At 68.4% G+C, this 57,671-nt stretch carries 48 protein-coding genes and 1 pseudogene (1 of these 49 running past the window's edge); 21 read left to right on the top strand and 28 right to left on the bottom strand.

Going from position 1 to position 57,671, the window contains the following annotated elements:
• The 9 genes from AC16DP_RS03635 to AC16DP_RS03595 form a co-directional block, all read right to left on the bottom strand.
• Positions 1–1,771, bottom strand: the 5' portion of a protein-coding gene (locus AC16DP_RS03635) for an RCC1 domain-containing protein (RefSeq protein ID WP_329733433.1). Its footprint begins 35 nt before the window's first position; 1,771 of the gene's 1,806 nt are visible here — the first part of the coding sequence; its start codon is at positions 1,769–1,771; its stop codon lies off the left edge, out of view.
• A gap of 127 nt (positions 1,772–1,898) precedes the next feature.
• Positions 1,899–3,425 carry an RCC1 domain-containing protein gene (locus AC16DP_RS03630; RefSeq protein ID WP_329733432.1) on the bottom strand — a complete coding sequence of 509 codons (1,527 nt, stop codon included), beginning with the start codon at positions 3,423–3,425 and terminating at the stop codon, positions 1,899–1,901.
• Positions 3,422–4,228, bottom strand: coding sequence for a hypothetical protein (locus tag AC16DP_RS03625; protein WP_329733431.1), 807 nt, complete (start codon positions 4,226–4,228; stop codon positions 3,422–3,424). Before AC16DP_RS03625 ends, AC16DP_RS03630 begins: the two co-directional genes overlap by 4 nt.
• 290 nt (positions 4,229–4,518) lie before the next feature.
• The gene (locus tag AC16DP_RS03620) at positions 4,519–5,553 is read right to left on the bottom strand and encodes a rod shape-determining protein (RefSeq protein ID WP_043412497.1); all 1,035 of its coding nucleotides are present in this window, start codon (positions 5,551–5,553) and stop codon (positions 4,519–4,521) included.
• Positions 5,554–5,794: 241 nt separating this feature from the next.
• Positions 5,795–6,358 carry a putative ABC transporter permease gene (locus tag AC16DP_RS03615; RefSeq protein ID WP_329733430.1) on the bottom strand — a complete coding sequence of 188 codons (564 nt, stop codon included), beginning with the start codon at positions 6,356–6,358 and terminating at the stop codon, positions 5,795–5,797.
• Positions 6,359–6,480: 122 nt separating this feature from the next.
• Entirely contained in the window at positions 6,481–7,200 is a 720-nt protein-coding gene (locus AC16DP_RS03610; RefSeq protein ID WP_329733429.1) for a glycosyltransferase family 2 protein, read from the bottom strand.
• A gap of 54 nt (positions 7,201–7,254) precedes the next feature.
• Complete coding sequence (locus tag AC16DP_RS03605; RefSeq protein WP_329733428.1) at positions 7,255–9,291, bottom strand: hypothetical protein; 2,037 nt, start codon at positions 9,289–9,291, stop codon at positions 7,255–7,257.
• Between the two features lie 102 nt (positions 9,292–9,393).
• Positions 9,394–10,158, bottom strand: a complete 765-nt coding sequence (locus tag AC16DP_RS03600) for a hypothetical protein (protein WP_329733427.1) — start codon at positions 10,156–10,158, stop codon at positions 9,394–9,396.
• Positions 10,159–10,291: 133 nt separating this feature from the next.
• Positions 10,292–11,728 carry a pyridoxal phosphate-dependent decarboxylase family protein gene (locus tag AC16DP_RS03595; RefSeq protein WP_329733426.1) on the bottom strand — a complete coding sequence of 479 codons (1,437 nt, stop codon included), beginning with the start codon at positions 11,726–11,728 and terminating at the stop codon, positions 10,292–10,294.
• A gap of 156 nt (positions 11,729–11,884) precedes the next feature.
• Here AC16DP_RS03595 and AC16DP_RS03590 point away from each other — a divergent pair.
• The 10 genes and pseudogenes from AC16DP_RS03590 to AC16DP_RS03545 form a co-directional block, all read left to right on the top strand.
• Positions 11,885–12,082: pseudogene (locus tag AC16DP_RS03590) on the top strand (SelT/SelW/SelH family protein); the annotation flags it as partial.
• A gap of 91 nt (positions 12,083–12,173) precedes the next feature.
• Entirely contained in the window at positions 12,174–12,506 is a 333-nt protein-coding gene (locus tag AC16DP_RS03585; RefSeq protein WP_329733425.1) for a PRC-barrel domain containing protein, read from the top strand.
• 42 nt (positions 12,507–12,548) lie between these two features.
• Positions 12,549–13,373 (top strand): 2,3,4,5-tetrahydropyridine-2,6-dicarboxylate N-succinyltransferase, encoded by an 825-nt coding sequence (locus AC16DP_RS03580; protein ID WP_329733424.1) that lies wholly within the window; start codon positions 12,549–12,551, stop codon positions 13,371–13,373.
• Positions 13,374–13,382: 9 nt separating this feature from the next.
• Entirely contained in the window at positions 13,383–14,474 is a 1,092-nt protein-coding gene (locus tag AC16DP_RS03575; protein ID WP_329733423.1) for a class I SAM-dependent methyltransferase, read from the top strand.
• Positions 14,471–15,547 (top strand): succinyl-diaminopimelate desuccinylase, encoded by a 1,077-nt coding sequence (gene dapE, locus AC16DP_RS03570; RefSeq protein WP_329733422.1) that lies wholly within the window; start codon positions 14,471–14,473, stop codon positions 15,545–15,547. Before AC16DP_RS03575 ends, dapE begins: the two co-directional genes overlap by 4 nt.
• 165 nt (positions 15,548–15,712) lie before the next feature.
• The gene (locus tag AC16DP_RS03565) at positions 15,713–16,855 is read left to right on the top strand and encodes an SH3 domain-containing protein (RefSeq protein WP_329733421.1); all 1,143 of its coding nucleotides are present in this window, start codon (positions 15,713–15,715) and stop codon (positions 16,853–16,855) included.
• A 24-nt stretch (positions 16,856–16,879) separates the two neighbouring features.
• On the top strand, positions 16,880–21,724 hold the full coding sequence (locus AC16DP_RS03560; RefSeq protein WP_329733420.1) for a hypothetical protein: 4,845 nt from the start codon (positions 16,880–16,882) through the stop codon (positions 21,722–21,724).
• A gap of 1 nt (position 21,725) precedes the next feature.
• Entirely contained in the window at positions 21,726–24,212 is a 2,487-nt protein-coding gene (locus AC16DP_RS03555; RefSeq protein ID WP_329733419.1) for a hypothetical protein, read from the top strand.
• A 107-nt stretch (positions 24,213–24,319) separates the two neighbouring features.
• Positions 24,320–24,913, top strand: coding sequence for a hypothetical protein (locus tag AC16DP_RS03550; RefSeq protein ID WP_329733418.1), 594 nt, complete (start codon positions 24,320–24,322; stop codon positions 24,911–24,913).
• A 74-nt stretch (positions 24,914–24,987) separates the two neighbouring features.
• Positions 24,988–25,260, top strand: a complete 273-nt coding sequence (locus tag AC16DP_RS03545) for a hypothetical protein (RefSeq protein ID WP_329733417.1) — start codon at positions 24,988–24,990, stop codon at positions 25,258–25,260.
• A gap of 42 nt (positions 25,261–25,302) precedes the next feature.
• On the opposite strand, the gene AC16DP_RS03540 is transcribed toward AC16DP_RS03545, so the two are convergent.
• The 4 genes from AC16DP_RS03540 to glpK form a co-directional block, all read right to left on the bottom strand.
• Complete coding sequence (locus AC16DP_RS03540; protein ID WP_329733416.1) at positions 25,303–26,175, bottom strand: DMT family transporter; 873 nt, start codon at positions 26,173–26,175, stop codon at positions 25,303–25,305.
• Positions 26,176–26,288: 113 nt separating this feature from the next.
• On the bottom strand, positions 26,289–27,524 hold the full coding sequence (locus AC16DP_RS03535) for a hypothetical protein (RefSeq protein WP_329733415.1): 1,236 nt from the start codon (positions 27,522–27,524) through the stop codon (positions 26,289–26,291).
• Positions 27,524–27,835 (bottom strand): 4a-hydroxytetrahydrobiopterin dehydratase, encoded by a 312-nt coding sequence (locus tag AC16DP_RS03530; protein WP_329733414.1) that lies wholly within the window; start codon positions 27,833–27,835, stop codon positions 27,524–27,526. The genes AC16DP_RS03535 and AC16DP_RS03530 overlap by 1 nt, the downstream gene beginning before the upstream one ends.
• Before the next feature lie 36 nt (positions 27,836–27,871).
• Positions 27,872–29,356, bottom strand: coding sequence for a glycerol kinase GlpK (glpK, locus tag AC16DP_RS03525; RefSeq protein WP_329733413.1), 1,485 nt, complete (start codon positions 29,354–29,356; stop codon positions 27,872–27,874).
• A 98-nt stretch (positions 29,357–29,454) separates the two neighbouring features.
• Here glpK and AC16DP_RS03520 point away from each other — a divergent pair, with 98 nt between their 5' ends.
• Together AC16DP_RS03520 and AC16DP_RS03515 are read left to right on the top strand one after the other, a co-directional pair.
• The gene (locus tag AC16DP_RS03520; RefSeq protein ID WP_329733412.1) at positions 29,455–29,985 is read left to right on the top strand and encodes an FHA domain-containing protein; all 531 of its coding nucleotides are present in this window, start codon (positions 29,455–29,457) and stop codon (positions 29,983–29,985) included.
• A 154-nt stretch (positions 29,986–30,139) separates the two neighbouring features.
• A complete protein-coding gene (locus AC16DP_RS03515) occupies positions 30,140–33,958 on the top strand; it encodes a Kelch repeat-containing protein (protein ID WP_329733411.1) in 3,819 nt (1,272 codons plus the stop codon).
• 15 nt (positions 33,959–33,973) lie between these two features.
• Here AC16DP_RS03515 and AC16DP_RS03510 read toward each other — a convergent pair whose 3' ends face one another.
• Complete coding sequence (locus AC16DP_RS03510) at positions 33,974–35,755, bottom strand: serine/threonine protein kinase (protein WP_329733453.1); 1,782 nt, start codon at positions 35,753–35,755, stop codon at positions 33,974–33,976.
• A gap of 245 nt (positions 35,756–36,000) precedes the next feature.
• Between AC16DP_RS03510 and AC16DP_RS03505 the strand changes: the two genes are divergently transcribed.
• On the top strand, positions 36,001–36,339 hold the full coding sequence (locus tag AC16DP_RS03505; protein ID WP_329733410.1) for a hypothetical protein: 339 nt from the start codon (positions 36,001–36,003) through the stop codon (positions 36,337–36,339).
• Here the strand turns inward: AC16DP_RS03505 and AC16DP_RS03500 are convergent.
• Genes AC16DP_RS03500 through AC16DP_RS03480 form a run of 5 tightly spaced genes read right to left on the bottom strand, consistent with a single transcriptional unit; the run spans position 36,336 to position 41,715 of the window.
• Entirely contained in the window at positions 36,336–36,752 is a 417-nt protein-coding gene (locus AC16DP_RS03500; RefSeq protein WP_329733409.1) for a hypothetical protein, read from the bottom strand. The two genes, AC16DP_RS03505 and AC16DP_RS03500, sit on opposite strands and share 4 nt — an antisense overlap.
• Before the next feature lie 29 nt (positions 36,753–36,781).
• Complete coding sequence (locus tag AC16DP_RS03495; RefSeq protein WP_329733408.1) at positions 36,782–37,237, bottom strand: hypothetical protein; 456 nt, start codon at positions 37,235–37,237, stop codon at positions 36,782–36,784.
• 44 nt (positions 37,238–37,281) lie between these two features.
• Positions 37,282–38,463 (bottom strand): lipocalin-like domain-containing protein, encoded by a 1,182-nt coding sequence (locus AC16DP_RS03490; RefSeq protein WP_329733407.1) that lies wholly within the window; start codon positions 38,461–38,463, stop codon positions 37,282–37,284.
• Positions 38,464–38,467: 4 nt separating this feature from the next.
• Entirely contained in the window at positions 38,468–41,020 is a 2,553-nt protein-coding gene (locus AC16DP_RS03485) for an ABC transporter permease (protein WP_329733406.1), read from the bottom strand.
• Positions 41,017–41,715: an ABC transporter ATP-binding protein gene (locus AC16DP_RS03480; RefSeq protein WP_329733405.1), complete on the bottom strand. Its 699-nt coding sequence runs from the start codon at positions 41,713–41,715 to the stop codon at positions 41,017–41,019. Before AC16DP_RS03480 ends, AC16DP_RS03485 begins: the two co-directional genes overlap by 4 nt.
• A gap of 141 nt (positions 41,716–41,856) precedes the next feature.
• Between AC16DP_RS03480 and AC16DP_RS03475 the strand changes: the two genes are divergently transcribed.
• The 3 genes from AC16DP_RS03475 (at position 41,857) to AC16DP_RS03465 (ending at position 45,468) form a co-directional block, all read left to right on the top strand.
• Positions 41,857–42,135 (top strand): type II toxin-antitoxin system Phd/YefM family antitoxin, encoded by a 279-nt coding sequence (locus AC16DP_RS03475; protein ID WP_329733404.1) that lies wholly within the window; start codon positions 41,857–41,859, stop codon positions 42,133–42,135.
• A 50-nt stretch (positions 42,136–42,185) separates the two neighbouring features.
• Complete coding sequence (locus tag AC16DP_RS03470) at positions 42,186–43,769, top strand: SH3 domain-containing protein (protein WP_483956627.1); 1,584 nt, start codon at positions 42,186–42,188, stop codon at positions 43,767–43,769.
• A 328-nt stretch (positions 43,770–44,097) separates the two neighbouring features.
• On the top strand, positions 44,098–45,468 hold the full coding sequence (locus AC16DP_RS03465; RefSeq protein ID WP_483956626.1) for an MEDS domain-containing protein: 1,371 nt from the start codon (positions 44,098–44,100) through the stop codon (positions 45,466–45,468).
• A gap of 39 nt (positions 45,469–45,507) precedes the next feature.
• Here AC16DP_RS03465 and AC16DP_RS03460 read toward each other — a convergent pair whose 3' ends face one another.
• The 5 genes from AC16DP_RS03460 to AC16DP_RS03440 all read right to left on the bottom strand — a co-directional run bounded on the left by AC16DP_RS03460 (position 45,508) and on the right by AC16DP_RS03440 (position 49,073).
• Positions 45,508–45,726, bottom strand: coding sequence for a hypothetical protein (locus AC16DP_RS03460; protein ID WP_329733401.1), 219 nt, complete (start codon positions 45,724–45,726; stop codon positions 45,508–45,510).
• A 153-nt stretch (positions 45,727–45,879) separates the two neighbouring features.
• Positions 45,880–46,092 carry a hypothetical protein gene (locus tag AC16DP_RS03455; protein WP_329733400.1) on the bottom strand — a complete coding sequence of 71 codons (213 nt, stop codon included), beginning with the start codon at positions 46,090–46,092 and terminating at the stop codon, positions 45,880–45,882.
• A 5-nt stretch (positions 46,093–46,097) separates the two neighbouring features.
• Positions 46,098–46,505: a hypothetical protein gene (locus tag AC16DP_RS03450; protein ID WP_329733399.1), complete on the bottom strand. Its 408-nt coding sequence runs from the start codon at positions 46,503–46,505 to the stop codon at positions 46,098–46,100.
• A 3-nt stretch (positions 46,506–46,508) separates the two neighbouring features.
• Positions 46,509–48,137 carry a hypothetical protein gene (locus AC16DP_RS03445; RefSeq protein WP_329733398.1) on the bottom strand — a complete coding sequence of 543 codons (1,629 nt, stop codon included), beginning with the start codon at positions 48,135–48,137 and terminating at the stop codon, positions 46,509–46,511.
• 135 nt (positions 48,138–48,272) lie between these two features.
• Positions 48,273–49,073 (bottom strand): alpha/beta hydrolase, encoded by an 801-nt coding sequence (locus AC16DP_RS03440; protein ID WP_329733452.1) that lies wholly within the window; start codon positions 49,071–49,073, stop codon positions 48,273–48,275.
• Between the two features lie 64 nt (positions 49,074–49,137).
• Between AC16DP_RS03440 and AC16DP_RS03435 the strand changes: the two genes are divergently transcribed.
• Positions 49,138–49,431: a DUF3467 domain-containing protein gene (locus tag AC16DP_RS03435; protein ID WP_329733397.1), complete on the top strand. Its 294-nt coding sequence runs from the start codon at positions 49,138–49,140 to the stop codon at positions 49,429–49,431.
• A gap of 55 nt (positions 49,432–49,486) precedes the next feature.
• On the opposite strand, the gene AC16DP_RS03430 is transcribed toward AC16DP_RS03435, so the two are convergent.
• A complete protein-coding gene (locus AC16DP_RS03430) occupies positions 49,487–50,443 on the bottom strand; it encodes an endonuclease/exonuclease/phosphatase family protein (protein ID WP_329733396.1) in 957 nt (318 codons plus the stop codon).
• Positions 50,444–50,677: 234 nt separating this feature from the next.
• Here AC16DP_RS03430 and AC16DP_RS03425 point away from each other — a divergent pair, with 234 nt between their 5' ends.
• From AC16DP_RS03425 to AC16DP_RS03410, 4 genes are read left to right on the top strand one after another with little or no spacing between them, the layout of a single operon-like run.
• Positions 50,678–51,433, top strand: a complete 756-nt coding sequence (locus AC16DP_RS03425) for a hypothetical protein (protein ID WP_329733395.1) — start codon at positions 50,678–50,680, stop codon at positions 51,431–51,433.
• On the top strand, positions 51,430–52,332 hold the full coding sequence (gene hemF / locus AC16DP_RS03420) for an oxygen-dependent coproporphyrinogen oxidase (protein ID WP_329733394.1): 903 nt from the start codon (positions 51,430–51,432) through the stop codon (positions 52,330–52,332). The genes AC16DP_RS03425 and hemF overlap by 4 nt, the downstream gene beginning before the upstream one ends.
• Before the next feature lie 15 nt (positions 52,333–52,347).
• Positions 52,348–52,851: a hypothetical protein gene (locus tag AC16DP_RS03415; RefSeq protein ID WP_329733393.1), complete on the top strand. Its 504-nt coding sequence runs from the start codon at positions 52,348–52,350 to the stop codon at positions 52,849–52,851.
• A 49-nt stretch (positions 52,852–52,900) separates the two neighbouring features.
• Entirely contained in the window at positions 52,901–54,424 is a 1,524-nt protein-coding gene (locus AC16DP_RS03410; protein ID WP_329733392.1) for a hypothetical protein, read from the top strand.
• A 79-nt stretch (positions 54,425–54,503) separates the two neighbouring features.
• Here AC16DP_RS03410 and AC16DP_RS03405 read toward each other — a convergent pair whose 3' ends face one another.
• The 3 genes from AC16DP_RS03405 to AC16DP_RS03395 all read right to left on the bottom strand — a co-directional run.
• A complete protein-coding gene (locus tag AC16DP_RS03405) occupies positions 54,504–55,235 on the bottom strand; it encodes an AAA family ATPase (RefSeq protein WP_329733391.1) in 732 nt (243 codons plus the stop codon).
• Between the two features lie 146 nt (positions 55,236–55,381).
• Positions 55,382–56,170, bottom strand: a complete 789-nt coding sequence (locus AC16DP_RS03400; protein WP_329733390.1) for a hypothetical protein — start codon at positions 56,168–56,170, stop codon at positions 55,382–55,384.
• Positions 56,167–57,671: hypothetical protein (locus AC16DP_RS03395; RefSeq protein WP_483956625.1), on the bottom strand; the 1,505-nt coding region annotated here is incomplete at its 5' end. The genes AC16DP_RS03400 and AC16DP_RS03395, both read right to left, overlap by 4 nt.

The following is a 57,671-nucleotide window of genomic DNA, read 5'->3' as shown; positions in this document are numbered from 1 at the left end:
TGGTTGTCCCGTCTCCTCGCTGCCCGGACCTGTTGCTCCCCCAGGCCCACACCGTGCCGTCCCGATGTAACGCCAGGGAGTGGTACATGCCGGCCGATACGACGGCTACGTCACTCATTCCGCTCACGCGCACGGGCGAGGAGCGCTGGGTGGTCGTTCCATCGCCCAGTTGCCCGGACTTGTTGCTTCCCCAAGCCCAGACTGTTCCGTCCTTTCGTATCGCCAATGAGTGAAACTGGCCGGCGGAGATAGCGGCCACGCCGCTCAACCCCTTCACTTGCACAGGCGTGGGGCGGGAGGTGGTCGTCCCGTCCCCCAATTGACCTGACCCATTTCTCCCCCAGGCCCACACCGCGCCGTCATTGCGCACCGCCAATGAGTGGACCTGTCCGGCTGAGACAGTGGCGATGCCACTCAACCCCGTCACCTGCACGGGAGTGGAGCGGTTGGTGTTGGTTCCATCCCCCAGTTGTGCGGACTCGTTATTTCCCCAGGCCCACACCGTGCCGTCATTGCGCACCGCCAGCGAATGGTGTGAGCCAGCCGAGACAGCGATCACGCCACTCAACCCCGTCACCTGCACGGGCGTGGATTGGTTGGTGTTGGTCCCATCTCCCAATTGCCCGGACTTGTTGCTCCCCCAGGCCCAGACCGTACCGTCATCGCGCACCGCCAACGAGTGGTTGGCGCCTGCTGAGACAGAGATCACTTTGCTCAACCCAGTCACTTGCACAGGAGTTGAACGGTTGGCGTTGGTCCCATCGCCCAGTTGTCCGGTCCAGTTGTTTCCCCAGGCCCACGCCGTGCCGTCATTTCTCACTGCCAGCGAGTGGTTGTCACCTGCTGCAACCGTAGTCACACCACGCAAGATGCTTACCGCTCCAGGTCTGGAGTGGTCGGTGGTCGTTCCATCCCCCAATTGCCCGTGGCTGTTGCTCCCCCAGGCAAACACCGAACCGTCCGGCCACACGTACAGGGAGTGCCGGTCTCCCGCCGCTTGGAGTCGGTCACCTGTTGTTTGTTCGATGCACGGGAGGGCGAAAACGGTGAAGTTCATCGAGACGGAGAGACCCTGGGCGTTGGTCACCGTCGCCTTCACGGTCGGTGTGAACTCTTTGGGAACACAACCTTGAGCCTTCCACATGACCTCGCTCGTGGTCGCGGTACTCGCAGGTGTCTCCAATGTGCCGGTGTTGGCTTCCCAGGAAAAGCGAAGCTCGCTGTCCTGTGCATCCCGTGCAGTGATGCGGAGGGGGAGCGCTCCTTGCCTCATGTCGGAGGGCTTCGGCTTGTGGGCCTCCACGATCTCCGGTGGGCGTGGCACGACTGGCTTGCGCGGAGCAGGCCGTTGCGGCTCGGGTTCCTGCTTTGCGGGGGGCGGTGCCGGCTTCTGTTTCACCTGCCGACGTAGCTTCTCGAACAGCTGCTCTACCTTGGGGGACACCTGCACGGGCAGCTTCGCCTCGGGCTTCAAGTAGAGAGCCGCCGTGAACGCGGCGCTGGCCTTGCTGGTCTTGCCCATGTCGGCGAGGACGACCCCCTCATAGAGGGTGAGGGCCACGTCGTCCTCGATGCCACGGGTCAGGCGTTTGGCGCTGGCGACCTGCTCCAGCGCTCGCTCGTACTCAAGGCTCTCGTAGAGGCGGTTGATGGAGGAGAGGTAGGTCTGCACCTCCGCGGAGACCTGGCCGCGTGCCACCCGCGGATGGCGCAGGGTGATGGCCAGGAGGCCCACCACCACTCGGGCGGACCAGGGGCTCGCGGAACGCATGGGCTCTCCTCTCAGGACGTATGGAGTCCCCGGGTGGAGGGGGTCCGATATGTTCATGGATGTAGGTGGAATATCACGGATGCCATGTGTCAGGCGTCTGGCGCTGACGAGCTGTACCCACGCCGCTTCAAGGGCTCACCGGGACGGGCGTGGCGCGTTGGGTGGTGGTCCCATCCCCCAATTGTCCGGTCGCATTCCTTCCCCAGGCCCACAGGGTGCCGTCCGCGTGCATCGCCAGCGAGTGGTTCCTTCCGGCCGAGATGGCCACCACGTCGCTCAACCCACTCACCCGGACAGGCGTGGAGCGTTGGGGCTCGGCGGTGCCATCCCCCAACTGATTGAGCGTATTGCTGCCCCAGGCCCACACCGTGCCGTCATGGCGCAGGGCCAGCGAGTGGAGATAGCCCGCCGAGATGGCCACCACGCCGCTCAACCCGCTCACCTGGACGGGCGTGGAGCGTTGGAGGGTGCTCCCATCGCCCAACGCTCCGCTTTCGTTGTACCCCCAGGCCCACACGGTGCCGTCGCCGCGCAGCGCCAGCGAGTGCTGGCCACCGGCCGAGACCGCCACCACCCCGCTCAAGCCGCTCACCTTCGAGGGGGTGGTGCGGTGGGTGAGCGTTCCATCCCCGACCTGCCCCGAGGTGTTGTGCCCCCAGGCCCAGACGGTGCCATCGCTGCTCATCGCCAGCGCGTGCTGATCTCCGGCCGAGGCCATCACCGCATCGCTCACGTCGCTCACCGGCATGGGCGTGGAGCGATGGGTGGCCGTCCCATCCCCCAACTCCCCTTCGGCGTTGTATCCCCAGGCCCACACGAGGCCGTCACGGCGCATCGCCAGCGAGAAATTGCCGCCCGCCGAGACGGCCACCACCGTGCTCGGGCCGCTCACCTGCACGGGCGCGGCACGGTGAGCGGTCGTTCCATCCCCCAACTGTCCGTACCAGTTGGCACCCCAACTCCACACGGAGCCGTCGGTGCCCAACGCGATGGCATGTTGTGCGTTGTTTCCGGCCGAGATGACCATGAGCTCGCTCAATCCGCTCACCTGGAGGGGCGTAGCGCTGTGTGTATTCGTTCCAGTCCCCAACTGTCCGAACTCGTTGTTTCCCCAGGCCCAGGGCGTGCCGTCCGAGCGCAGGCTCATCGAGTAGGCGTTTCCCGCGGACAGGGTCACGCACGGCGTGGTGGTGACGACGAACCTCTTCGACGCGGAACGGCGCAGGGCATTGGTGACGGACGCCGTCACCTCGGACACCCTTCCGTGCGGCATGCAGGTGGGCGCCCTCCAGACGATTTCGCTCGTGTTCGCGGTGTGGACCGGCGTTTCCACCCTTCCGGCGTGGGGGGTCCAGGAGAACTCGAGCGGGCCGTTGCCCGCGTCCCTCACGGTGATGCGCAGGGTGATGGAGCCCTCGCTCAGGGCGGATGGGGCGGACTGGTAGAACTCGATGAGCTCCGGCGCTCCCGCCTCCCCCTCGCCTGTGGGGCCATCGCCGCCCGTGGGCGGGTTCTGCCCGGTGCCCGCGCCCCCGGGGCAGCGCTCCGGATGGTGCTGGCAGAAGAGGGTGCCCTCCTGCTCGAAGTCGATGCAGCCGGCGCCACCGAGCAGCACGGCCGCGAACGCCGCGAATCCCACCCTCCAGGTCCTCATGGCCACCTCCCGGACACGAAGGCCGACGTCCCGTCCGTGCCCACGCTCAGCGCCATGGGCGCCTCGGGCGCTCCGAGCACGTAGAATCCCGCCGCGAGCCCCAATCCCACCACGCCCGCGCCGATGAGCCCGGCGCCCACGTTCTGGAACGTCTTTCCCCGCGACATGCTCCGCCGCGCTTCCTCGTAGGAGGTGAGGCTCGGGTCCCCGTTGCGCAGCCGCGCCTGCTCGTTCCGGGCGAGCCCATGGGACACGCCGCCCACCGCGAGCAGCACACTGCCCGCGACCGCGGGGATGAGCGCGCGGGAGCGCAGGCCCTGCTGTCCGGTGGTGTTCACCGTGGGGGCGTGCGGGGCGGGGGTTTCCTGCCGCGGACTCTCCGCGGTGGGCGGTGGCTGCGTGTCGGGCCGCGGGCTCACGGGCGCGTGCTCCGTGAGGCCGGAGGCCAGCGTCTGCTTCACCTGCGCGCGCAGGCTCTTGAACCGCCGCGCCACCTTGGGCGACACCCGCACCGGCAGCTTTGCCTCCGGGTTCAGGAAGAGGGCCGCCTTGAAGGCGGCGCTGGCCGCGTCGTTCTGCCCCATGTCGGCGAGGATGAGGCCCTCGTAGAGCGAGAGCGCCACATCCTCTTCCGCGCTGCGGGTCAGGCGTCTGGCACTGGAGAGCTGCTCCAACGCCCGCTCGTACTCGAGGCTCTCGTAGAGGCTTCGGACAGAGGTGAGGTAGGTCCGCACCTCCGGGGACACCTGGGCGCGTGCCCCCCACGGCATGAGCAGGAGCACGGCCAGGAGGCCCGTCACCACTCTGGCGGCTTCAGGACAAAGGCTCGCAGGACGCATGGGCTTCCCTGTCGAATGGGGGCCCTACGTTCATTCCAGCGTCACGCAAAAGCATTCACGCGAAGCGGACTTCCTCGCGGCACTGGTCAGTCCGTCTTCCGGAGTGTCGGAAACACGGCGCCGCCCGTGCTCTTGGTGTTGACCAGCGTCCAAGCGAGCCAACCCGGGACCTCCGATACCCTCACCCCGTCCCTCTCCCGGAGGGAGAGGGGAAATTGGGGGAGACTGGACGCACAGTGGGCGAGCGCGACGGCTCAGCCCGGCTGGCAGACCTGGCGGAGGATGTCGAGCGACTCCAGCGCCTTGCCCGCGCCCATCACCACCGCGGACAGCGGATCCTCCGCGAGGAACACCGGCAGACCCGTCTCCTCGCGCAGCAGCGTGTCCAGGTTCTTCAAGAGCGCGCCACCACCGGCCAGCACGATGCCGCGGTCGGCGATGTCTCCGGCCAGCTCCGGCGGCGTGCGCTCCAGCGTCAGCTTCACCGCCTCGACGATGCCGTTCACCGGCTCGCTCAGCGCGTCGCGCACCTCGTCGCTGCTCACCGTCAGCGTGCGCGGCACGCCCGCCACCAGGTCTCGGCCCTTGATCTCCATGGTCATGACCTCCTCGGTGGGGTACGCCGTTCCAATGCCCATCTTGATGAGCTCGGCCGTGCGCTCGCCGATGAGCAGGTTGTACTTGCGCTTGACGTACTGGATGATCGCCTCGTCCAGCTTGTCGCCGCCGATGCGCACGCTCTTGGCGAACACGATGCCGGCGAGGCTGATGACCGCGACGTCGGACGTGCCACCGCCGATGTCGACAATCATGTTGCCGCTGGGCTCGGTGACGGGCAGCCCGGCGCCGATGGCCGCGGCCATGGGCTGCTCGATGAGGTAGACCTCGCGGGCACCGGCGTTGGCGGCGGCCTCGCGCACGGCGCGGCGCTCCACCTCGGTGATGCCCGAGGGGATGCCGATGACGATGCGCGGGCTGACGAGCGACTTGCGGTTGTGCGCCGTCTGGATGAAGTAGCGGAGCATCGCCGCGGTGATCTCGAAGTCGGCGATGACGCCGTCCTTCATCGGGCGGATGGCCACGATGTTGCCCGGCGTGCGGCCGAGCATCTCCTTGGCCTCCTTGCCCACGGCGAGCACCTTCTTGCCGCCGCGCGCGTCCTGTTGGACGGCCACCACGGAGGGCTCGTTGGAGACGATGCCCTGTCCGCGGATGTAGATGAGCGTGTTGGCCGTGCCCAGGTCGATGGCGAGGTCACGCGAAAAGAGAGTGTGGAGCCAGTCGAACATACGGGGGCGGAAACTTTCAAAGGTGCGGCGTCATTTCCAACACCGACAGTGAGTGCGCGGCAACCTACTACGCACGACCCGCAGCAGGAAGAAAAGCCAACTGTCAAGTGCAGGGCCCGGCCGGAGGGCGTCCGGCCCACGGGGCCCCCTGTCCTTCCCCTCCGCTCCCCCCTCTTCCCTCTGGGGAGGGGTCCGGCGTAGGGGGTTTTCCCCATCCGGGGGCTCGCTTCCCTGCCTCCTCTCAATGGGGCGTATAGCGCTCGCTCTCTCCGGCCAGGAGGTAGGTGTCCGCCGCTTCCCCGGCCTCCTGCTCGGTGGAGACCGGGGCCAGGTGGTGCGGCTCGGCCACGGCGCCATTTTCCACGGCATGGCGGTATTCGGGCGTCTGGCGCAGGGCCTCGCTGGTGACGCGCAGGAAGGCCTCGCGCACGGGCTCGAAGAGCAGGCCGGCCACGTACCAGAAGGGGGCATAGTCCAGGCGGATGAGCCCCTTCACGCTCCACCCCTTGTTCTCGTAGTCCCAGGGGCAGCGGCCGAGCGCCTTGCGCAGCAGCCAGCCCGTGGTGAACTCGGCGCCGAAGATGACGACGGTGTAGGCGAGCGCGCGCACGGGCCGGGGCAAAAAGCGCAGCCGGTCATGGAGGAACTCCATCCCCAGCGCGGTGGCCCCGTAGATGGGGTGCATCCACAGGTACGTCTTCGCCGTCCCGTGTGTGTCCCGCTCCACCAGGGCCGCGCCCATGCCGGTGAAGCACACCTCCATCACCCAGCCAGCACATCCGTAGAGGAGGAATCGCGGTAGCACGCCCCGAAGCTAGGGACCGGCCCTCCGAAGAGCACCTGGAAGCAGGGGGGCGGGGGAGCGGCCGATGAAGGGGGCGGGGCAGCCCCGGAGGACGGCCCGCGGGTGTTGGCCGTTGGACACCTTCAGCGCTTGAGGGCGTACTTGCCGATGGCGTAGAGGGCGCGGACGCCGTCCTTCCAGCCAATCTTCTTGCCCTCCTCGTAGGTGCGCCCGTGGTAGCTGATGGGCACCTCGAAGACGCGCCAGCCGCCGCGGGCCACCTTGGCGGTGATCTCCGGCTCGATGCCGAAGCGGTCCTCCTCGATGTTCACCGAGCGGATGACCTCGGCCCGGAAGGCCTTGTAGCAGGTCTCCATGTCGGTGAGGTTCAGGTTGCTCGTCATGTTGGAGAGCATGGTGAGCAGCTGGTTCATCACCGAGTGCCAGAAGTAGAGGACGCGCCGGGGCGTGCCGGTGAAGCGGCTGCCGAAGACGACGTCCGCGTCGCCGTCGATGATGGGCTGGAGGACGCGGGGAATCTCGCGCGGGTCGTACTCGAGGTCCGCGTCCTGGACGATGACGATGTCCCCGGCGGACTCGGAGAAGCCGCGGCGCAGGGCGGCGCCCTTGCCCTGGTTCTTCTCCTGGAAGAGGACGCGCACGTCGTTGCGGTTCCGCGGGGTGCCGCCGATGACGGACAGGCCCTCGGTGGCCAGACGCTGGAGCAGCTCGCGGCTTCCGTCGCGCGAGCAGTCGTCCACGATGACGAGCTCCTTGGGAAAGTCCACCGCGGTGACGCGGCGGAGCAGTTCGGCGAGGGTGGAGATCTCGTTGTAGACAGGGATGACGACCGAGACGAGCATGGCGGAGCGGGCTCTACCCGATTTCCGCCCCCCGCGCGACTCTTCGGTGGGGGGCTAGAAGCGCAGGTGGGCCAGCACCGCGCTCTCGCCCGCCGGGGTGGAGGAGCCCCAGGCGGGCACCTCGGCCACTGGGAGGGGCGCGCCCAGGGGGACGCCCGCGCTGTCCCGGGTATGCCAGCCCGTGACGAGGACGCCGTCCCGCACGGGGAACACCCCCTCGAGGAGCACGTTCTCGCCGCCCCCGTCCACCGCCGGGTCCCACGGCCCGCGCAGCAGCGAGGAGTAGCGCAGCGCCTTCAGGTCGGGCTCGAAGACGCGGACGAAATGGTTCCACGCGGACCTGCCCTGCGAGGGCTTGTACATCTTCATGTAGGCGTTGGAGGTGGTGACGGTGCGGCGGCCGAGCGCGGCGAGGTAGACGGCGCCGCGGGCATCCACCTCGAGCGCGGAGACGCGGGTGGTGTTGAGGTCCGGCCACCCGGCGTTGTGGCTGCCCCAGCCGTCGTGGAGGGGCTCGGCGTAGGGTGTGCCGAGCGTGGCCCCATCGCTGTACTCGGCCACCCAGGAGGCGGCGGCCAGGGTGCCATCGGCCTGGGCCAGCTTGGCCAGCCAGGAGATGTGGATGTTGCCGCTGGTGCCGGTGAACTGGTGGTGGAAGGACGTGGCGCCGGGGTGGGAGGCCACCTTGTTGCCGCTCCAGAAGTTGATGACGTTGTTGCCGTGGGCGCGGGCGAGCACCACCAGCCGGTTGGCCGCGTAGTCGATGGCCACGTGGTCCACGTACTGGTCCGGCGAGGACGTCTTCACGAGGGCGCCGTTGTTCTCGAGCTGCTCGTGGTAGAGGCGGCTCCACCAGCGCAGGCGGCCGCCGGGCTCCATGGCGACGACGGCGGGCTCGAAGTCCGGGTTGCCGTCGGGCAGCCTGGACTGGGTGGAGTAGCCGAAGTAGAGGTGGTTGTTGCGCCGGTCGATGGCAATGGAGCCCACGCGCTGGGTGGGCTTGTCGCTGAGGCGGTAGCCCGTGTAGCCGGGGCCGGTGCCGGAGCAGGAGGCGGCGGTGCAGGGGCCGGTGAAGTAGTAGTCGTCGGGGAAGCGGCCCTTGCGGTCGGTGCGGCCATTGCCGTCGGGCAGCCGCACGTCGAAGTCCGCCTGGGTGGTGGAGCGCAGGCTGCCCTTGCGGCCGGCCTTCATGACGATGGCGCTGCGCACCAGGGGCTCGCCGCCGGTGTAGTCGGCGGCGAGGCCGTCGAACTCGGCGCCCGCGGCCGTCCAGTGGGCGGTCCACTCGGGCACCAGGTCCTGCTTGCCGTCGGCGGTGAGGCGCTCGAGGGCGGCCCACTTGAAGTCGTACTCGGCGCCGAGCGCGTAGACGACCTTGCCGTCTCCGCCCACGTCCCAGGGCTGGAGGTGCTTGTACTCGGACTCGCCGGTGTAGCCGGAGGCCTGGCGGGGCGGGCACTTCACGTCATACGTCCAGCGCACGGCCGTGGGCGGGGCGGTGACGAAGTTGTGGTCGAGCCGCGCGATGAAGTAGCCCTCCTGCTGCACGTCGGCCGGGACGTCTCGGATGCCCGAGAGGTAGAGGTCCCCGGTGGGCTGGCCGGGCGCGCCGGTGGCGCGCAGCCGTTGGATGTTGCGCACGGAGCCCTGGGGGAAGTGGACGACGCGCAGGATGGAGCGCAGGTCCGCGCTCAGGTGGAGGATGAAGCCGATGTTGGCACCGGAGACGGACTGGATGGTGGCCGCGGACAGCTGCGTGCGCGGGACGCCCGGGGGCACCCAGTCCAGGGAGGTGGCGCCCCCGGCGACGAGCACGGTGCCATCGGAGAGCACCAGGGCGGATTCGAAGCGCTCGAGGCCGTCGTTGCCGGCGTAGGTGACGACGGTTCGGTCCGTGCCGCCGATGACTCCGCCATCCAGCGGCGGCGGCTCCGAGCCCCCATCCGGATTCGTGCCGCTGGTGCCGCCATCCGGGCGTTCGCCGCCGGGAGTCCCGGAGTCGGCGCCATTGCCAGGGTTGGCGGGGGGGCCGTCACCACAGGCGACGACGAGGACGAGCAGGGGAACGGCGGCCCAGAGGCGGATGCGCATGAGGGGAGACCTCCACTTCGCGAGCGCCCCTGGCTAATCACGGAGTGTGAAGTACGCCACGAAATGCGTGTGACATCCCGGGCATTCGCGCGCTGAAGGGCCTCACTCCGCCCAGGAGAGGAACTCCACCATGCGCACGAAGCGCCGGTCGGTGCTCACGGCCGCCACCACGAAGCCGGCCGACTCGCCCGGGCCGCCCCGGCCCATGCTGCGCCAGCCCGACACGTAGAGCCGGTTGCTGTTGCGCGAAATCTGCGTGATGTACGCCACCGCCCCGTCCACCTCGTCCGCGTTCGGCGTGCCCTCCGTGTTGTTCTGCAGCTGGGCGATCAGCTCGCGCGGGGTGATGGGCTCGAAGAAGTACCCATAGTCGTAGGAGCTGCCGAAGGCCATCCCGTACGTCTCGCTCAGCGTCACCTGGTTGGCCACGCCCATGCCGTTGGGGATGTAGCCCTCCTTGATGCGCGCGCCGCTCAGCGCCCCGCTGGCGCCGAACAGCTCGGCCGGCGTGCCCGCCACCGCGTTCATTCCCAGCGGCGCGCCGAACTCCGCCGCGTCGTTCAACTCGTGGAAGTCGGTGAGCTGCTTCTTCGCCGGACCCGTCAGGCCCGTGAGGAAGGTGGCATCGCTCACCTTCGTGGCCAGGTACGCGCGCTCCGTGGTGTCCACCCCACCGAAGGCCGCGAGCGCATCCACCATCTCCTGCCGGGTGACCGTCGCGCCGCTCGGGCTGGTGGTGGCACGTGCGGCCGCCATCTTCGACTCGAAGGCGGGGATGCTCGTGGCGCTGTCCTGCGCCAGGGCGGCCGGAGCGGCCAGCAGCACCAGACCGCCAAGGAGGGACTTCAGAGAGGAGCTGGACTTCATCGGGGATGCCTCGCGAAGTAGGCCGGGAGGGCCTGTGGGGGGGACTTCGTCGATGCTCCTACTATTTTCTACGAAGTCAGGTCCAGCATAAAAATCCGGTTTGCCTGTTATTCGCGGATTTGTCACCTGGGGCTCAGAGGGCGCGGCGCAGGGCGTCGAGGAGGGCGTCGAGGTCCGCGTCGGTGGTGAGCGGGTTGATGACGGTGATGCGCAGCCACACGCGCCCGCCGAGCGTCGTCTGCACCAGGTAGAAGTCGCCGCGGGTGATGAGGGACTCGCGCAGGCGCACCTGGAGCGCGTCGAGCTCCGAGGCGGGGACGCCCTGGGGCGTGTGGCGGAAGCAGACGATGTTGCAGTCGGGGGGGACGGCCAGCTCGAAGTCGTCCGAGGACTGGAGGCGCTGGGCGAAGCGGCGGGACAGGTCGAAGGTGTCGGTGACGGCGTCCGCGAAGAGCCGGGTGCCCAGGGTGTGGAGGCAGGTGTACAGCTTGAGGGCCATCATCTCCTTGGTGCACTCGAGGGTGCGCAGGGCCACGTCGCTCCAGCGGCGCGTGTCCTGGCCGGTGAAGAGGTAGGAGGCCTCCTGGGCGAAGGCCTCGAAGGAGCGGTGGCCCTCGCGGAAGAGCACGGCGGTGATGAGCGCCGGCATCATCATCATCTTGTGCGCGTCCCACACCACCGAGTCGGCGCGTTCGATGCCCTTCACCTGGTGGCGGTAGCGGGGGCTGAGCGCGGCCGAGGCGCCGTGGGCCCCATCCACGTGGAACCACAGGCCGTGCTTCGCGCAGAAGTCGGCCACGGCCTCGAGGGGATCGAAGGCGCCGGTGGCGGTGGAGCCGGCGCTGGCCACCACGGCGATGGGGCGGCGGCCGGCACGCCTGGCGGCGGCGAGCGTCTCCTCGAGGGCCTCGGGGCGCAGCCGGTAGTGCGCATCCACGGGGATGGGGGTGACGCCCTCGGCGCCCCAGCCCATCATCCGCACGGAGCGGGTGACGCAGTAGTGGGTGGACTCGGGGACGAGCACGGTGAGGGGCGGCCCGGCGGTGGGGCCTCCGTTCCATGCATCGAAGCCGGCCTTGGCCTGGCGCGCGGCGAGCAGGGCGGTGAGGTTGCCGGCGGAGCCGCCCGAGGTGAGCACGCCACCGGAGCCCTCGGGCAGGCCGAGCACCCCGGCCATCCAGCGCAGCACGTTGTGCTCCATGGCGGTGGAGACGGGCCCCATCTCGTAGACGGCCATGCCGTTGTTGAGGAGCGAGGAGACGAAGTCGCTCAGGGCGGCGAGGGGCAGGGGCGCGGACACCTGGTGGCCCACGTAGTGCGGGTGGTGCAGGTGGTGCGATTGCTCGATGACGCGGGCGAGCAGGGCGGAGGCGTCGCCAGTGGGCTCCTCGGGGAAGTCCGCGGGGAAGTGCTCGACGTGGGTGGCGGGCGGGGCCCAGGGGAGCACGGGGCCCTCGCGGCGGGTGGTGCGGGCGAGGTGGTCGGCGAGCTGGTCCACCAGTTGGTGTCCGAGGCGGCGGAAGTGCTCGGGGTCGTAGGCGGCGGCGAGGTTCGGACGGTGGGGAGCCATGAACGGAATTATGCAGGGGAGCGGACAGGGCAGCGGGGGTGCGGCTTGCAAGCTGCTCGTGGGCCGTTATTTCAGTGAATACACCCCATGTATTGGAGGCCCACCATGGCATCCCGTATCACCATCACGTTTTGCAGCGCTTGAGGCTACAGGCCTCGGGCCGCCCGTGCGGCGGCCGCACTGAAGCAGGAGCTGAACCTGGACGCGGAGCTGAAGGTGGGCCCCTCCGGTAGTTTCATCGTGGAAGTGGATGGCAAACCCGTGGTGAAGAAGGAGTCGGTCGCCTTCCCCACCGAGAAGGAGATCGTCGAGGCGGTCTCCAAGGTGGTGGGCGGGCCCCAAGCGGGCTCCTGAGCCACGGGCAGGCGGCCGGGGGCTCGGCACCCGGCGCCGTTCTCCCCGGAGGGTGAACCGGGCCTCACCTTCAGCACGTGGAGGTGAGGCCATGGCCGTGGAGTGGTTGGAGTCCCCTTTCCAGAGGAAGTCCATCCAGCACTGGATGAAGGTCCTGGACCTGAACGGGAAGGTGCTGGGGCGGGTGGACTGCGTCGGGCAGACGGTGCTGTTCGTGCGCAAGCGCTTCTCGCGCAAGCTGTGGGCGGTGCCCCTGGCGCGGGTGGAGCGGGTCTCGGGCAGGGGCGTGCACGTGGCGGGACGGGAGCGCGAGGTGCTGGAGCCCGAGGCGGGGCGGAAGCACACGGAGCTCGTCACGGCCACCTATCCCCTGGCGGAACCGCCGGCCACGACGCTGGAGGCCGCGCGGCACGTGCACGCATGAGGATGATGCGCCGCGTGGCGTTTCGTGCTTGAAGGAGCGGCCATGTCCCCCATCGAGAATCTGTCGCACAGGGTGTCCGCGGCCTTCGCGGACCGGACGAAGCTGAAGGAAGCCGACTACGCCGCGGCGGTGCGCGAGACGCTGGCGCTGCTGGACTCGGGTGCGGTGCGCGTCGCCGAGAAGGGGCCCGAGGGCTGGAAGGTGAACGCCTGGGTGAAGGAGGCCATCCTCCTGTTCTTCGCCCTCTCCGAGATGAAGGTGATGGAGGTGGAGCCCTTCGAGTTCTTCGACAAGATTCCGTTGAAGAAGGGGCTGGAGGCGGCGGGCGTGCGGGTGGTGCCGCCGGGCGTGGTGCGCTACGGGGCCTTCGTGGAGCGCGGCGCGGTGGTGATGCCCGGCTACGTGAACATCGGAGCGCGGGTGGGCGCGGGGACGATGGTGGACACATGGGCCACGGTGGGCAGCTGCGCCCAGGTGGGCCGCGACGTGCACCTGTCCGGTGGCGTGGGACTCGGTGGGGTGCTCGAGCCACCCACCGCCTCGCCGGTCATCATCGAGGACAGGGCCTTCATCGGCAGCCGCTGCATCGTGGTGGAGGGCGTGGTGGTGGAGGAGGAGGCGGTGCTCGGCGCCAACGTGGTGCTGACGGCCTCCACGCCCATCATCGACGTCACCGGCCCCGAGGAGAAGGTCTACAAGGGCCGCGTGCCGGCGCGCAGCGTGGTGATTCCGGGCATGAAGGAGAAGCAGTTCCCCGCTGGCCGCTACATGACGCCCTGCGCGCTCATCATCGGGCAGCGCAAGGAGAGCACCGACAAGAAGACGAGCCTCAACGCGGCGCTGCGCGACTTCGCCGTGCCGGTGTAGGCCTCGCGCATGGATTCCTTCACCTGGCGCTCGGAGAGTGGCGAGCCCGCACCGTCGCGGCTCTCCCCCGTCGATGACCGGCTCACCGCGGATGCCGCCCTGAAGCGCGTCCGCCGGGGCGAGCACCTGCTCTACACCGGCGACTTCCACAACGCGAAGCAGCTGCTCGGCGCCATGGGCCGCCGCCTTCCTCCGCCGCGTGCGGCGCGCTCGCCCCTGGAGGCCTTCCGCTCCGAGCGCCGCGCGCGTCAGCTGGAGCACGAGACGCTCTCGCGCATCGTCGTGGCGCTCGACCGCTCCTACCGCCTGGAGCTGAAGCGCGCGCCCGACGTCTCCGAGGCCTGCCGCCAGGTGTGGGGCGAGCCCGACGCGGACAGGACGGTGGTTTCCCTCAAGACGCTGCTCGGCATGCTCGGGGCCGCGGAGTGGCGGCGCAAGGGCCTGGACGTGCCCGGGCTCCAGGGCAAGCTCCATCCCCACTACGGCGTCTACCTGCCCACGCGCACCGACTACGTCGAGCTGCTCCTGCATGTCTCCGACGTGCGCGGCAAGAAGGTGTTCGACGTGGGCACGGGCACCGGCGTGCTCTCGTTCCTGCTCCTCCAGCGCGGCGCGGCCTCGGTGACCGCGACGGATATCGACTCGCGCGCGGTGGCCTGTGCCCGGGAGAACGCCGAGCGGCTGGGCCTGTCCAAGCGCTTCGAGGTCATCGAGGGGGACCTCTTTCCTCCCGGCAAGGCGGACCTCATCGTGAGCAATCCGCCGTGGATTCCCGAGCCTCCGAAGAATCGCGTGGACCGCGCGGTGTTCGACGAGGAGAACCGCTTCCTGCGCGGCTTCCTGGAAGGCCTGGCCCCACACCTCAACCCCGGGGGCGAGGGGCTGCTGCTGCTCTCCGACCTCGCGGTGCTGCTCGAGCTGCGTGCCGCGGACTGGCTCGAGCAGGAGCTCGCGCGGTGCGGGCTCGCCGTGAAGTGGAAGCGCTCTGCCGCCGCGCGCCACTCGAAGGCGAAGGACAAGTCCGATCCGCTCCACGCGGCGCGCTCCCGCGAGGTCACCACCCTCTACGGGCTCGTTCCCGCTCCGAAGGCCACGTCATGAGCGACCTCGCCACGCGCCTCGCGCAATCCACCCTGGCCCTGTGCCGCATCCCGAGTCCCATTGGCGAGGAGCGCGCGCTCGCCGACCACGTGGAGCGCTGGGCCCACGCGCACTTCCCGCGGCGCGAGGTGTTCCGGCTGGGGCACTCGCTGGTGCTGGGGAGCCTCGTGGACTCGAGGCCCACGGTGGCGCTGGTGGGGCACCTGGACACGGTGCCCGCGCACCCGAACGACCGGGAGCCGCGAATCGAAGGGGAGCGCATCTTCGGCCTGGGCTCCTCGGACATGAAGGGCGGGCTGGCGGTGATGATGGCGCTGGCGGAGGACCTGCCGCGCGCCGAGCTGCCGGTGAACCTGGTGGTGGTGCTCTACGAGCGGGAGGAGGGCCCGTACCTGGAGAGCGGACTGGGGCCGCTGTTCGAGACGCGTCCGGAGCTGAAGCGGGTGAAGTTCGGCATCGCGATGGAGCCGACGGACGGGGTGGTGCAGGTGGGGTGCGTGGGGAGCCTGCACGTGACGCTGCGCTTCAAGGGGCGCAGCGCGCACTCGGCGAGGCCGTGGCAGGGGGAGAACGCCATCCACAAGGCGGGGCCGCTGCTGGCGCGGCTGTTGGAGTTGCCGAGGCGCGAGGTGATGTACGGCGAGTTCGCCTTCTACGAGGTGATGAACATCACGAAGGCCTCGGGAGGGCGGGCGCGCAACGTGATACCGGAGGCGTTCGAGCTGAACCTGAACTACCGCTTCGCGCCGGGGAAGACGGTGGAGCGGGCGCAGCAGGACGTGCGGGAGCTGGTGGGGGACGCGGCGGAGGTGGAGTTCACGGACCTGGCGCCGAGCGGCCGGGTGTGCTCGGACAATCCGCTGTTCCAGCAGTTGATGACGCTGACGGGACTGCCGGCGGCATCGAAGCAGGCGTGGACGGACGTGGCGCGCTTCTCCGAGTTCGGCGTGGACGCGGTGAACTTCGGGCCGGGCGAGACGGCGCAGGCGCACCAGGCGAACGAGTGCGCGCCGATCCCCGCGCTGTCCGTGGCCTACGAGAAGCTGGCCACGTTCCTGAAGCAGGCGCGCTGAGCCGGTGCCCGCCGTGGCCACGCGCCCATGAATCTGGCGCGTCCCGGGCCGTCCAATCATTCAGCCCCGGTATCAAAATCCAATGATTCCGGGCGTTTGTGGACAAGCTTCGAGGGCCCGTGCCATCGTCATCCACCCACGGGCTGTCACCCAGGACCATTGAAGATGCAAACGCTTCTGATCTCCCTGCTGCTGGCGACGGCTGCCGCCGACACCGCAGCGCAACGGGTCTATGTCCTTGGCTCCTCCATCAACCTCCGAAAGGAGCCTTCCGCGGAAGCGGAGAGCCTGGAGAAGCTCCAGATCGGCACGGAGTGCCGTGTCGCCGAGACGCTCGAGGGCCAGTGGCTGAAGGTCCTCTGTGGCGAGAAGGAGGGCTACGCATCCGCGTCCCTGCTGGGACCGGAGAAGCCCTCGGCCGAGAAGCTCAAGGCCGAGGCGAAGGACACGAAGCTCCCGCTCAAGCAGCGGGAGGACAGCGCGTTGCGCGCCGCGACCCTCTCCCCGGAGGACGCCGAGCTGCAGAAGCTGCTGGGCAACCTCTTCTTCGAGCGCAACCTCGAGCTGGCCGCTGGCATCAAGAAGCCGACGATGCGGAGGACGTTCAAGCACACGTGCTTCAAGCAGAGCGACAGCGCCTGCATCAGAGACGCCACGGGGGCCGTGGTGAAGGACGTGAAGGTCCGGGCCGAGACGAAGGGGAACCTGTTCGTGGTGGCCGTTGGAAACGCGGAGCGCGTGGTCGTCTATCGGGGCAGATACAAGATCAACAAGATGAACGAGCTGACGGGAGAGGCGCTCGAACAGACCGGTTTCGCCACGAGCCCGGTGCTGGAGAAGTCGCTCTTCTTTGGCCTCCAGCCGCGCCGTTCCGGCCAGTGGGATCTGGCCCTTGGGCAATTTGCTTTGGATGATGCCTCCTCCTCCCTGTTGGACGTGCTTCCCAGGGAGTGGGCCGTGTTGGAGCAGAGCGCAGCGGGATCAGGCCTTTGGAAGGCACAGTGGGATGACTGCTTGAAGAGGCCCTATCTGTTGAAGTTCGATCCCGATATTCACGGCCGATGGCTCTTGATCATCGAGAACGTGGGGATGGATGCGGGTATCAAATCGCGCTGGATATCCGCCGTGGCAAAACGTGGAAACGAGCTCGAGTTGACGCTCGAAGAGGATGCCGTCGGCTCGACGCGCGAGGTGTTCAAGCTGCCTGAAGGTCGAGGCGACATCGCGTATCTGGGAAATAAGGCATACTCCTTCAAGCTCAACAGATACGCCGAAGTTCACCACCGTTGCATTCAGGGCGGTCCATAAAGACTTCAATGACCTGGGGGGGTCATGAGCCAGAACAGCAGATATTGGCCAGACTGGAAGTACGAGCTGCCGGACAAGCTGCTTGCCTCGATGGATGAGTACCACATCCTCAAGGTTCCGCTCCTCGGACAGCACTATCCTTCAGGTCCGCCGGACTGGTGTGGGCGAACGGCGTGCTCCATGGCGTTCAACTACTACCAGCTCGTGCAGGGGGGTGATTTCGAGTCGAAATTCATCACGCACTGGAACGGCGGGCAGCAGGGGCACTTCGTGGACCTCCGCTTTCCGGGCGGTCAACGGGCCTTCCACAAGAAGCCAACGGAGGGGCCTTACGGTATCAACCTGGATGGGTATTGGGTTTCAGATCCCTCCTACAACAAGGGTGATGTCTCGGAAGTCACGGCTCCAGACGAGACCCGTTTCAGGAAGATGGAGTTCAGCGCATCTCACCTGCTGGGCTTCTCCTCCAGCGTGGTGCTGCGCCACGACCTGGCCAATCGGAAGCAGTTGGCCGCTCAGATCGCCAACACGCCTTCCCTCATCGAGTCGAGCCTCGCGACCATCCTCGAGGCCGTCTCCTCCAACAACCCGGTCATCTTCTACTCCGGGTTTTCCATGCGCCGCGACGCGCCGATCCACCTCATCCTCATCATCGGCTATGCCTACCTGAAGGATGAGACGGGCCGGCACCTCTGGCTCGCGGTGGCGGATCCCGCCACCCATGAGTCGAAGATCCAGTCGGGCATGTTCCTCGTCCCATCGCCCAAGAAGCCGCACGATCTGGATGCGCTCTCCCAGCTCAGTGGAAAGCACGACATGATTCGTGTGATCCCCGGGAATTGGAACGAGGCCAAGGCCTCGTTGGTGCTGCTCCGGGCCCGGAAGCTCTTCGAGGAGAACACCATCAGCAGCGTCCGTGATGACCTGTACATGGATTACAACGGGTCCAACAAAGGCGGGGCCTTCATCTATTCACACCGCCCGACGCCGGCTCCTCCTGAGTGCATCTTCACCAACGTCTCGCGTTCCGTCGCCTACCCCATGGACGGCCAGAAGGAGCGCTACCGCCCCGTCAACTGCTACGCCATGACGGAGGAGGCGGCGAAGGGTCTCTTTCCCCTGGGAAGTCAGCGCAATCTCCATTCGGGTGTCCACCTGGAGCTGGCTCTCCACAGGGAGGTGCGCTGTCTCGCGCCGGGTTACATTGTCGCCGTCCGGCTGGCGAACGCCCTTCCCGAGTCCAAACTGGCACTGGCCGCAGTGAATGCCGCCGCGAAAGCGAACGAGGTCGTCCAGGCGGCGAAGAAGGGGCTCGAAGCGAACGAGCTGTCCAGGGAGTTCGCGGGCAATCACAACTCCTTCATCCTGGTCCGCCACGACGTCGAGGAGTTCATCCCGAAGAAGCCGCAGGAGCAGACGCAGCAGGCTCAGAAGCAGGAACCCAAGCGCTTCACCTTCTACAGTCTCTACATGCACCTGGTTCCCCCGGACTGGACGAAGGCGGGGACGTACCAGGATGTGGCCTGGCTCAAGGTGCTCGCGCGCCGCGATGGCTCCCTGTCCGTACTCGATCCACGTCACGAGGCCTTCCAGCAGGTCCGGTGGCTCCAGGGCGCCCTGGAGGGTGCTGACCCCAAGGAGGAGATCATCCTGAAGAAGGGGGGCTCCTTCTCCGCGATGGGCTCGGAGCTCTCCACGCCCCAGACCTTCCAGCTCGGCGACGAGAACGGGGACGTCATCCGCGCTGTCTTCAAGCAGCCGGATCGCGACCTGTCCGAGCTTCACCAGTCGCTCATCGCGGGAGAGGTCGTCACCCTGTGCCATCCCTCCCTCAAGGTCCGGGCGGGTGAGCTGCTCGGCTATCTCGATGACAAGAGCGAGGCGGTGGGCCAGGGCTTCCTGCACTGGGAGGTCCTCGCGCCCAGTGAGCCGGGCCAGCTCGAGCAGTTCCTCCAGTTCGCGGAGGAGAAGCTCGGGCTGTCGAGCGGCGGCAAGCCCTTCTTCCAGTTCTTCGAGGAGAAGGAGCAGAACAACTACTTCGATCCTCCCGCCGCGCAGACCGGCTCCGAGCGCACGGGCGAGCTCGAGTCCCTGCTGAAGCTCGCGCCCGTGTTGGAGCAGCTGGGCGACGAGGAGAAGAAGCTGCTCGCCGGCTTTCAGGACACCTACAACCAGGGGCTGCTCCGGAGGCTCCTGGGGTCCTCCCGGGCGCTGCCGTTCTATGCGCCCCGGTCCGAGGACAAGCCCGCGGAGGAGAAGGTTCTCGGCTATCCCGTCGACGTCCTCCTGGAGAACTACAAGAACTGCCTGCCCGCGGGGTCCTACAAGCTCCGGTTCACCTTCGACCCTCCGTCCCTCGAGCCGGTGGAGGTGGACTACGACGGACGGAAGACCCGCCTCCGCATCACCGTGCCCGCCAGGGCGAGGAAGATCTTCGTGCAGCCCGTGACGCCGGGCAGCCTCTTCCTGCAGTCCGGAAGCGCTCCGGGCAAGGACGAGCGCCTGACGAAGGATGTCGAGCACTTCAAGGCCTTGACCTCCGTCCGCTGGCGCAACGTCGTCCTGCGGCACCTCAACGAGTGGAACCCCGACAACATCGTGAAGCAGGTGCTGGAGCACCTGAAGGTCCGCAAGCGGTTGGAGCTCGGCTCGGACGTGCTGCAAGCCACGGACGAGAAGGGCGCGAAGGAGATCATCCGGAAGTACGCGGAGGCTGTCGGCTGGTGGGCGAACAAGGAGAAGCCGGTGTTGGGCCCCCAGGGGAACGAGAAGCCCCTGTTCGCCGACAACCCGGATGGCGAGCAGCTCCCCAGGAACACCCTGCTCGACAACCCGCACCCGGTCACCTTCGCCTGGCTGCTGCTGCTCCTGATCCGGCACAACTTCATCCAGTTCGCGGATGTGCCGCTCTGGCATTCGGAGGAGCTGAAGAAGCTCGTCGCGGTGGGGTGGTTGCCGGCGCGTGAGCAGATGGAGACCCGGCGCGTGGGCGAGCTCCTCCACGCCGGCGCGGTGCAGCGGGGCTACGGCAAGGACACGGTGGAGCTGCACGTCTCGTCCTCGAGCGCCTCGGACTGGCGGCTGACCCTCGCCTCGGGGGCGTTCAACGAGGGCGTGTTCGCGCAGCCCGTGGAGGTGCCCGGCTGGGGCGAGTGGCGCCTGGATGAGCCTGGCGCGAAGGCGCTCGGCGAGTTGAAGATTCAGGGGCTCGAGCCCGTTCTTCTGAATGCCTCCAGGCCCTCACAGGACGGCTCGCAACCCCTGGTGCTCGACGCGGCGTTGGTCAGTGGCAAGGATGGAACCTTCTCCTGGCGGATCGCGTTCCGCGCCCACTGTCCGAGGCTCCTTCGTGGCTGGATCCTCCTGCGCACGTGGAAGGGCCGGGTGACGGGCGAGCTTCCGAAGGATGCCTCTGTCTTCGAGACCGCTGGGATGGCGATTCCCGTCGTCGCGCGAGAGGACACGGCCCTCAAGGAGGAGGCCGGCTTCGCGGTCGTCGATGGCTTCCTCAAGCAGGGCACCGTCAAGAACGTCAGCACCTATGTCACGCAGCACTTCACGTACAAGGAGTTCCTCGACGCGGCCAGGGGTCAGAAGCCCGCTGCGGGCTCCGAGCCCCTGATTGCCTGGGAGCTGGTCGAGGCGGTGGAGCGCATCCGGAGCGGGTATGCGGCACGCCAGGCGGTGAACCTGGTCGGGCTGTCCGAGGATGGGCTCTCCCTCCAGCTTCGGGCCGCCAACCCGGAGAAGCTGCGCGAGGCCGTGGACAGCGCGAAAGCGGACGGTTGGATCGAGGATTGGGAGGCAGCGGGAAAGGGCGAGCTCCGCATCCGGGTGAAGGCGCCGAAGGAGAGTCGCCACCCCGGCGAGCTCGTGGTCGAGTTCGACGCGAACGAGGTCTTCACCGAGCTGCGCAAGGAGTTCACCCATGAGGAGTTGATGGCCGTGCAGTTCGGCTGCTTCTTCCCGAATGGAGGAAGCGCGCAGGATGGACGGCTCCTCCCGTCGGACACGCTCGGCAAGAGGTGTGAGCGGGTGACGGTGGAGGCCCTGAAGGAGCTGGCCCGGGGTGGTTACCTGGAGCAGTGGTCCACCGGCGTTTCGGAGGTGTTGCACAGCCCCATGTTCGGAGAGCCGGTGGTCCAACTCACCAGCAAGGGCGCCCAGGTCTGCGTGCCGCTGCTCGGGGGGGACGTGAACTTCTGGAAGGCGGCCCAGCCGAGCATCAGCTTCGGGCATGAGGAGTTCGACAAGAAAGCGAAGTCGGACGTCCTGCCCAATCCCTTGCGTGTGGTGCGAGCGTTGAACTTCAGCGACAAGAACCTGAAGGGCAAGCAGCTCGCCATCTCGGCCTTCGTCAAGAAGAAGGACGTGCCCCTGAAGACCGAGCGCATCGATGTCCAGCCCTCGAAGGAAATCGGATACGACATGGAGCCGGGTGCTCAGCTCCAGGCGCAGCCGGCGTTGTACGATCCCTTCGTCCTGACGGTCTCGCTCTCGACGAACGCGGTCCCCGCGAGCAGGGGATTCAAGCTGGAGCTGACCACGTCCTCGGGGACGCCCCTGAAGCTCCCGGCGGACTGCATCGCCTACGAGCTGCGGCGCAAGGGGGGCGGCGGTGTGACGGACTCGAAGGGCGTCTTCCGCGCCAAGGTGGACGTGAGTGACGTCGCCGCGGCGCTCGAGGGCGACAAGACGTACAAGCTCCGTGTCGTGCCCGTGGAGAAGGCGGACGAGGCTCTGGCTTGCGAGGAGGAACTCACCATTCCCGAGCCTCTCGAGCAGAAGGAGCCGCAGGAGGTGCTGGGTGATTTCCCCGGCATGTGGCCGGACGGCCGGGGCGTGTTCATGACGAGCGGGAGGGCCTGACATGGCGACCGAAGCGCAAGTGGTTGCTCCTCTCGAAGTGCGGCTCGAGCCGGGAGCCGAGGGTGTCATCCGCCTGGTGGCCGTGGCCCCCATCACCCTCAATCTCTCCCTCTCCCCCGCGGACATCCGGCAGGAGGGGCGGCTCTACAAGGTCACCCTGCGGGGGACGCAGAAGAACCTGCCCGCCGACGCGACGTGCCGCGTGCTCGTCGAGGCCCAGTCGCTCGGAGAACTCCGGCAGTCGGAGATCGGCGCGGTTCCCATGAAGATCAACGGGGACTCCTGCACCGTCGACGTGGAGATCGACACCTTCGCGTCGGGCCTCTTCGGTGTGGCCGACGCCCAGCTCTCCGTCATCCCGGACTTTCCGTTCGCGCTTCCCCATGCGGTCTCGGGTCCGCTGAAGTTCAACAACCCGCTGGATGTCACGGGGGCCAGCCCCGGCAAGGTCCTCCTCGGCAGGCTGCTGAAGCTCAAGCCGGTGCTCAGCCGGAAGTTCGAGAAGGCCCGGCTCAAGCTCTCCGTCTTCCACGGGGGAGCGATCGAGTCCGGCAAGTTCTCCGACTCGCTGGCCTGGTCCATCTTCGAGTGGTCCATGGAGGAGGACGACACGAAGGAATGGAGGGTCGGTTGCGCGGAGTGCGGCGGCGAGTACCTGCTGACCTACCTCGAGAAGCAGCAGGACGAGTACAGCTTCGATCTCCTGCTCGAGGTCCTCCAGGAGACCGAGGGACAGGAGGTGAGCTATCTGGTCTGGAAGCGGCCCAAGGCCGTCTCCTTCCCGAAGCCGAAGCTGACGAACTTCGAGGTCAGCAATGGAAGCGTTCTCGCGAAGGTGGAGAACGTGGACCCGGGCTTCCGCCTCCCGCTCGAGTTGACGCTCTGGCAATACGGGCTGCATGAGCTCGATTCCGTGGTCCGCACCCTGCTGATGAATCCCGTTTCGCGGCCGGCGTTGGCGGAGGCTTCGTCCTCGGAGTACTTCTGGGAGCTGCTCATGCCCACCCTGGGGATGTCGCAGGTGCAGCTCTTCGCCTTGCTGCGGATTCCCAAGACGTTGTCGGGCACCGAGAGCTACGTGCCCGTCAGCGCGGTGATGGACTACGACGCGTCCAGGTTCCTCACCTTCGATGATGACCAGCTCTGGCTCGAGCCGCCTCCCAAGAAGGGCTCCAAGCAGCCCAAGCAGAAGAAGACGCCCAAGGACCTGGCCACCGCCATTGCTTCCCAGGAGCTGAAGGACACTCCATCGCGGGCCCCCCACTTCGGGTCGATCTCGACTGGCGTGCGTGACAACCAGCTGCTCGTGACCATCAAGCTCGTGGGAGATGGGGGGTACTGGAAGGCCGCCGAGCCCGTCTTCTCGCTGTATGACGAGGCCAGCCAGACCGAGCTCATGAAGCTCACCGTCAAGCCCGCGGAGCGGAACCCCCGCTACCTCGAGGCGCTCATCCCCCTGGAGGAGCCGAACCTCCTGGGCAAGAAGGTGCGCATCCGCGGCCAGGTCACCGAGCCGGGCGCCAACCTCTGGGAAGAGCTGGTCGCCGCCCCGCCGGCATTCTCCGTTGCCTACGAGGGCGTTCCCCGGTTGAGCGAGCTGACGGTGCGCCTCGTGGATCTCACCGATGCCACGTGCCACATGCAGGTGCGCTGTCAGGCGCGGCATGTCCCGAACGGGAAGAAGGGCAGCACGCTCGGGTTCCGCCTTTATGAGTACTTCTCGGGCTTGAAGGACCCGGTGCTGCTGTCGCGAGTCCCGTTCCGGTACGACGTTGCCCTGGGCGCTGGAGGCCAGTGTGACTCCCAGGGACGGCTGGTGGCGCGAATCACGGACCAGGAGGTGGTCCGGAAGCTGCGGGGCCAGGGCCGGTTCAAGCTCGAGGCCTGCGTGTTGGACAAGGAGGGCAAGGTCCTGTCCACCGAGGTCCCCTCCGTCTCCACGGACATCGGGCAGTCGCCCCGGAGGATCGAGGGCACGATGGTCTGGGGCTCCAAGGTCTCGGCGGAGTTCCGGAAGAAGGTGCTGGTCATCTGCGACCTCCTGAAGATCCAGCCGGATGACCTGATGGCCTGCATGGCTTTCGAGACGGGAGCAACGTTCTCGGCCAGCAAGCAGAACAACGCGGGCGGTCAGGCGTACGGCCTCATCCAGTTCACCCCGAGCGGCACGGAGGGGCTTGGCAAGACGGTGGATGAATTGAAGGTGATGACCGAGGTCGAGCAGCTCGATTACGTCTACAAATACATGGACCGCTGCATCAAGGCGAAGGGGCCGCTCACGACGCGGAGCGACGTCTACATGGCCATCATCTGTCCCGAGGCCGTGGGCAAGCCGGAGACCTATACGTGCTACTCGGCGGCGAGCAGTCCGCGAGCGTACGAGAAGAACAAGGGGCTGGATGTGGCGAAGAAGGGCTACATCACCAAGGCGGACGCGGCGGCGCCCGTGGACCAGGCCTTCCGGGATGGTCAGCTCTCCCGGCTGTGAGGCGGGTGATGGCCCGCGATGAGCGGGCCTTCCTGTTCATCTATTCTTACAGTTTTTTCTTGAATTGGCTACATTCATTCCCCCTTTCGGTTCAGTGGAGGTGTGGAATGAGTCAGCAGGGTGTGCGTCTGTCTTCGTGTCTCGTGTTCTTGTTCGTGGTGCTGGGCTTTTCGCTGCCGGCCCGTGCCACGCCCGTCACGTATTCGAGCCCGATGGTGAACGGGTACTACGTGGGCACCCTCTACCCCGCGACGGGCTCCAGCGCGGACGACACCGCCCGCCGCTTCTGCCAGGACAACGGCTACGTCTCCGCGCTGAAGTACGCCACCAGCATCCGCTCCACGGCCTATTCCTTCATCAACGGCACCGGCGGCGTGGGCCCCTGGAGCACGACGGGCAATGCCAACGTCACGATGCTCGATGCAATCACCTGTGACGATGTCCCCATCACCACCTATTCGAGCCCGATGGTGAACGGGTACTACGTAGGCACCCTCTACCCCGCGACGGGTTCCAGCGCGGCGGACACCGCCCGGCGCTTCTGCCAGGACAACGGCCACGCCTCGTCCCAGGGCTACACCACCAGCATCCGCTCCACGGCCTATTCCTTCATCAACGGCACTGGCGGCGTGGGCCCCTGGAGCGTGACGGGCAATTCGAACGTGACGATGCTCGACACCCTCATCTGTGCCTCTCCCTGACGCCGCGGTGTGAAAATGGGGGCGGGGCCGCATGAAAACGTCGGCCGGGCTGTTTCCACGGGGTGGAACCACGCATGCAGACGTTGCTACAGGACTCGCCCTCCTTCCGGCGCACGGTGGTGCTGATGGTGTTGATCTCCATCCTGCTCCTCGACTGGCAGCCGGACTCCCGCCTGCTCAGCGCGCCAGCACAGAGGCGTGAGCAGGACCGGCCTCTTCCCGAGGATGGGAGCGAGCTGGGCACCCCCGCGGCGAGGACTCCCCGCGCCGCGCACCTGGAGTCCCCGCCCCGGCCCCTGCCCGGCGTGCGGCAGGCGGCGCGGCGCCGTTCCGGGCGCCACGGCTGAGCCCCGGGGCTACGGGCGCTCGGCCTGCTCCCGGATGCGCGCTCACCGTGAGGGCGCAGGGGCCTTTCTCTGGCGTGCCAGCAGCGCGAGGAACACGCCACACAGCAGCGCCGAGCCCGCGCCCACCAGCCGCGCCGTCAGCGTCTCGCCGAGCAGCAGCACCCCGCCCACCGCCGCCACCACCGGCACCGCGAGCTGCACCACCGCCGCTCGCATCGCCGTCAGGTGCGGCAGCGCCGCGTACCACAGGCTGTAGCCCACCCCCGAGGCCAGTGCTCCCGATGCCACCGCGAGCCCCACGCCTTCCGCCGTCGCTCGGGGTGCTCCCAGGGCCAGGGGCGCCAGGAGGGACAGTCCGAGCGTCATGGGCACGCTCCGGAGGAAGTTGTCCGCCGTCGCCGCCAGTGGGTCCGCCGTGCCGCGTCCTCGCAGGGAGTAGATGCCCCATGCGACTCCCGCTCCGGCCATCAGTGTCGCTCCGAGCGGGTCCGGCGCCGTGGCTCCCGGCAGCCGCAGGACGATCAGCCCTCCGAGGGCTAGTGCCAATCCCAGCCACTCGAGGGGTCGTGGGCGCTCTCCTCGGAAGAGCCCCACGCTCAGCATTGTCGCCTGCACGCAGCCGAAGAGGATGAGGGCCCCCACTCCCGCGGGGATGCGTACGTATGCCAGGGAGAAGCCCGCCGCGTAGGCGAACAGTGCCAGGCCTGAACCCCAGGAGCCTTTTCGCTCCGCGCTTCGGGTTCCGCGCATCCGGAGCAGGAGCGCGAGGACGATGGCTCCCGCGGCCAGGCGGATGCTCGTGAAGCTTGCCGCGTCGATCCTCCATGCTCCGTTCTCGAGGGCCGCCCGGCACAACAGTGAATTGGCCGCGAAACCCATGAGCGCGAGGACCGTGAGCGCTCCCGTCTTCCACATGGCTCGATGACCCTCACCCTGACCCTCTCCCAGAGGGAGAGGGGATTCACGCGGTGATGAACCCGGGGGACGGGCACCCTCACCCCGTCCATCTCCCGAGGGGAGAGGGGAATTCATCGCCATAGACCCACCGAAATGCCGAAGTCCGAGTAGCGTCTCGAGACGTCGAACGATGCCGTCAGTGCCCAGTCGTCCAGGTACCGGAACAGGAACAGCTCGAAGCCTCCCGTCACGTGCGCTCTCGGCAGGTGGTCCGTGAACGGTGAGGGTTCGATGAAGGCTCCCAACCGGGTTCGGAGCCGCCCCGGCCAGGTCTCGTGTTCCACTCCCACCCTCGGTTGCAGCATCCCCGACACGCCCACCTTCTCCGGCGCCGTGAGCGCCGTGAACGAGCGCACCGGCACCGCGTTCTCCACTCGCGAGATGAAGTCCGCCTGCGCGCTGATGAGCCACCGGCCCGCGGGTCCCTCCGCGCTCTCTTCCGCCGGTACCTCCGAGAAGTGCTCTCCCTCCAGCATCTGCCGGCGCGCCGCGGGCGAGAGCTGGTTGTAGCGCTCCGAGCCTTCTCCCAGCCTCCAGCTCGCTCCCAGTGACATCACCGCCGGTGACACCACCGCCGAGTACAGCTGCCGGCCCGCCAGGAAGGGCACTTGTCCCTCCGCCCGCCGCCACGCGCCCACCACCTCCGGCCTCACCGACACCCCCACCCGGTACGAGCGTCCGTGCGGCCGGTACAGCATGTCCAGCGCCAACCCCGTGTCCCCGTAACGCCAGTCGCCCTCCGGTTTGTGGCTGAAGACCGCCTGCGCGCTGTAGATGCCGAAGCCCAGGATGAAGTCGTCCCGCCCCAGCGCCACCGCTCCCGCCAGGGACGACTGCACCAGCGACACGCGGATGCGGTCACTCGGGTCGCAGTGCACCGTGTTGCAGTAGGCCACCTGGTAGTTGCGCAGCGAGAAGCCCAGGCCGAAGTTGCGGTACTGCAACATCACCGCGCCCTGCAGCTGCAACGTCTCCGGCGCGTCGTCCGGCTGGCCGTCGTTGTCCAGGTCCTTGCCCTTCACCTTGGCCAGCGGCAGGTTCATCCAGGACAGCGTGACGCCCACGTCCCAGTCCCGGTCCAGCCTCGGCGAGCGGTGCGCCAGTGCCGCCTGGTTGTGCGTGAAGCCCGCCACGCCCTCGGCGATGCCCACGTAGGCCCCACCCAACCCCACCACCCGCGACGAGCCCATCAGCACGCCCGAGTTCAGGTACAGCCGCTCCGGCCGCGTGGCCTCGGGCACCTCGTCCTGTGCCCGCGCCACCGGCCCCGTCAGCAGCACCCCGACGACAATGAGTGCTGCCCGCATCAGCCCTGCTTCACGACCTGGTTGAAGAGCGTGTCCGCCTCGGCCGCCAGCTTCGTGTCACGCCACGTCAGCCCTCCCGCGTCGTGCGTCACCAGCGCCAGCGTCACCTTCCTCCAGCGGATGTCGATGTCCGGATGGTGGTCCGCCGCCTCGGCGGCCTTCGCCACCCGGCTCACGAACTCGATGCCCGCCAGGAAGCCCGGCGCCTCGTACGTGCGGCGGATCATCCCGCCCTCGTGCTTCCACTCGGAGTGCTCGGTGAGGAACTGCTTCAGCGCCTCGGGGGTCAACTGCGTGCGGTCATGGGCCATCGCTCGTCTCCTCTATCGCAACCCGGGGCCGCTGTCTCAGGCGCGCTCCACCGCGCGCCGCCACTTGGTCAGGTATCGCTCACGCACCTCGGGCTTCATCTTCGGCTTGAAGACCTTGCCCACCTTCCACGCGCGGCGGATGGCGTCCGTGCCGCTCCACACGCCCGCTCCCAGTCCCGCCAGGAAGGCCGCTCCCAGGCTCGTCGTCTCCAGGTTCTGCGGACGCACCACCTCCGTGCCCAGCATGTCCGCCTGGAACTGCATCATCAGGTTGTTGGCCGACGCGCCTCCGTCCACCTTGAAGGATGGAATCTCCCGCCCGCTGTCACGCCGCATGGCCTCGGCCAGGTCGTGGATCTGCATCGCCACGCCCTCGAGCGCCGCGCGCGCCAGGTGCGCCACCGTGGTGGAGCGGTCGATGCCCGCGAACAGGCCACGCGCCTCCGGACGCCAGTGCGGCGCTCCCAGGCCCGCAAGCGCCGGGACGAACACCACGTCCCCGCTCTCCTTCACGCTCGCCGCGAGCGGCTCCACGTCCGCCGCCTTCTTGATGACCTTCAGCCCGTCCCGCAGCCACTGCACCGCGGCCCCGGCGATGAACGAGCTGCCCTCCAACGCGTACGCCGTCTGGCCGTTGATTCTCCACGCCACCGTGGTGAGCAGCCCCGCCTTCGAGTACACCGGCGTCTCGCCCGTGTTCATCAGCAGGAAGGCCCCGGTGCCGTAGGTGCACTTGGACTCGCCCGGGCTGAAGCACGCCTGCCCGAAGAGCGCCGCCTGCTGGTCTCCCGCCATGCCGCTGATGGGAATGCCGTCCGGCAGGCTCTTCATGCCCCGCGTGGTGCCGTAGCTCTCCGCCGAGCCGCGAATCTCCGGCAGGCACGCCGCCGGCACGCCGAAGAGCGTGCGCATGCCCTCGTCCCACGCGAGCCGGTTCACGTCCATCAGCAGCGTGCGGCTGGCGTTGGACACGTCCGTGACGTGCGCCTGGCCCCCCGTCATTTTGTAGACGAGCCACGTGTCCACGGTGCCGAAGCACGCATCTCCCTTCTCGGCGCGCTTCTGGGCCCCCTTCACGTGCTCCAGCATCCACGTCAGCTTGGTGCCCGAGAAGTACGGGTCCAACACCAGGCCCGTCATCTGCCGCACCCGGGCCTCCTCGCCCTGCTCGCGCAGCTTCGCGCAGTGCGCCGAGGTGCGCCGGTCCTGCCACACGATCGCATGGCTCAGCGGCTTGCCGCCCTCGCGCAGCCACAGGCCGGACGTCTCCCGCTGGTTGGTGATGCCCACCGCGGAGATGTCCTTGCCGGCCAGCCCCGCGGCCTTCAGCGCCAGACGCACACATTGCTCGACGCTGGTCCAGATTTCCTCCAGGTCGTGCTCCACCCAACCCGGCTTGGGGAAGTACTGGGTGAACTCGCGGTACGACTTGCCCACCACCCGCAGCTTGTCATCGAGGATGGAGACGTGGGTCCCGGTGGTGCCCTGGTCCACTGCCAGCACGTACTTCGCCTTCGCCATGGATGAAGCCTCCTGAGGCTGCCTGGGTGGTGTGCGGGCGCACCATACCCGAGCCTGGGCCCTTGGCACGCGCGGCTTGGGCGCCTAGCCTGCGCGCCATGCCTTCGGTGAAGGAATTACGGGCGCTGCCCCAGGTGGATGTGAGGACCTTCCAGTCCGAGCACGGTCCCGTGGCGCTCATCCAGCAGCCTCCCGCCCCCGTCTTCCAGCGGGTGGCCCAGCAGATGGGCGGGGCGCGCACGGTGTTCATGGCCCACCGCTCGCGTCTGGCGGACCGGCTGATGGCGATGCTGCAGGGCTTCGAGCACCTGCAGGTCCTCTTCCTCAAGCCGAAGACGGATGGCGAGGTGTTCGCCGTGGGCCGGCTGGAGACGAGCTCCCTGGTCATCCACGACCCGTCCGTCTCCAAGTTCCACGCGCTCCTGCGCTGGAGCGCGGCGGACGGCAACTGTTACGTGCGCGACGCGGACTCGATGAACGGCACCTTCGTCAACGCCGTGGCCCTGGGAGACCAGGAGCAGCAGTTGGTGGACGGAGACGGCCTGTCCTTCGGCGACGCGCAGTTCCTCTACGTGCGCACCGACACGCTCCACGCGCACCTGGCCATGGCCGCCCCCGTTCACCGCTGAGCCCCACGCCCGCTCCTCCGGGTCGAAGGCCAGTTATTGGAGCGGCAACGGCGGGTGTGCTGTAACTCCATGTCCTATGCGGCTTCTCTTGCTCGTGTTGTGTCTGGTCAGCTCCGCTGCTGCAGCAGCTCCGGGGTGGACCGCTGCCAGGCCGATGAATTCGCAGCGCCATGTCCATGCCGCCAGCCTGCTGCCCGATGGCAGGATCCTCGTCACCGGCGGTCAAGATGGCACCGGCACCCTCGCCAGTGCGGAGGTGTACAGCCCTCTTGCCGGTACCTGGACGGCCACCGCGGCCATGACTTCGGCGCGCTACTACCATGGCGCCAACCTGCTGGCGGACGGCAAGGTGCTCGTCACCGGTGGCTACAGCGGCTCCGTCGCCCTCGCCACCGCCGAGTTGTACGACCCCGCCACCGGAACCTGGACATCCGCCGGCACCATGGCCTCGGCGCGCTATCTCCATGCCGCCACCCTGCTGCCCGACGGCAAGGTGCTCGTCACCGGTGGCTACAGAGCCTCCGCCGTCCTCGCCACCGCCGAGTTGTACGACCCCGCCACCGGAACCTGGACGTCCGCCGGCACCATGGCTTCGGTGCGCTACCACCATGCCGCCACCCTGCTGCCCGACGGCAAGGTGCTCGTCACCGGTGGCTACAACGGCGCCGTCTCCCTCGCCACCGCCGAGTTGTACGACCCCGCCACCGGAACCTGGACATCCGCCGGCTCCATGGGCTCTCCACGTTACTCCCACTCCGCCACCCTGCTGCCCGACGGCAAGGTGCTCGTCGCCGGTGGCTACAATGGTGCCGTCCTCACCACCGCCGAGCTGTACGACCCTTCCACCGGCGCCTGGACCTCCGCTGGTTCCATGGCCTCGGGGCACTACCAGCATGCCGCCGTCCGGCTGCCCCAGGGCAAGGTGCTCGTCATCGGTGGATACGCCACCACCCCTGTCGCCGCCGCCGAGCTATATGACCCCGTCACCGGCACCTGGTCGTCCGCTGGCCCCATGTCCTCGGCACGTGTCTATCTCTCCGCCATCCTGCTCCCCGACGGCAGGGCTCTCGCCATCGGTGGCTACAACGGCTCCGTCGCCCTCGCCACCACCGAGCTCTACGACCCGGCGGCCGGCACCTGGACGGCCACCGGTGCCACGGCCTCCGCCCACGGCGACTCCACGGCCACCCTGCTGCCCAACGGCAAGGTGCTCATCGCCGGCGGCACCCATGCGGTGGGGATGACCGCCAGTACGGAGCTGTATGAGCCCTCCACTGGCACCTGGACGGCCACCAGCGCGATGATTTCGGCACGTGGCCACCACTCCGCCACGCTGCTGCGTACCGGCCAGCTCCTCGTCGCGGGCGGCGCCGCGGGCTCCAGCGTCCTCTCCACCACCGAGCTGTACGACCCCGCCGCCGGCGCCTGGGCTTCCCTCTCGCCCATGGTCTCGCCGCGCACCGCGCACCGCGCCAGCCTGCTGCCCGATGGAACGGTGCTCGTCACCGGCGGCGCCAATGGCCTCCGGGTCCTCGCCACCGCCGAGCTGTACGACCCGGCCTCCGCCGCCTGGAAGGCCACGAGCCCCATGGCCGCGCCTCGCTCCCAGCACACCTCCACCCCTCTGCCCACGGGCAAGGTGCTCATCTCTGGCGGTGCCACCGGCGGCGCGACCCTGGCCGCCGCCGAGCTGTACGACCCCGCTACCGGCGCTTGGACGGCTACCGGCTCCATGAGCTCGGCGCGCCACCAGCACACCGCCACCTCGCTGCCCGATGGCAGGGTGCTCGTCACCGGCGGCTCCAATGGCTCCACCCCCCTCGCCACCGCCGAGCTGTATGACCCCACCGCCGGCACCTGGAAGGCCACCGGCTCCATGAGCTCGGGGCGCCACCAGCACACCGCCACCCTGCTGCCCGATGGCAAGGTGCTCGTCACCGGTGGTTCCAATGGCTCCATCCTCCTCGCCACCGCCGAGCTGTACGACCCCGCCACCGGTACCTGGAAGGTGCTCGCCTCCATGAACTGGGCGCGCCAGGCGCATGCCGCCGTCCTCCTGCCCTCCAGCCGTGTGCTCGTCACGGGTGGCGCTTCCGCCACCGCCGAGCTGTACGACGACCTGGGCACCAACGAGGCGTGGCGCCCCAAGCCGAACGCTCCGGGCCCGCTGGTTCCAGGAGTGGCCTTCACCCTCACCGGGACCGGGTTTCGCGGCCCGTCGGGAGGTTGTGGCGACAGCTATCGCTGTGGTGCCTCCGACGTCCCCCGCCTCCTCCTCCTGTCCCCCGAGGGAGGAGGGTACGTGCCGCTCAGCTGGCAGCGCTTCTCGGACACCGAGGTGCGCGTGACCCTCCCGCCGGTGGGGTATGGCCACTATCTCCTCTTCGTCTCGACCCATGCCATCGCCTCGGGCCAGCCAGTGCGGGTCGTGGACTCCACCGCGCCGGATACCTCCCTCTCCACCGTCCCGCCCCTCCAGGCGCGGGAGCCGAGGGCCGACTTCTCCCTGTCCTCGCCCGACACGGACACCGTGAGCTACGAGTGCGGCCTGGACGAGGCCCCTTTCGTGCCCTGCTCCAGCACCCCCTCGTTCGAGCGCCTCCCGGACGGCACGCACACCCTGGCCGTCCGCGCCATCGATGCCAGCGGCAACGCCGATACCTCTCCCGCCATCCACTCGTGGACGGTCGACACGATGGCTCCCGCGGCCCCGCTGCTGCGGACCCCCACCCTGGATGCGACGGTGCGGACCCTGATGCCCACCTTCTCGGGCACGGCGGAGGCGGGGAGCACCGTGACGGTATTCGTCGATGGACGGCAGGAGGGCATGGCCACGGCCACCGAGGGCGCTTGGAGCTTCACCCTCCCGCGGGAGCTCGCGATGGGGGCGCATGCGGTGGAGGCCACCGCCACCGACGCCGCCGGCAACACCGGCCCGGCCTCGGAGTCCGCCCGCTTCATCATCCGCGGCTCCTACGGCTGGGGCTGCGCCACGCTGCCCGCCTCCGGCGTCGTCCCCTGGGCACTGGCCTCGCTGGCCCTCGCGCTCCACCGGCGGCGCCGCTCGGGGCCACCCTCTCCCCTGCGCCAGGGCTCGCGGGCCCTCCTGCCCCTGCTCGTGCTGGCCACCGTGCTCGGCTCCGCTGGCCGCGAGGCGCTCGCCAGCCCTCTCGAGCAGACGTCCTACCCCTCGACGAAGAACCCTCACATCCGCAAGGCCGCCCGCCTCTACGACGAGCTCGAGTACGAGGCCTCCCTCAAGTCCCTGCGCGAGGCGGAGACCTTCGCCGGCAACGGCCCCGAGGAGACGCTCTGGATGGTCCTCATGAAGGGCATCCTCCACCACAGCCTGCGCAACGACCAGGAGGCGGACGAGGCCTTCGCGCTCGCCCTCACGCAGCGCCCGTCCGCGCAGCTTCCCGTTCCCCTGCCCTCCCAGACGCTCCAGGAGCGCTTCGAGCGGGTGCGCCGGAAGCTGCGCGCGGCCCAGGCCGTGTCCGAGCCGTCTTCCACACAGCCCGCAGCCCAGGAGCCGCCCGCGCGCCCCTGGAGCCTGATGGTGGGGCTGCGCGGCGAAGCGGAGGTGGTACGCTTCGCCGTGGTCCCCTCCCTGATGGCGGAGCTGGCCCAGGCCCCGATGGAGGGGGCCGGCTCCGGCTTCGGCGGCGCGCTCACCGTCGTGCTCCAATCATCCCCCGTGCTGCGCGCCGAGGGACGCCTCTACCCGTACGACATCCAGGGCGCGAGCCTCGGATGGATCCGCCCCCATGTCCTGCTCGGGGTGACTGCCCTCGTGCCGGAGGGCTCCGTGGGAGGCCGGGCCGGCGTGGGGGTGGGCCTGCAGACTGGGGCCTTCCGCCTCTTCGCCGATGTGGCCTACGAGCGCTTCCTCAACGCCACCGCGGGACGCCAGTCCGATGCCCTCCTGTTCTCGCTCGGAGCCGGCTGGAGCCCCCTCACTCCATTGCGGTGAGCCCCGCTCCAGGGCCTACTGGAGCGTCTGCACGAAGAACTTGCACAACTTGTCCCCGGGCCGCACCTCGCACTCGGAGGTATGGGATTTCCCCGTGGGGGTGTGGAGCAACTCCAGCCGGTGCTTGCCCTCGTAGGTGGACACGCTCGTCTTGCCCCCGAGCTTCTTGCCATCCATCGAGATGACCTTCATGTCATCCGGGCGGCCGCGGATCGTCACCTGCACCTTCTGGACGGCGAACGACACCTGGCGGCTCTCTCCGGTCTTCAGCTCGATGACCTGCGACTTGTCGAACCTGCCGTCCCTGGTGGCGCCGGTCACCTCGACTCGCAGCCAGCCCGGCGCCACGGTGTGGACGAGTGGCGTCCTGCCCACGAGTTTGCCGTTGATGCGGACGTAGGCGCGAAGGTTGGAGTGTACCCGGAGCGTGGAGCCATCCGAAGCCTCGGCCGGAACGGCCTCCCGCTCGGTCTCATCGGGAGTGACCGGAGTCGCCGGCTCCGGGAGCTCGGCGACCTCCCGTGGGCCGGCATCCGGCGGCTCTGCTGGAGGAGGCGCGGGTGCCCTGGCGGTGGGCACGGGGGCGAGGACCGGGGCGCGGGGCGGAGGCGGAGGCGGCTCCGCCGGGCGATTCATCTCCCCCAGCGCGTACCTGCCTCCCACCAGCAGCAACAGGCCCGCGGCCAACAGGAGCAGGGCCGGGGCCAGCCTCCTTCCACGCCGTGACGGCTCGGGGGCGGGCTCCACGGGGGAGGCAACGACCGTCTCCGCCTGGGGGGATGGGGGCGCCAGGGGAATCCGTGGCCTCGACGGCGGGGAGCGCGGCTCTGGGACCAGGCGCTGGGGGGCGGGGTTGGAGCGCGGGACCTCCATCCCGTCGCCCGGGAGCACGGGGATGAGCTGCCTCACCAGCTCCGCGAGCTGCGGGGCTCCGACTGGCTCACCGCACCGGAAGAGGAAGCGCTCGAGGTCCTCCTGCATCTCCCAGCAGCCGCGATAGCGGGCCTCACGATCCTTGGCCAGGGCCTTGTCGAGGATGGCCACCAGCTCCGCGGGCACGTCGGTGCGCAGCGTCCTCACGTCGATGGGGGACTCATGGATGATGGCCTGCACCATCTGCACGTCGCTCTGGGCGTCGAAGGGCTTGCGGCCCGTTATCAGCTCATAGAGCACCACCCCGAGCGCGTAGATGTCGGTCCGCGCATCCAGGGGCGGCTTGCCCATCAGGTGCTCGGGGGACATATAGGCCACCTTGCCCTTGAGGGTACCGGTGCGGGTGTGAGGGCTGGCATTGGCGGCCTTGGCGATGCCGAAGTCCACCACCTTCACCCCACCGGTGCGCGACACGAGGATGTTGTCCGTGCTGATGTCGCGGTGGATGAGCCCCAGCGGCTCGCCGGTCTGGGCATCCGTCAGCTCATGGGCGAAGGCCAGCCCCTCGCACGCCAGGGCGACGAGGCGGGCGCTCAGTGGATGGGGGATGGACGAGCCCTCCTGGAAGGCGCGCCGGGCCAGGGTCCGCAGGTTCGGTCCGTCCACATACTCCATGGCGAGGAAGTACGCGCCGTCCTGCTCGCCGAAGTCGAAAATCTGCACGATGTTGGCGTGGTTGAGCTGAGCCGCCAGCTTCGCCTCCGCCAGGAACATCTCGATGAAGTCGGGATCCTCGGCGAGGTGCGGGAGGATGCGCTTGACCACCAGGACCTTCTCGAACCCCATGGGGCCAGCGGCCTTGGCGAGGAAGACTTCGGCCATCCCCCCGGTGGCGAGCTTCCGGATCAGCTGGTATTTCCCCATCTGCTCCACGAGCCTTCCTCCCCTTGTCTCGGATTGGCGGTGGTGCCCCCGCCCACCCTATTGCGTCGTAGCAAACGATGGCGCGGGCAAGCAATCGGTACCTTTTCGCACGGGAGAACAGGAGCCGCGTTGAGTCCCACCCGGCCCTCTTCCTTCGGGAGAGGGCCAGGGTGAGGGTCTTCGTCAGGCGGGAAGCTGCCGGCGGGCCATGAAGCGGCGCGCGGCGAGCAACGGTGCAGCGGCCGTTGCGAGAGGGTGAGGTGCTGGCGGTGGGCGACGTGCACCTCACCGTCTGGGCCAGTCCGGGGCACACCGCGGACGCGCTGGTGCTGGTGATGGAGGACCGGGTGCTCACCGGGGACACGCTCGTCTTCCCCGCGCACGACGATGGGGGCCGCACGTTCAGCACCATCGGCCACGAGCGCCTCACCAACCCGCGCCTGCGGCTGGACCACGAGGCCTTCATCCGGTTGATGACGTCTCCGCGCGCCGAGAAGCCCGCGCGCCTGGAGGAGGCCCTGGCCTACAACACGCGCCCGCGGGAGGCGCGTGACGAGCCGGCCGGGCAGATGGCGGTGTTCTAGGCCACGCGCGTGCTGCGCTGGGCGCGCTCGCGGGCGATGAGCTCGCGGGCCTCCGGCTCCGTGGCGACGAAGTGCATGTCGAAGGTGAGCTTGCCCGTCATGGCGTGCACGAAGGCCAGGCTCTTGGCCACCGCCTTCTGCACGAAGCCCGCGCCGATGTAGACGGAGCCGAGGAACCAGCCCGGGTTGATGCTCTTGGAGACGTGCTCGCGGGCCTCCGTCTCGACGGAGGTGGCCTCCGTGAGGTCCGTCACCACGAAGTACGGATGCTTGTTGCCCAGCTCTCCGTAGAGCTCCGACAACGCGATGGCATCCTTCAGCGTGGTCTCTCCCTGAATCTTCACCCACAGGATGTCCGGCTGCTCGAAATGGGCGGTGTGCGTCCCGAACTTCCATTCGCGCTGGATGGTCATGTCTCCCCCAATGGCGGTTGCGCGGCATCCTACCCGTCAGGGTGGAGAGGACGAGCGGCGCCACGCGCGGAAGCGTTGCTTCTGTCCATCAGGGAGCGTTCCTCGGCGATGAGCGCGCGTGCATCGTTCTCTGTCGGAACGAAGTGCTGCGGCCGCGTCTGATGGCCTGTCAGGGAATGGAAGAAGCTCATGCTGGTGGCCACCGCCCGCTGCATCAGTCCCGCGCCGACGTAGATGGCGGCGTGGAACCAGTCCGCGCGGAAGTTCCAGGAGACGTGGTCCCTCGCCTCGAGCGCCACGGAGGTGGCCTCCGAGAGGTCCGTCACCAGGAAGAAGCGCTGCTGGCTGCCCACCTCGCGGTAGAGCTCGAGGATGGAGATGGCGTCCTGGAGCGAGGTGTCTCCGCGAATCTTCATCCACAGCACGTCGGGCGGCTCGAACCAGGCCCGGTGTGTCCCGAAGCTCCACTCGCGCGGCTGCTGCATGGTGCGACCCCCGTCGGACGCGAGGCTACGCCGCCGGCCCTTCTTCAGCGCCCTGGTGGAGGCGTGTCGCCGTAGCCCGTCAGCTCGACGTAACCACGGCCCTGGACCGGCTGTCCCGCGTGCGAGCCCGACATGCGCACCGCGCCTTCCCAGTAGCGCACACTCACCGGCAATTCCTGGTCCGCGAGCGCGGGCGTGATGTCCAGTGTCAGACCTCTCGAGGGCACCGCGAGCTTCCAGCGGGCCGGGTACACCACGCCGCTGTGGGGGCTCGTCCAGGTCTCCGCCACCTCCAGCCGCAGGTCCTCGCGCGACAGGTGCACCGGCTCCCCCTGGGCGGGGACGAGCGTGCCCGCGCTGTACGTGTCCGCCGTGCCGTCGTGGCGGCGCAGCTGGTAGTACATGAGCTCGCCGCCGTCCGAGAGCTGGAGCGCGAACCAGTCCCAGCCCACCTGGCCCTCGCTGAGCGCGCTGGTGCTCCACTCGCGGTCCATCCAGCTCTGGCCCGTCACCTCGTGGGCGCGGCCGTCCACCGTCACCTGCCCGCGCGTGGGCATGCGGGTGAGCGAGTAGTAATAGGAGGCGTTGCCCTTTTGAGGCCCCTTCTGGCTGAGGCCCCGGTCGCCCTGGAGCACCGGGGGCTTGCCGGCCTCCAGCTCCAGTGACAGCGACACGTTCCCGCTCCGGGCGGTGAGCCGCAGGGGCAGGGCGCCGTCGCCGAGGGCCTCCGCGCTCCAGTCCTCCAGCCAGACGCGGAAGGGTGCGGTTCGCGCGCCCGCCAGCTCCATCGCCTCGCGGCTGAAACGCTCGGTGGCGTGGAAGCGCCCACCCCTGATGTCCGAGAGCGCCAGGTGCCCCATGTAGATGCGCCGGGTGCCCCACGCGGACGCGCGCTCCGTCTCCCCGGGGGCCAGCGCGCTGCGGAAGAGGGTGAACTGGTAGCCGAACTCGTGCCCGTCCGCCGTGGAGAGGTTGCCCGTCCAGTACCACCACTCGGTGTGGAAGCCGGGGTGGGGGCCGTGGTCCTCGGGGAAGTGGAACTCCCGGGGCTCGAGCGCCCGCGTGTAGCCCTCCGCGGCGCTGGCCCCGCCGCCGAGCGCTTCCGACACCTTCATCGCCGGGGCATTCACCAAGGGAGGCGACGTGTCGCGCGTGACATAGGCCGCGCCGGCCGCGAGCCCCACGAGCACCCCCGTCACGCCGATGAGCAGTCCGCGTCCGCGCATGGCCTCACTCCTCCCTCAGCGCCAGGGCGGGGTTGGCGCGCGACATCTTCCAGGACGGGTACAGGCCCGCGAGCGCCGCCGCCGCGAGGGCCAGCACCATCGCCTGGGTGAGCACGTCGCCGGAGACGAGCAGTTGCAGCGTCCACCCGAAGGAGCGCTGGTTGATGACGTGGACGAGCACGTACGCGAGCGCCACGCCGAGCGGCAGCGAGAAGAGCCCCGCGAGCAGGCCCAGCAGCCCCGTCTGGAGGGACACGAGGCCCCAGAGCTGGCGCGGGGTGAGGCCGGTGGCTCGCAGCACCGCCAGCTCGCGCGCCCGCTCCAGCTGAAGCGCCATGAGCGCGCTCAACACGCCGATGAAGGCCACACCCACCGCGAGCAGCCGCAGCACGTGGGTGATGGTGAAGGTGCGGTCGAACACCTCGAGGGACATCTGGCGCAGCGCGCGGTTGGACTGGATGCCGAGCGCCTGCACGTCCCTGGAGCGCTCGCGCACCCGGGCCACGAGCGCGTCCACGTCCTGACCGGGCTCGGCGTAGAGGGCCACGCCACTCACGCGCGCGTCCTCGAAGTGGCGCAGGTACGTGCCGCGCAGCATCAGCAACGTGCCCGTGTCCGAGCCGTAGTCGAAGTACACGCCCACCACGCGGAAGCGGCGCGGGCCCTGGTCCGTGGCCAGCTCCACCGTGCCGCCCACGCCCAGCCGGCGGTGGAAGGCGAAGGGCTCGGAGACGATGACGGCGTCCGGTGCCTCCAGCTCCTTCCACACGCGCGCCGCGTCTCCCTCCTTGAAGCGGTAGGGCCGCACCGGCGTGGTGCCGAAGTCCACCGCGCGCACGTCCGTGGGCACGCCGTCCACGCGCACCTGCACCGTGCGGATGGTGCTGCTGCTGGCCACTCCGGGGAGGGCGCGCACCTGCTCGGCGAGCCCCGGCGCGAAGGTGGCGCCGCCCCGCCGGGTGACGAGCGCGGGCGGGGACACGTAGACGTCCGCCTCCAGCGAGGACTCCAGCCAGTCCGCCACCGTGCCGCGGAAGCTCGTCACCATGAGGCCCACGCCCACCGTGGTGGCCACCGCCACCATCAGCGCCGCCAGCGCCACGGCGGTGCGGCTGAGGTTCGATGTCACGCCGCGCGCCGCCATGCGCCCGAGCAGCCCGAAGGGGCGTCCCAGCGGACCCGCCGCCAGTCCCGCCAGCTTCGCCGTCAGCCAGGGCACCAGCAGCGACGCGCCGAGCAGCAGCGAGAAGAGGCCCGCGTAGGCCGGCAGCAGCTCGGGCGTGGGCAGGGACAGCAGCCCCACGCCCAGCACGAGGATGACGAGTCCCAGCAGCGCGAGCCGGGGAGCCCGGTGGCGCGACACGTCCTCGAGGGTGGAGCGGCGCAGCGTCACCGCGGGCGCCGAGCGCGCGGCCTCCCACGCGGGCAGCATCGCGGCGGCCAGCGTCGCGCCCAGGCCCAGCACCACGCCCTTCGCCAACGTGAAGGACTCCAGAGAAAGGCTGCGCACGCTCACCACGAGGTACAGGTCATTGAGCGTCCGGGTGACGAGCTCCATCAACCCGCGCCCGAGCACCACTCCCAGCAGCAGCCCCGCCACCGTGCCCACCGCGCCCAGCGCCGCCGCCTCGCCGAGCACCAGGGCGAAGAGCTCGCGCCGGGTAATGCCCACCGCGCGCAACCGTCCGAGCTGCTCGCGCCGCTGCACCACCGAGAAGGTCATCGTGTTGTAGATGAGGAACGTGCCCACCACGAGCGCCAGCAGAGACAGCGCGGTGAGGTTGGTGCGGAACGCCCGCGTCATCTGTTCCACCGCGTTGCCCCGGGCGCGGGGGCGTAGCACCTCGGCGCCCTCGGGCAGCAGGGGGCGCAGGCTCGCCAGGTGGGTCTCACCGGCCTCGCCGTCCGGCAGCTTCAGGTCGATATGCGAGAGGCGCCCCACCTGGCCGAGCACCTCCTGTGCGGTGGAGACGTCGGTGAGGACGAGGCTCTCCATCGCCTGGGCACGGTTCTCGTCTCCGGGCTGGAGCAGCGCCACCACACGCAGCGGCTTCACCACGCCCTCCACGGCCACGAGGAGCGCGTCTCCAGCCTTCACGTTCAGCGCCTGGGCCGTGCGCTCGGTCATGAGGGCGGCACCGGGCTCGGTGAGGAAGGCGCCCAGGTCCACCTGGCCTCCACCTCGGGGGACGAAGGAGCGGAAGGGCGCCTCGGCGAAGGGATCGATGCCGAGGACGGTGAGGGTGCGCTGATCTCCGCTCCGCGCGCGCACGTAGCCCTCCACCACGGGGGCGGACACGGGGGCGCCGGGCTGGAGGCGCAGGGCGCGGTACACGGACTCGGGCAGTCCCGAGGGCCCCCCGACGAGCTGGTGGGTGGCGCGGCCCGCCACGGTGTCCGTGGAGCGCTCGAAGGCGCGCATGGCGCTCGCGTTGGCGAGGTCGATGGACACCACCACCGCCACGCCCAGTGCGATGCCCAGCAGGGACAGGGCGGTGAGCCACGGGTGGCTGCCCAGGTGGCGCAGGCTGGCGCGGACCAGGAGGCGCTGTTTCACGCGCGAGCCTCCCGCTCGACGAGTCGGCCCGTCTCCAACGACAGCACCCGGTCCGCGCGCGCGACGAGGCCCGGGTCGTGGGTGACGATGAGGGCGCACGCGTTCTCGCGGCGGGTGAGGCCCTCGAGCAGGTCCAACACCTTGCGTCCCGTCTGCTCGTCGAGGTTGCCGGTGGGCTCGTCGGCCAGGAGCAGGGGAGGGGTATGGGCGAGCGCGCGGGCCACGGCCACCCGCTGCTGCTCACCGCCGGAGAGCCGGTCGGGGAAGCTCGCGGCCCGGTTGCCGAGGCCCACGGTGTCGAGCAGCTCGCGCACGCGGTTGCGCGAGGCGGGGCCGTCGCGGCCGGTGAGCTCCAGGGGCAGGAGGATGTTCTCCTCCACGGTGAGGGTGGGCAGCAGGTTGAAGGCCTGGAAGATGAAGCCGATGCGCTCGCGGCGCAGCAGGGTGCGCTCGTGCTCGCTCAGGGTGACGAGCTCGCGGCCATCGACGCGCACCGTGCCCCGCGAGGGGAGATCGATGCCGCTGATGAGATTGAGAAGCGTGGATTTTCCCGAGCCACTGCGTCCGAGCAGCACGATGAACTCGCCCGCGTGCAGGGTGAGGCGCACATGGGAGAGCACCTCGCGGACGGCATCGCCCTCGGCGTAGGACTTGGAGACGTCGTGGAGCTCGACAACGGGCTGGGCGGGGGGCATGCGGGAAAGGTCCCCTAACGGATGCGCGAGGCCCACGCACGTTCCGTGTGAAAACGCTTCCTCGTCAGCCCGCTCGTCCTGGGGGATGCCGTGCGGTTCGAGGCGGGAGTTGGTACTGTTCCCGCAACTGGAGGCGGGCGCATGAAGCTGACCGAGGACATCAAGCCGGTGACCTGCATGAAGACCCGTGCCGCGGAGCTGCCGCGGGAGGTGAAGCGCTCGCGCAGGCCCGTCGTCATCACGCGGAACGGGGAGGCCCAGGCGGTCGTCCTCGACGTGGCCACCTACGAGGCCCTCCGCGATGCCTCGCTGCTCCTCCAGCTCACCTCCCAGGGGGAGGCGGATGTGCAGGCGGGACGCACGACACCTCAGTCGGAAGTGTTCGCGCGCGCTCGGCGGCGGCTCGCCCGGGAGAAGTAGGACGGCGGAGTTTTTGGGCACGTTCGTTCAGTTCATGTAAGGAGGCGGGAGTGACGCGACGGCGTGATCCATACGGTATTTTCGGGCTCCTTGATGTACTGGAGCGAACCCAATTCATTACCAAAAACTTGGGGATGAGCAGCGCTGTGAGCGTGCTCTCAGAGAGCACCCGGTCCATGGACGCGCTGCACAAGGGACTGGGGGGAATAGGCGCTGCCAGTGTGACCCGTGACATCACCCGGTCCATGGACGCGCTGCACAAGGGACTGGGGGGAATGGGCGCTGCCAGTGTGACCCGTGACATCACCCGGTCCATGGACGCGCTGTACAAGGGACTGGGAGGGATGAGTAGCGCTGCGAGAGTGCTCTCTGAGAGCACCCGGTCCATGGATGCGCTGTACAAGGGACTGGGGGGAATGGGCGCTGTCAGTGTGACCCGTGACATCACCCGGTCCATGGACGCGCTGTACAAGGGACTGGGAGGGATGAGCGCTGCGAGAGTGCTCTCTGAGAGCACCCGGTCCATGGATGTGCTGCACAAGCGACTCGGGGGAATGGGCGCTGTCAGTGTGACCCGTGACATCACCCGGTCCATGGACGCGCTGCACAAGCGACTCGGTGGAATAGGCGCTACTCATGTCACCGCCGACACCGCTCGGTCGATCAATAAGAGCCTAGGAGGGATGGGCAGCTTTGCGAACGTGCTCTCCGAAAATACCAAGGCATTGAGCGCATTTTACAAAGGGCTAGGGGGGATAGGAACTGCCCGTGTTACTGCCGACATCGCTCGGCCCATGGACGCGCTGCGCAAGAGCTTGGCGGAAGTAAGTGCTGTTTCTGGCTTGAGTCAATTCGGAGCGACAGTTGCGGCTGCGGGTCTGATAGGTAATTTCGACCAGGGATTGACGCGTGCTGCAGTGGCAGCAACTAGCCTGATCGAATCCGTAGCGGATGAGCCAGCGGTGCTTGATGACGCACGCGCTCAGTCTGCGTTGATCGATTCAGTGGCAGATGTCGAAGCGTTTACGCGGAAGTTACCGACTGCCACGCAGGATGAAGTGAAGCAGTTGACGGAGACGCTGCTTGAGGGATTGTTTTCAAAGTACGGCGAGCGTTGGCTGGCTGCGCAATCGCCTCAGGCAAGATGGTCCCTGGATAGAATACTGACGCTCATCGCCCTTGTGCTGACGCTATGGGGCATCCGCTACAACGAGCTGGGCCTTCGTGTAGGTGATCGGAGCCTCCGTGTAAGTGAAGAATCGTTGCAGCTCGCAAAGTCGGCCGCTGAGGGTAGCACTCAGGACATGGCGGCTTTGCGCGCGGAGATCTCCAAATCCGGTAAGGAGCAAGTGGAGGAACTCCAAAAGGTACGTGAAGTATTGGAGCGCTGCGCTGAGGTCGATAAGGAAGCGGATACCGATGAGACTACGTACTACATCGTCGAACGTAGTACGGCGTTGACGGTTTCTCCATCTGTCAAAGCTCCAAAAATAACGGCCATCTATCCGAATCAATCGGTCACATTGATTCAGCGAAAGCGCAAATGGATCAAGGTCCAATACTACGATTACCTCACAAGCAAGATTGTAGAGGGGTGGGTGTTGAAGAAGTATTTGCGCCGATTGCCAGATTGAGGGGAAATGCAAAGGGGAGTGTCATCAGGAGCAACTAGATGAACTCTCGTGGAGTGGCGAGCATCTTGCTCGCTTGCCAGTAATGGTGCCCTCGTCGCGGTAGGATGCTTGCCCTTTAGCCAAGTGGGTAGGCGTTCTCTGCGTACCCTTTATTCCTGCTACACGGGCATGCGCTTCATTGTGTGAAGGCGGACAGGCGTCCCCTCCAGGCCTCGGCCTTGCCCCCGGTCGGCTGGAATGCCTCGCGTCCAGGGTTTGTCTCCTTTGTCCCCGAAACACTTACACCTGCTCCTCATTCAGCAGAGCGATCGAAGGGACACCAGAGCCTATGGAGATTCAGCGAGAGCTTCAGCGCATGGGCCACGGTGACCACCTGTGCCTCGTCTACGAAAACGCCGAGGAACAGTGGGATGCGGTGATTCCGTACATGGCCGAGGGCCTGGCGCGGAATGAGGCCTGCCTGTACGTCATCGACGACCGTGCTCTCGACGAGGTCCGGCAGGCCTTCATCGCCTACGGAGTGGACATCGACGCGCACGTGCGCTCGGGCCAGTTCGTCTTCGCCACCAAGCGCGAGGCCTATCTGGCCTCCGGTGCCTTCAATCCGCAGGCGATGATCGCCTTCCTGGATGTGCCCGTGCGGGAGGCGGCCGCCGCAGGCCGCACGGGCTTCCGCGTGACGGCCGAGATGACGTGGGCCCTCGGCCAGGAGTGCGGGTGTGACCGGCTCATCGAGTACGAGTCCCTCCTGAGCGAGTTCTTCCCGGGCAGCCGCGTCACGGCCATCTGCCAGTACAACCGCAAGCGCTTCGCCGCGGACATCATCCGCGACGTGCTGCGCACCCATCCCGTCGCCATCCTCGGCAACCAAGTGTGCCCCAACCTCTATTACGAGACGCCCGCCATGGTGCTGGGCCAGGGCTCCACCGAGCAGCGCGTGGACTGGATGATTCAACAGCTCCAGCGCTTCCGCAGCGCCGAGCGCAAGCTGGAGCGGGCCGTCCAGGCCCGGGACGAGTTCCTCTCGGTGGCCAGCCACGATCTCAACACGCCGCTGACGTCGCTCAAGCTCCAGGTGCAGTCCCTCACGCGCACCCTGGCCCGGGGAGACGGAGCGTCCCTCACGCGCGAGAAGGTGAGCAGCATCGTCGATCGCACGGACCGGCAACTGCGCCGGTTATCACGCCTGGTGTCCGATCTGCTCGATGTCTCGCGCATCCACGCGAACAAGATGACGCTCGAGCTGGAGCACATGGAGTTGCGCGAGCTCGTCGACGACGTGGTGGACCGCGTCTCGGGAGAGTTCACGCAGATGGGCGTGCGGCTCGACGTCGCTCCGGGGTCGCGGGTGATGGGGTATTGGGACCGGAGCCGGCTGGAGCAGGTGCTCATCAACCTGCTGACCAATGCGCTCAAGTACGGCGCGGGCAGGCCGGTGCGAGTCGACCTGGCGGCGGATGGGGGGCGGGTGTACCTGTCCGTGAAGGACCAGGGCGTCGGGCTGCGCGACGAGGACCGCGCGCGCATCTTCGAACGTTTCGAGCGGGCCATCAGCGCCAGTGAGGCCAGTGGCCTGGGCCTGGGGCTCTACATCACGCGGGAGATCGTCCAGGCGCACGGAGGAGACATCTCCGTGGAGAGCCGGCTGGGAGCGGGCTCCACCTTCACGGTGTCGCTGCCGCTGGGGGCGCGGGCGTAGTCTCCCGGAGCCTGTCGAAGAAGCCAGGTGCTCGACCTGTCAGGATGAGGTTCTTCGATTGAGCATCCAGTACTCCTCCACGCTGCGCACGGTCGCGATGACCTCGGGTTTCCCCTTCTTCTTCACCACGATCGCGCCAATCGTTCCCGGTTCCGCCGCCAGGAGCGCCCAGAACGCGGCCCGCTCCTCGGGCGTCGGCTCCGCGCGGACGCGCTGCACGAGCATCACCACCAATCCCGCCGGGCCGAGCGCCATCAAGCCCCAGCCTGCCCAGTCTACTTCCCCGGCAAGCCCTCAGCGGTGGCCCTCGTAGACCCAGTAGCCCGTAAAGGCCACGAAGAACATGGCCCATACCCCCAGCCCAATCAGCCACAGCGGGGTGGGTTTTTTGTGGGCCATCTTCCTCACGCCTCACCGTCCTCTCGGCGTTGGGCCGTCCAGGCCGCGGCGCACGCCCTGCTCCACCTGCTCGCCAGTCAGCGCGTCCACCAGATAATACCCGCCAAGGCCGATGATGAAGCCCACGGCGTTGCCCAGCAGGGGAACCTCCGAGCCCCAGAGGGCGCCAAGCCTCGGGGGTGGAGCCAGGACGGTGGCTCCGGTTCTACAACCCTTGAAGCGCACGGCCCTCAGACGATGTCCTCGGGCAGGAAGACGCGATGGTCCGGGGGCAGTTGGCCCGAGCCCGCCAGCTTCAGGTATTCCTCCGTGCTGCGCACGGTCGCGATGACCTCGGGCTTCCCATTGCGCGTCACCACCACCGCGCCGATGGTTCCCGGTGGCGAATGGAAGATGGCCCAGAACACCGCCCGCTCCTCGGGCGTCGGCTCCGCCCGGATGCGCTCCACGATCATCACCACCAATCCCGCTACCGCGCCTGCCAGCAGAGCAACAGCCCGCCACTCGATTCTTCCTGAATGCCCTTGCTGGTGGGTGCTCTGGTAGTACTCGAGAACCGAGAGGGCGAGGAAAGCACCGGCCCATACGCGCACACCCAGCAACCACAGCGGGAGGGGGTTCTTCCGGGTGGTTTTCACACGTCACCGTCCTCTCGGCGTTGGGCCGTCCAGGCCGCGGCGCACGCCCTGCTCCACCTGTTCGCCGGTCAGCGCATCCACCAGATAATACCCGCCAAAGCCGATGATGAAGCCCACGGCGTTTCCCAACAGGGGAACCTCCGAGCCCCAGAGGGCGCCAACAACCCCCGCCGCGATGGCCGAGCTCAAACCGCCAGCGACAAAGGCTCGCGTCCCCATCGCGGCGTAGTCCGTACCGCTGTGCTCTTCATCGTCGAGCGCGAGCGCGGTCATCGTGAAGACCGGGGCGGCCAGAGCGCCTCCCGCGAATCCACCCATGGCTCGGCCCGTTCCCGCCGCCACTCGGATGTTCGCTCCCCGCGCAATCAGATTGCGTGACAAGCCGCTGCCCGCGTTGGCCGTGACGAGATTCTGGGTCGCTCCCCCCACCAGACCTGATGTACCCCCAGCAACCGCGGCCCTGCTGTACCTCTGCTCCTTGTCCGGTTGTGGCTCATAGTGGAGGTGGATGCCCTCACAAATCAGGGATACCACCGCCCCCCCTGCCGCGCCGCGCCCCCCCGCGATACTGGAAGCCACGGTGTTTCCACGCACCCCACCCCCATGTCGCGCCACCAGGAGGAGCTCGGGAAAGACCCAGCGGTTGACCTGGGCGGGCGTCATGTGGGGATTGGCGGTGGCCACCTGCTGGCGGAAGCGCTCCAGTTGGACGAGATGAGGGGAGGTCATGCCGTTGCCCACGACGCGGCTGGCCAGCCTCTCCCGCAGGGATGCGAGCGCGGCCTCCGCTTGTCGGCTCACCTCGGGTGGCGTCCCGGTGCTCCGGCGGGTGTTCTCCAGGTTCTGGTATGCGCGGTACACCGTCCCGCCGATGCGCACCGGCTCCGCCTCCAACAGCTTGTCCGCCACCTCCCGGTAGGACTGCTTGCGGTAGGTGTTGGGGTCGCGCAACACGGCCCGGAACGGCTCGACATGCTCCTCGTTCACCGAGAGGTACCCGTTGCGCAGCATCAGGGCGTGGCCCTCGTCCGCCGGCAGCCGGGGATAGAGGGCCGCTCGCGCCCGCTCCCAGGTGCTGGGACGCAGGCCGACAATATCCCGCAGCCCCCGCAGGTAGGTCTCGAACGGGTCTCCCCGGCTGTCCGCCGCGCGCACGCTCGTCTTCACCGAATTGAGACGGCCCCGGCTGTCACGCAGATCGAAGATGGGATGGTTGGGGCGCACGGCATTGAGGTCCTGCTGGGGAAGCATTCCCCCATACCGGGCCGAGAGCTCGCCGAGGTTGCCGCGCCAGTCGCTCCGGGAGAGCGCGGTGGTGCCCGGGTCCCGGGAGAAGGGGCCCGGAGCATTCCGCTCGAAGGCGGGCAGGGCGTGCAGGCTGGAGAGGTAGCCCGAGAGGGCCGGGCCCGGCACAGTCGGGATGGAGTTGTGCCACAGCCACTGCTCGAGTTGGGAGCGGGTGAGAACATCGCCGGAGGAATCCTCGTGCGCCCCGGCCGAGACCTTGACGACGGTCAGGGCCGCACCATGGGGAACGAGCTTGAAGTGCTCGCCAGAAATGGGCAGGGGCGGGCCTTTCCCGGGTCGTTCCGCGGACTTCGCGCTCGTGCCTTTCTTCGACGAAGTCGTCATGCGAACTCCTCCAGCGCCGCCATCATCTCCCTGGACGTATCACCCGGAGCATGGCCGAGCAGCGAAGAACCTGCTTCCCCGCCCCCGTGTTGGCCGCACTGCGCTTCAGCGCGTGCCGGACGGAGGGCTCCACCTTCACGGTGTCGCTGCCGCTGGGCGCGCGGGCGTAGTCTCCCGGAGCCTGTCGAAGAAGCTCCCCACCTCCGAGGCGAGCAGCGGCCCGCCCTTGTCCCGGGGCATGATGTGGAAACCCGTGCTCAGCGAGATGAAGCGCACCTGGGGCGAGGCGGTGAGGCCGCGCACCAGCACCGGGCCGCACGTGGGGTCCACCACGTGGTCCTGCTCGGCCACCGCCACCAGCGTGGGGCAGCGCACCCGGGGCAGGACACTCATCGCGATGTCCTGCAACTCCCACAGGTCCCGCAGCCGCGCCGAGGGGAACGCGGGGAGGATGGGCGCCTCGGCCAGCACCTCTGGATCCGAGACATCCGTGCCCGTCTTGAAGACCCACGGCTTCACCCGCTCGAGCAGCCCGTGGAGCCGCAGCCGCTTGAGCAGCCACAGGTGCGGACCCTTGAAGCGCAGCGCCGGAGCGACGAGCGCCAGTCCGTGCACCTGCTCCGGGTAGTCCGCCGCGAGCCGCAGCGACAGCAGCGCCCCCATGGACAGACCCGCGACGAAGATGCGCCGGTAGCCACGCAGGGACAGCAGCGCCTGGGCCGCGGCCCCCTCCCAGTCGCGATGGCTCACGCTCAGCAGGGCCTCGGGGGTGGTGCCATGGCCCGGCAACAGGGGCGCCCGGACGTACAGGCCTCGTGCCGCCAGCGCCTCGCCCAGCGGGCGCACGTCCCAGGGGCTCCCCGTGAAGCCGTGCAGCAGGAGGCAGGCGTCCTCTCCCCGCCCCAGCTCGAACGGCGCCGTCTTCTCCGGGTCCATCCGCTGTGCTCGCACCATGACTCAGTCTAGTCACCGTGCGCTTCTGGCGGTATGCCCCCCTCCCATGTCGGATACTCCCAAGCCCCCCGATCTCTCCCTGCAGCTCCAAATCGATGACGATGTGGCCAACGGCCAATACGTGAACATGGCGCTCGTCAATCACACGGAGACGGAGTTCACCCTGGACTTCATCTACGTCCAGCCCCACCAGCCCCACCCGCCGCGCGCCAAGGTGCGCTCGCGCGTCATCCTCAACCCCAAGCACCTCAAGCGGCTGCTGGGCGTCCTCCAGGACGGGGTCGCCCGGTACGAGGAGCGCTTCGGCCCCATCGTCCTCTCCGAGGAGGGCCGGCACTGAAGGGTGCTCCCACCCGTGGAGACACGGGTGGGAGTCCTGGTGCGTCAACGGCCGCTCACCACGTGTAGCGCGAGAGCACGGGGAAGTGGTCGCTCGTGGTGCTGCTGTAGTTGGAGATGTACGAGTCCACCCGGTAGGCCTGCACCGAGCCCGAGACGTAGAGCGCCTGGAGCTCGTTGGTGACGAGCTGGTGGTCGATGGCGTCCGGGTAGCTGGCGGTGGTGGAGATGCGCGCGTCCGAGAGCGCCTTGGTGGGGAAGGTGTAGTCGAGCGAGTCGTCCACGAAGTTCTTGTACGGGGACGCCTTGCCCGAGGTGATGGAGGTGTCCACGTCGTCGTTCCAGTCGCCGAACACCATCACCTTGGTGGTGGGGTACGTGCTGTCCAGGTAGGTCTTGAGGGCCGCCGAGGCGTTGGCGCGGCGCTGCCAGCTCGTCGAGTCGTTGAAGGCCTTGGCGTGCAGGACGATGACGACGATGTCCTCGGTGCGGCCGTTGAGGCTCACGCGCAGCTTCACCTCGAGCGGCGGCCGGCCGGCGAAGTCATAGTCATTGGAGGTGAGGATGATGCGGGCGCTCACCACCGAGGCGACGCTCGTCTTGTAGACGATGCCCACCTTCTGCTCGCTGGAGCTGTACCAGGTGCTGCCGCTCGTCACGGTGGAGGCGTTGGCGAGCACGCCCGCGTAGCCGGGCAGCTGGGAGACGAGGCTGTTGAAGCTGGTGGCGCTCACCACCTCCTGCAGGCCCCAGATGTCCAGGTCGGCGCCGGTGATGACGTCGCGCGCGTTGGACAGCTGCAGCGACTCGTTGGTGGGGCCGTTGGAGGTGGAGCCGAACCACTCGAGGTTCCAGTTGCCGAAGTCGAGCGTGGTGGCGGTGCCCCGGGCGGGGACGGTGACGGCATCCTCGCGCGTGGCGAGCCCGGACTCGGACTCGAGCTCCTCGGGGGGGCCACCGCACGCGGCGGCGAGCGAGCTCAGGAGCAGCAGGGACAGGCGCAGACGATTCATGGGGCGTTCTCCCGGGTAGAGGGAAATGGGGGGTGCGCAGGGTGGCTGGCTGCCCACCCCGCGGCCAAGCGAAGACTCGGTGACGTTTGGGTTGGCCACGCGTTTCCGCCCCCCCGCGTTGGCCTCCTCACGGCGGGCCGCGTCATGGCCCGGGTGTCCTGGTGGACGGGCCCCCCGGAGTTCGCGTCCGGATGCTGGCCTCCGGGGCCGGGTCAGCGCAGACTCGGGGGTCTCGTGCGCTCCGTCGTCCTGCTCCTCGTCCTGATGCTGTCCGCTCCGGCCGCACATGCCGACTGTCCGTCGGATGGCGTGCAGGTGTTCCCCATGCCCGGCGCGGTGGTTCCCACCAACACCCGTTTCCTGCTGGAGGGGCTGGGCACCTTCAGCGCGAAGGTGGCCGAGCTCCCGGGCCGTGTCCTGCGGCTGCAGGCGCATGGCCACGAGGTGGAGGTGCGCGTCCAGCGCGGTTGGACGAGCACCCTCGGGCGCTCCACCGTGGTGTTGAGGCCCTCGGGCTCGCTCAAGCCGGGCCTCGTCTACACGCTGCGCCTGGACGACGTGCTGCCCGGGGCGAAGGTGCTCAACGGGACGGGGACGACGCTGCCCGAGTGGCACAGCGGCCGGGGCCAGGACGTGGCGCGCCCGCGCTGGGTCGAGCGCCCCGCCGTCAGCGAGGGCCTCTTCCGCCGCACCCGCCAGGGCACGGAGCGCTTCGTCAAGCTGCGCATGAGCCTGCGCGAGGACAGTCCGTCCTATGTGGTGGTGACGCTCTGGCGCCGGGGCCAGGACATGGCGCCCCAGCACTACTTCACCTCGCTGCACGACGGGGTGGCGCTGGTGGGGCACCAGGCGTGCAGCGGGGCCTTCGCGCTGGAGGACGGAAGGAGTTATCGCGCGAAGTTGGAGGTCTTCGACGCGGCGGGTAATACCGCGCCCGCGGTGCCCAACCTGCAGTTCGAGGCGCCGGTGGCGACCCAGGAGAACCCATGACGGTGGACGTGGAGAAGCTGAAGGAGCGGATGGTGGAGTTCATCCACGGGCTGCAGGACGACATCTGCGGCGCGCTGGAGCAGCTCGATGGGAAGGCGCGGTTCCGGGAGGACCCGTGGACGCGGCCGGGCGGTGGCGGTGGGCGCAGCCGCGTGCTGGAGGACGGGGCGGTGCTGGAGAAGGGCGGGGTGAGCACCTCGGTGGTGTTCGGCGAGCTGGAGGAGGCCTTCGCCAGGAAGCTGCAGGGCGAGGGCCGCACCTTCTGGGCCGGGGGTATCTCCCTGGTGCTCCACCCGCGCAACCCGCATGTGCCCACCGTGCACGCCAACTACCGCTTCATCCACCAGGGCGGGAAGGCGTGGTTTGGAGGCGGGGCGGACCTGACGCCGTACTACCTCTATGACGAGGACGCGGTGCACTTCCACCGGGTGCACAAGGAGGCGTGCGACCGGAACGATCCGGCGTACTACCCGCGCTTCAAGGAGACGTGCGACAAGTACTTCCACCTGCGCCACCGCGAGGAGGCGCGCGGCGTGGGCGGCATCTTCTTCGAGAACCTCGGCGGCGACCTGGAGCGCGAGTTCGAGCTGGTGCGCGACGCCGGCCGGGCCTTCCTCCCCGCGTACCTGCCCATCGCCGAGCGGCGCAAGGACCTGCCGTACACGGAGGCGCAGCGCTTCTGGCAGGAGGTGCGGCGCGGGCGCTACGTGGAGTTCAACCTGGTGTGGGACCGGGGCACGACCTTCGGCCTGGAGACGAAGGGGCGCACCGAGTCCATCCTCATGTCGCTGCCGCCGCAGGTGCGCTGGCGCTACGACTACCACCCGGCGCCCGGCACCGAGGAGGCGCGGCTGGTGGAGGTGCTCCGCAACCCGCGCGACTGGGCCGGTTCCCGGTAGGCAGGAGGGTGCATCGTGGAGAGCTCCGTTCCTGAAGCGCCGCGCCGGGGCCGTCGGAGGTGGCTGGTGAAGGTGGTGCTGGTGTTGGCCGTCGTGTCGGGCTTCGTCAATGCCTTGTTCGTCTTCCGCCTCCTTCGCGGTGGAGGGGGTGTGGGGGAGCCGTCCCTCGCCAACGAGGCGCGCGTCAACGTGCTGCGCCTCTGTGGCGACGTGCAGTCCTACCGGGACGAGCACGGCGTCTTCCTGACGGGGGGGCCGGTGCCGCGCGAGGTGCCGCGAGGCGGGAGGGCCGTGCGCTTCGAGCCGGACGAGAACCTGAAGAAGATCGGCTTCAGCCCCGGCGAGCGCGTTCACTACCAGTACCAGGTGGTGGTGCAGGAGACGCCGCTGGGCGAGGCGGAGGTCACCTGCTACGCGCGGGGGGACCTGGATGGGGACGGCCAGGTGTCCGTCTTCAGCGTGACCCTGGACGCCAACGGAATGACGTCCGCGGTGAAGGTGGAGCGGGAAACAGAGTAGTCCGGGAGGCCCCTGGCAACTTGTCCGCTGCCCGGACGACAATCCAGGGGTGAGCCACACCGGAAACATCAAGGGCGGTGCCGGACCCTTCGTCGGTCCGTCCCCGGGCCGTTCCTCCGAGGGCGGAGGGCCGGGCCGTTCCGCCGATGGCGGCGTTCCGGGTCATGGAGACCGGGGCCCGGGTGCCAGGGGGGCTCGTGAGGAGCGGACGCGCATCGGCCGCTTTCCGGCGGAGGCAGGGGCTCCCGGGGCGGGTGGCATGCCCGAGGAGCGGACGCGCATCGGCCGCGCGCCCACGCAGGTGGAGGTTCCCCGCCCGAGCGAGGCGAAGGAGCCGAAGCCGACGGGCATCTGGAACTTCACCGAGGACGGCCTGGAGAACCGGGGCGAGGCGCGCTCCAACAGGGTTCGCGACGACAGGTCCGCGGGCCGTTTCGAGGGCCCCGAAGGCCAGGAGCGTCCCCGTTCCACCGGCGAGCGGCCCCGGCTCGGGACGGGTGAGCGGCCCCAGCTCGGTACTGGAGAGAGGCCCCGGCTGCGCACGCGGACCCAGGAGGGGGCCGAACCCGGGAACCGTTTCGAGAATCCCGCCTCGCGCAGGACGAGCGAGCGGCCCCGGCTCCCCGAGCGGCGCCCCGTCGAGATTCCGCGCCAGGGGGCCGAAGCCATCCCGGTGCCCGTGTCCACGCCCGAAGGTGCGGAGACCACCGGGGACGTGAAGCCGCTGGAGGACCTGCTGCCGGCGTTCTCCGAGTCCATCGGGCAGGAGTCGCTCGCGCACCATTTCAGCGAGGAGCTGCGCTTCCTGGGCGCGGAGCTGCGGCCCTCGCGGCTGCCGCCCGGCGAGCGGGCCGCGCGCCTCTGGGCCTTCTTCCTCGCCTATGCCGAGGCGAACGCGAGGGATCCGGCGGGCCAGAGTCAGGCGGGGCGTGAGCGCTTCCGCGAGGTGCTCACCGAGCACGGCTTCTCCGGCCTGTACGACGTGAACACGGGCCGCGACGGCGTGGAGGTGGCCCTCGAGCTGCTGAAGGCCCAGACCCCGGAGGAGCTGAAGCGGAAGCTCGCCGACGTCCGCATCGAGCCCCGCCCGGAGACGCTCCCCTCGGAGGTCTCCATCCCCGTGGAGCAGCACACGGCGCCCCTGGAGCATCCGGCGGTGGAGCACCCCGCCACCCCGGAGCAGAAGGCCCACGCGTTCGAGTCCGCGGCCGAGCGTCCGGTGCAGCAGCCGAAGCAGGAGCAGGCGGGATTCGATCAGAAGGAGCAGCTCGCACCGTTGGCGCTCCAGACGAACACCGCTCCGCAGGGGGTGGTGCAGCCTCCGGTGCCGGGCCTGAAGGGCCGGACGGACCTGGAGGGGTCGCCGAATCCGGAGGACGAGCTCGCGCGCCGTGACCGCCATGGCACGAACAAGCGGCTGGGGCCGCACATGCTCTGGAACGCGCTGCACGGCTTCCGGGACTCGCCGGAGGACACGGCGTTGAAGCGGGAGCAGTGGAGCCAGCTGGCCTTCGGGGCGATCATCGGCCTGGTGGGCGCGGCGCTGTTGGTGGCGATGCTGGCGAGCCTGTGACGCTCAGTGGGCGGAGCTCTTGGACCTCGGCCAGGATGGCGATGGCGAGATAGGCGTAGGCGCGCATGTTCCAGGCTCCTTACTCCCCGCAGAGGACGCGCTTGAAGGCGGCCCAGTGCTTCGTCTCCTGTGGCTGGATCGGCGGGAGACCCGGGCGGTCGAAGTCGAGCAGGCGCGCTCGGGGAATGGACATGATGATGGGGGAGTGGGTAGCGATGACGAATTGCCAGTTGCCGGCCCGAGCGGACTCCTCGATCGCCTTCACGAGCTCCAACTGACGCATGGGGGAGAGGGCCGACTCGGGCTCATCGAAGAAGAAGAGCCCGCCCTGCCGCTTCGCGCCGAACACGGCGGAGACGCCCTCGCCATGTGAGCGCTCCCGAAGGGACTTTCCTCCGTACCGCGCATAGGGGTCGCCCATGAAGTCCGGATCCTCCTTGCGCTTGTCCAGGATGCGGGCGAAGTCCAGGAGACTCTCCGCGCGGAAGAAGAAACCATCCCGGGGCCGGACCCTGAACTTGGGGCGAAGGGCGGCGGCGAGCAGCGACGCACGGCGCTCGGAATCGGGCAGCTCGTTCCTGCTTCCACCCCCTCCGGGCAGACCCGCCAGCTCCGCGAGCGCGCTCAGCAGGGTGGACTTGCCGGAGCCGTTCTCCCCGACGAACAGGGTGACGGGTCCTTCGAGCGTCAGGTCGAGCTCCTTCACATACGGCAGATGGAAGGGAAACTGGCTCCAGTCCTGGACGCGCTCCTCGACGATGTAGGCGCCGAGAAGAAAGGGAGGCGCATCCGGCGATCGACTCAGTGTCATGCGTGTTCCTGGAGGCGGGATGTGAACCCTGGCCGCCGATTTCAGAAGGTGAGCATCCGGAAGAACTCGCCCGCCATGCGCCGGCCATGGTGCGCGAGGTTCGACGCCGTTGTGGAAGGAAAGAGGTCTGGCTACGCCGGCACCCGTCACTCATTCCGGAACCACCCCGCTGGAATGCCCAGCGCCGCCAGAATTCGCTCGGGCGCGCGCTCGCCCTTGATGTCGCCAGCAGTTGGCACGCACGGATCCGGACGGAGAGGTTGCGTGAACCGTTCAATGCTCTCTCCGGCTCGCATCACGGTGACGAAGAACCTGTCAAGGCGTGGCGAGGCAGTTACCCCATACACAGTTACATGCGGAAACCGTTCTGACACAGTCATGTCAGCGATGCCTATGTCGCCTGTGCCGCTGGAGATCCGGAGCCCTCGTGGCGTGTCCTCCAAGCGATAGTGCCGTGAGGCGAGTGGCTCGCCAGCAGCTTCCTCCAGCACGCGGTGCGCCTCCTCTGCTCGGACTCCTTCTATCAACGCGACGGTCCGCAGCGGCTTCCTCGCGGGCGAGTCCGAAGAACTCTCGTTGCCTGGCAGCGGACATCCGAGAGACTCCGCCAAGCTGTCTGGATCCGCATCCTCCAGAACATCGAGTGCACCGTTTCGCCACGACATGACTAGCCACGGGTCGTTGGCAACATTGATCGAGTACACGGGCTCATCACATTCGAGCGACAGGGCCTCGGCGATTTGCGTCTCGGCACCAATGTCGATGGGGTCCGTCCCTACGATGGCATGGTAACGGCCACTGCCCGGGATGAGCTCGAAGGGCTGCTCCTTGCCGTCCTCTTCGTCCTCTTCCGTCATCGCGATGGCCCGGGCGCGGCGCTCCAGCCATGCGGGTTCGCCTGGAGCCAGAACCGCCCAGAGAGGCCGCCGGCTCATGGCGCACCTCCGGACAAGTTCTCCGGTAGATTCAGTGCCGCGCGCAACTGTTTCGTTTTGTCCAAGATCTTCGCCTCCTCCATGTGTATGAGCACCACGTCTGGTGCGTTCCTGTCTAGGAACTTGAGCAGCTTCTCCCTGGTCGGCCCACTCAGCTTGTCTGTGCTGACGAGAAACGGTTTTCCTCGAGGTGCCTTCGCCGCATCCGCGAGTTGATCGAGCAGGCGCTGGAGTTGCTTTATTAGCGCCTCCTGCTGCTCGCTGAGCTTGGTACCGCGTTGTCTGGCCAGCCAGGTGTCGAGCGCGTTGCGCCACCGGTTTTCGTTCCAACCCTTGACTTCCACCCCATGTTGAAGCTTGGGCCCCCTCATGGCCGTCAGCACGTCGTCGATGATGTGCCCTCCTTCCATTTTCACCTGCCGCCCAGTCAACTGGAAGCCGGGGAAGAGCTTACGCGCGTTGTCCTCTGTCAGCATCTCCGTCGCGAGGCCTCGGAGTTGCTCGCGCACCGACCGCTGCAGCTTCAAGTTCCCCAGTTCCGCCGCCGCCCGCTGGAAGTCTTTCCAAGGCGTCATCTTGTTCCTGCCCATGGCGTTGAGATCCTCCAGGGTCAGCGATGTGGAGCGCAGCCAACTCAGGTCCACTTTATTCCTGCAGGCCTTCCTCGCGAGTGTAGCCACTGCCTCGGCCTCCAGTTCCGGATGACTGACGAGCCACTCGGCCTCCTTCAGGAAGGCAAGCGGGTCCTTCAGGCTCCGTGCTCCTGAGTGCCGCAGCAACTCGGCGAGCGCCGGCTTCACCGCACCGCGCGTGGAGGCACGCAGCTTGTCCACGGCGGTGAGATAGGCCTGGGCCTTGTCGGCCGGCAGCGCCGCCGCACGCCTCGCCACCGCACCGTAGGCGAGCGCCATTTCCGGGCTCTCCGCCGCCAGCAGCTTCAACGCTTCCAGCGTCTTCTCGGCCTCCTGGGCAGCAAGCCCCGCGCCGCGAATGCCGCCGAGGGCCCGTGCGGCGGCCATTTCCCCCCGCATGGCGAAGAAGGCCTGCTTGAAGGACTCGGCGCCGCCAGGAAGGGAAAGCCGCAGTCCGTCCGGTGTCGCAACGGCCTTGCCCTCGGCGAGCGTCCGCTCCAACGTCCTGGCCAGGGCCTGTATGGACTCCACGGACTCGCGCAGTCCCGCGGAGGCCCGGGCGCCAGACGGACTCAGCACCAGCCCACCCCGGTACGCCAGCTCGCGCCATATGCCCGAGTCGATGAGCCTGGAAATGTCCCGCGCGGCCAGTGCGAGCAGCGCCAGGTCATGCACCGCGAGGAAGGACCGTCCCTCCGCCGTCCGCGACAGCTCCGCGCGCCAGGTGTCCACCACCGCCAGTGTGGTCACCAGGGCCATGCGTCCGACGAACTGACGTACCGCCGTCCTCCGCGCCGCGGCGAGGGGGCCAGCTTCCGCGGCGGCGGCCGGCACACCTGTCAGCAGCGGTGCCTTCGTCCAGGCAGACA

The sequence above is a fragment of the Archangium sp. genome (assembly GCF_057119385.1).
This window is presented reverse-complemented; position numbering and strand designations above follow the sequence as displayed.

Bases quoted from the DNA above. Each gene is read 5' to 3' on its own strand.
- AC16DP_RS03530 (WP_329733414.1), bottom strand. From the start codon at position 27,835: ATGGCCCATGACCGCACGCAGTTGACCCCCGAGGCGCTGAAGCAGTTC.
- AC16DP_RS03560 (WP_329733420.1), top strand. From the start codon at position 16,880: ATGAGCCAGAACAGCAGATATTGGCCAGACTGGAAGTACGAGCTGCCG.
- AC16DP_RS03440 (WP_329733452.1), bottom strand. From the start codon at position 49,073: ATGGACCCGGAGAAGACGGCGCCGTTCGAGCTGGGGCGGGGAGAGGAC.
- AC16DP_RS03475 (WP_329733404.1), top strand. From the start codon at position 41,857: ATGAAGCTGACCGAGGACATCAAGCCGGTGACCTGCATGAAGACCCGT.
- AC16DP_RS03430 (WP_329733396.1), bottom strand. From the start codon at position 50,443: ATGAATCGTCTGCGCCTGTCCCTGCTGCTCCTGAGCTCGCTCGCCGCC.
- hemF (WP_329733394.1), top strand. From the start codon at position 51,430: ATGACGGTGGACGTGGAGAAGCTGAAGGAGCGGATGGTGGAGTTCATC.
- AC16DP_RS03445 (WP_329733398.1), bottom strand. From the start codon at position 48,137: ATGACGACTTCGTCGAAGAAAGGCACGAGCGCGAAGTCCGCGGAACGA.
- AC16DP_RS03400 (WP_329733390.1), bottom strand. From the start codon at position 56,170: ATGAGCCGGCGGCCTCTCTGGGCGGTTCTGGCTCCAGGCGAACCCGCA.
- AC16DP_RS03495 (WP_329733408.1), bottom strand. From the start codon at position 37,237: ATGCAGCAGCCGCGCGAGTGGAGCTTCGGGACACACCGGGCCTGGTTC.
- AC16DP_RS03550 (WP_329733418.1), top strand. From the start codon at position 24,320: ATGAGTCAGCAGGGTGTGCGTCTGTCTTCGTGTCTCGTGTTCTTGTTC.
- AC16DP_RS03580 (WP_329733424.1), top strand. From the start codon at position 12,549: ATGTCCCCCATCGAGAATCTGTCGCACAGGGTGTCCGCGGCCTTCGCG.
- AC16DP_RS03405 (WP_329733391.1), bottom strand. From the start codon at position 55,235: ATGACACTGAGTCGATCGCCGGATGCGCCTCCCTTTCTTCTCGGCGCC.
- AC16DP_RS03565 (WP_329733421.1), top strand. From the start codon at position 15,713: ATGCAAACGCTTCTGATCTCCCTGCTGCTGGCGACGGCTGCCGCCGAC.
- AC16DP_RS03620 (WP_043412497.1), bottom strand. From the start codon at position 5,553: ATGTTCGACTGGCTCCACACTCTCTTTTCGCGTGACCTCGCCATCGAC.
- AC16DP_RS03535 (WP_329733415.1), bottom strand. From the start codon at position 27,524: ATGCGGGCAGCACTCATTGTCGTCGGGGTGCTGCTGACGGGGCCGGTG.
- AC16DP_RS03435 (WP_329733397.1), top strand. From the start codon at position 49,138: ATGTCGGATACTCCCAAGCCCCCCGATCTCTCCCTGCAGCTCCAAATC.
- AC16DP_RS03545 (WP_329733417.1), top strand. From the start codon at position 24,988: ATGCAGACGTTGCTACAGGACTCGCCCTCCTTCCGGCGCACGGTGGTG.
- AC16DP_RS03575 (WP_329733423.1), top strand. From the start codon at position 13,383: ATGGATTCCTTCACCTGGCGCTCGGAGAGTGGCGAGCCCGCACCGTCG.
- AC16DP_RS03490 (WP_329733407.1), bottom strand. From the start codon at position 38,463: ATGCGCGGACGCGGACTGCTCATCGGCGTGACGGGGGTGCTCGTGGGG.
- AC16DP_RS03540 (WP_329733416.1), bottom strand. From the start codon at position 26,175: ATGTGGAAGACGGGAGCGCTCACGGTCCTCGCGCTCATGGGTTTCGCG.
- AC16DP_RS03520 (WP_329733412.1), top strand. From the start codon at position 29,455: ATGCCTTCGGTGAAGGAATTACGGGCGCTGCCCCAGGTGGATGTGAGG.
- AC16DP_RS03480 (WP_329733405.1), bottom strand. From the start codon at position 41,715: ATGCCCCCCGCCCAGCCCGTTGTCGAGCTCCACGACGTCTCCAAGTCC.
- AC16DP_RS03605 (WP_329733428.1), bottom strand. From the start codon at position 9,291: ATGCGCATCCGCCTCTGGGCCGCCGTTCCCCTGCTCGTCCTCGTCGTC.
- AC16DP_RS03515 (WP_329733411.1), top strand. From the start codon at position 30,140: ATGAATTCGCAGCGCCATGTCCATGCCGCCAGCCTGCTGCCCGATGGC.
- AC16DP_RS03585 (WP_329733425.1), top strand. From the start codon at position 12,174: ATGGCCGTGGAGTGGTTGGAGTCCCCTTTCCAGAGGAAGTCCATCCAG.
- dapE (WP_329733422.1), top strand. From the start codon at position 14,471: ATGAGCGACCTCGCCACGCGCCTCGCGCAATCCACCCTGGCCCTGTGC.
- AC16DP_RS03600 (WP_329733427.1), bottom strand. From the start codon at position 10,158: ATGAAGTCCAGCTCCTCTCTGAAGTCCCTCCTTGGCGGTCTGGTGCTG.
- AC16DP_RS03610 (WP_329733429.1), bottom strand. From the start codon at position 7,200: ATGCTCGTCTCGGTCGTCATCCCTGTCTACAACGAGATCTCCACCCTC.
- AC16DP_RS03595 (WP_329733426.1), bottom strand. From the start codon at position 11,728: ATGGCTCCCCACCGTCCGAACCTCGCCGCCGCCTACGACCCCGAGCAC.
- glpK (WP_329733413.1), bottom strand. From the start codon at position 29,356: ATGGCGAAGGCGAAGTACGTGCTGGCAGTGGACCAGGGCACCACCGGG.
- AC16DP_RS03500 (WP_329733409.1), bottom strand. From the start codon at position 36,752: ATGACCATCCAGCGCGAATGGAAGTTCGGGACGCACACCGCCCATTTC.
- AC16DP_RS03630 (WP_329733432.1), bottom strand. From the start codon at position 3,425: ATGAGGACCTGGAGGGTGGGATTCGCGGCGTTCGCGGCCGTGCTGCTC.
- AC16DP_RS03555 (WP_329733419.1), top strand. From the start codon at position 21,726: ATGGCGACCGAAGCGCAAGTGGTTGCTCCTCTCGAAGTGCGGCTCGAG.
- AC16DP_RS03465 (WP_483956626.1), top strand. From the start codon at position 44,098: ATGGAGATTCAGCGAGAGCTTCAGCGCATGGGCCACGGTGACCACCTG.
- AC16DP_RS03510 (WP_329733453.1), bottom strand. From the start codon at position 35,755: ATGGGGAAATACCAGCTGATCCGGAAGCTCGCCACCGGGGGGATGGCC.